Source organism: Microbacterium sp. PI-1 (assembly GCF_004337555.1).
Classification (GTDB): Bacteria; Actinomycetota; Actinomycetes; order Actinomycetales; family Microbacteriaceae; genus Microbacterium; species Microbacterium aurugineum.
In genome coordinates this window covers 121,083-174,903 of the sequence record NZ_SJYZ01000006.1, presented here as the reverse complement: position 1 = coordinate 174,903, position 53,821 = coordinate 121,083, and the positions used below count along the sequence as shown (strand labels likewise).

Genomic DNA, 53,821 nt, shown 5'->3' with positions numbered 1-53,821 from the left:
CCCCCGGCGCAGCCCTCCGCACCCCCGGTGCCGACACCATCGCCGGGGAGCACGGGATCGATGGGGGCCGCGCCGACAGGGTTCCCGCCCCCGCCTCCGCCCGCACCGACCGCACCGACCGCCCCGCGGGAGACCGGTTGGGCTGCGCCTGGCGGCGATGACACGGCATGATCCGACCGTTCGACGACCTGTTCGTCCCCGACGGCGATGAGGCGCGACGCTGGGCCGAGGAGGAGCTCTCCAACCCGCGCTATGCCGACGCGAAGCCGACGTGGTTCGACCTCTTCGCCCGTGACGTGGGCCGTTTCCTCGCCGATCTGTTCAACGCCGACAACAGTGCGAATGTGGGGCCGGCTGCCCTCATCATCGTGATCGCCCTCATCGTCGCCGCGTTGATCGCGGCCCTCATCATCTGGGGTCGGCCTCGAAGGTCTCGCACCGTCCGACGCGGCCGCGCGGATCTCCTGGGCGCGGCCGATGATCGCTCGGCGTCACAACTGCGCAGCGACGCCGAGCGCCGAGCACGCGAAGGCGATTGGAGCACGGCGACGATCCTCCGGTACCGTGCCATCGCCCGGAGCCTGCTGGAGCGGGATCTGATCGATCCCGCCCCCGGCGCCACCGCGCAGTCCATCGCGCGCGACGCGATCCGGGTGTTCGAGCAGGAGGCGGAGGCGATGCGCCGCGCGGCCACTGCGTTCGACGACGTCCGCTACCTCGGGCACGCCGCGACGGAGCAGACCTATCGAGAGCTCGCCGCGACCGACGCCCGACTCCTGTCGCTTCGCCCCGAGGAGGTGCCGGCGTGAGCCTGACCGCTCAAACCCCGTCGGTCCCGTCGACCGCCGAGCACCGACCGCGCAAGACGAAGGCGATCGTGGGCTGGCTGATCGTGGTGGCGCTCGTGCTGATCGTCGCCTTCGTCGCGCTCCGCGTCAGTGTGACACCGCCGGGAGCACGGGGAGCGCTCGATCCGGAAGGCCGGGACGATGCGGGCGCGCTCGCCCTCGCCGAGATCCTTCGCGACCGAGGAGTCGACGTCGACGTCGAGCGTTCCCGGACGGCCGCGCGCGCGGCGATCGGCGACGACACGACCCTCGTCATGGCGAATCCGTACACGTTGACGGACGACGCCTTGGAGACGCTGATGGAACCGGCGGACCGCATCGTGTTCCTCTCCGCAGGCACCCATCTCCTGAGCGCACTCGACATCGGCGAGAACGCCTCGGGGACGCTTCCTGCGGTGTCCGCCGAGTGCGATGTCGCCGAGTTCGCCCGAGTGGGGACGATCCGCGCGGACAGACTCTTCTCCCCCACGAGTGGGGTGGTGCCCTGCTTCGGCGATGCGAACGGCGCCGCGGTGCTCGTGGACGACCGCACGGACGACCGCCGCATCGTCGTGGAGGGCTCCAGGCTCTTCGGAAACGCCTCCCTCGCGGAGAACGGCAACGCTGCGCTGGCCCTCGCCCTGCTCGGGCAGACGGACCACGTCGTCTGGTACGTCCCGAGTTTCGCGGACTCCGACATCGAGGGCGAGTCGATCGACACGCTCGGAACCTTGACACCGCCCTGGGTCACCCCGGTGATCCTCCTGCTGCTCCTCACGGGGATCGCCGCAGCCGTCTGGCGCGGTCAGCGCTTCGGCCCGCTGGTTGCCGAGACCCTGCCCGTGACCGTCCGCGCCTCCGAGACGATGCACGGACGCGCGCGTCTGACGGCCAGGGCCGCGGACTCGGCGCACGCCGCGGAAGCTCTCCGCGACGGCGCCCAGCGCCGACTCGCACGACGACTCGGGCTCGCCGCACACGCCGGCGCGGACGAGGTCGCTGACGCGGCCTCCGACCGACTTCGGATCCCGCGCGGCACCCTGCAAGCCCTGCTGGCCGGGCCCCTGCCCACCGACGACACAGCCCTGATCGATCTCGCACGACGACTCGACGACCTCGAGGCCGCAGTGGAGTCGAGCACGCACAGTGCGAGGCATGACGAATGATCGAACGAACCGACCCTTCCATCCACCCAGAGAAGCCGAGGGAACCCCGTGACCGTTGAGAATCTCCCCGCCGACGACGCCGCGCTTCGTCAGGCGATGCATCGGGTCCGCACCGAGGTCGACAAGGCCGTCGTCGGGCAGGCCGGCACCGTCACCGGACTCCTGGTGTCCCTGCTCGCCCGGGGCCACGTCCTCCTCGAGGGCGTGCCCGGGGTCGCGAAGACGCTGGTGGTCCGGTCCTTCGCTCGAGCGCTCGGCCTCGACACGAAGCGCGTCCAGTTCACGCCCGACCTCATGCCGGGCGATGTCACCGGTTCGCTCGTGTACGACGCTCGCACCGGTGAGTTCGATTTCCGGGCCGGCCCCGTGTTCACCAACATCCTGCTCGCGGACGAGATCAACCGCACGCCTCCGAAGACGCAGGCAGCCCTTCTCGAGGCGATGGAGGAGCGCCAGGTGTCGGCCGACGGTGTCAGTCGTCCTCTGCCGGACCCGTTCCTCGTCGCTGCGACCCAGAACCCGATCGAGCACGAGGGCACCTACTCACTGCCCGAGGCACAGCTGGACCGCTTCCTGATGAAGCTCGTCGTCGGCATGCCCGAACGCGATGCCGAGCTCTCGGTGCTGCGCCGCCACGCGGACGGCTTCTCCCCCCGCGAACTCACGGGTATCGATCCGGTGGTCTCGCCGGACGAGATCCGTGCCGCCCAGGAGCGCGCGGCGGCGGTCGAGGTCACCGACGACGTCCTCGGCTACGTCGTCGACCTCGCGCGCGCGACACGCCAGTCCCCCTCGGTCGAGCTCGGTGCCAGCCCCCGCGCCTCGACGGGACTGCTCGCGGCAGCCAAAGCCTGGGCTTGGCTCAATGCCTCCTCCGCGGTGACCCCCGACCACGTGCAGACCATGCTGGTTCCGGTCTGGCGCCATCGGCTCCAGTTGCGGCCGGATGCCCAGATGGAAGGCGTGTCGGCCGACGCGGTCCTCACTTCCGTGGTGCAGCAGACCCGGGTGCCGATCTAGGTGTTCATCACCGGCCGGCTCACCATCGCCCTCGCCGTGGGCGTCCTCCCGCTCGTCCTCATCGGACTGGCGGGCTATCCGGCGTACCCCGCCCTCGGGGCCTGGATCGGCCTGTGCGTGCTGCTGGTCGCGCTGGATGTCGCTCTCGCCGCGAACCCCCGATCGGTGACCCTGAGCCGCCGGGTGCCCCAGCGAGCTCGTCTGGGCGAGCAGGTCCCGGTGAGCGTCGCCGTCCACAACCACGGCACCAGGACACTGAACGCCGTGATCCGCGACGCCTGGCAGCCCACGGCCGGGGCTCCCGCCGAACGCCAGCAGTTGCGTGTGGCGCGGGGGGAACGCGCCCGGGTCTCGATCACCCTCCGCCCCCGGCGACGTGGGGAACTGGTGAGCGAGTTCGTGATGATCCGCTCGCGCGGCCCGCTCGGCCTCGCCGGGCGACAAGCGCGACACGTCGTCCGCGGCGCGATCCGGGTGCTGCCTGCCTTCTCCTCACGAAAGCACCTGCCCTCGCGCCTCGCACGGTTGCGCGAACTGGACGGCAACACCAGCATCCAGGTGCGCGGTCAGGGAACCGAGTTCGATTCGCTGCGCGAATACGTACGGGGTGATGACGTGCGCTCGATCGACTGGCGGGCCACGGCTCGAGCCGGAACGACGATGCTGCGCACGTGGCGTCCTGAGCGCGACAGGCACGTGGTCATCATCATCGACACGGGCCGCACAGCCGCTGCCCGAGTCGGGGACGGCACCCGTGTCGATGCCTCCCTCGAGGCCGCTCTGCTCCTCGCCGCGCTCGCCTCCCGTGCTGGCGATCACGTGCACCTGCTCCTGTACGACCGCGTCGTCCGTGGCAGGGTGACCGGTGTCGACGGCACCGCGCTGCTCCCGGCGATGACCGACGCGATGGCCCCGGTGCACGCACGCCTGGTCGACACCGACTGGCACGGTGCCTTCGCTGCGGTCCGCTCGCTCACCACACGACCGTCGCTGATCGTCGCGCTGACCGCGCAGGATGCCGCAGAATCGGCGCGCGGCTTCCTCGGGGCCTTCCCGCGGGCGTCACGGGCGACGACGGTCCTCGTCGGTTCGGTGACGGACGACGGCATCAGTGCTCTCGCCCGAGAACGAGGTTCCCGGGAAGAGGTGTACCTCGCTGCCGCGGCCGAACGCACCCTCCGTGACGCGGAGAACGTCGCCGACGCGATCCGCAGAGCCGGTGGAGAGGCGATCGCCGCCGACCCGGAGGAACTCCCCCCTCGCATCGCGGATCGCTACCTCGAGCTGAAGGCCGCAGGACGCCTCTGACCTGTGCCGTGCCCGTGCACTGAGGGCGATCAGCCGGAGATGAGCCGCGGAGTCCCTGCCTCGTACTCGACGAGGTCGCCGGTCTCCCCTGCCCGGTGCGCACGCCCTCCGATGACGAGCATGTAGATCAGGAACACCGCGAGCGCGGCCGCACCGATCCCGATCTTCACCGGCCACGGGAGACCCCAGCCGGTCACGAAGCCCTCGACGAGCCCCGACAGGAACAGCGCGAAGATGAGTCCGATCGCGACCGTGGCGAGTGCCCTCCCCTCCTCGGCGAGAGCCTCCCCGCGGGTGCGGTGCCCGGGAGCGACCCAGGCCCAGAAGATGTGCAGCCCCGCGGCGCCGGCGACGAAGATGCAGGTCATCTCGAGCATGCCGTGCGGGAGGATGTAGAGCACCATCAGATCGGCCTTGTCGTGCGCCGCCATGATCGCGCCGGCAGTGCCGATCCCCATCGCGTTCTGCACGAGCATGTAGACGGGCCAGATCCCGGTGACGCCGAACAGCACGCACTGCATCGCGATCCAGGCGTTGTTCGTCCACACCATGCCCATGAACGTGGCCGCGGCGTTCTCGGTGTAGTAGCCCGTGAAGCTCTCGTCCGCGTACTGCTCGAGGGCGTCGGGCGGACCGAGGGTCGCGATCAGCGCCGGGTCGCTCGCGATCCATGCGGCTGTGCCGACCGCGACGGCGATGAAGGCGACCGCGATCACCAGAGTGGTCCATCGCAGGCGATAGAGAGCGGCAGGAAGCTGCAGTCGGAAGAACCGTGCCGTCTGGGTGAGGATGCTGTCGGACGCGCCGGTGAGGCGGAGCCGGGCTCTCACGAGGATCGTGGACAGATACGCGCCCTGCGGCGAGTCGCCGACCGAGGTCTTCAGTTCGGCGAGGTCGGCCGACGCGGCGCGGTAGCGGACGATGAGCTCATCCACTCCGGCGCCGTCGAGTCGGGCGCGGCTGAGCTCGTCAAGCCGTTCCCACTCGGCACGGCGTGCATCGGTCAACGCGTCGGCATCCACCTGATTTACTGTACTCATGTCCACCCCGATCGACGTCTCCGACGAGGTGCTCTCCGGCGAAGCCGTCGCCATCGATGTGCAGCCGGTCGGCTTCCTGCTGCGCGCGCTCGGTGCCGCCATCGACATGCTCCTCGGATACGCCGTGTTCGCACTGTGGCTCTTCCTGCGCATCTGGCTGCTGAACGCCGGCGTGCTCGACGATGCCACCGACCGCATCGCGACGGTCGCGGCGATCGTGGTCAGCTTCGTGGTGCTGCCGATCACCATGGAGGTCGCGCTCAAGGGCCGCAGTCTGGGCAAGCTCGCGATCGGCGGACGCATCGTCCGCGTCGACGGAGGCGCCGCCGGATTCCGCCATGCCTTCATCCGCGCGCTCATCGGCGTGCTGGAGATCTACATCACGTTCGGCGGCATCGCCGTGCTCACGGGCGCCTTCACGGCGCGGTCCCAGCGGCTGGGCGACCTCGTCGCGGGGACCTACAGCCAGCGCGTCCGCACTCCGGCCCTCATCTCGCACGCCCCCGTGCTGCCCCCGGCGCTGGCCGGGTGGGCGCAGATCGCCGACGTCGCGCGAATGCCCGACCGGCTGGCTCGGCGCATCTCGCAGTTCCTGGTGAGCGCTCCGCGGATGATCCCCGCCGCGCGGGCCCGCGTCGCGCAGGAGCTGCTGGCGGAAGCGACACCGTTCGTGTCGCCGGTGCCACCCGTGTCACCCGAGCAGGTTCTCGTCGGCATCACCGTGCTGCGCCGCGAACGGGAGCGCCGAGCGCTGGAGAACGCCGACCGCCGCGCCGAACGGCTCACCGGACGTCACGTCGGCGTCTGAGTCCCGCCGGAGGACGAGCTCCGACGCGGACGAGCGCCGACGCGGACGCGGTCAGTAGCGGTAGTGCTCGAGCTTGTACGGCCCCTCGACCGGCACGCCGATGTATGCGGCCTGCGCATCGCTGAGCGTGGTCAGCTGCACCCCCAACGCGTCGAGATGGAGGCGGGCCACCTTCTCGTCCAGGGACTTGGGAAGCACGTACACGCCGATCGGGTACGCCTCGATGTTCGTGTAGAGCTCGAGCTGCGCCAGCACCTGGTTCGTGAAAGACGCACTCATCACGAAGGACGGGTGGCCGGTGGCGTTGCCGAGGTTCATCAAGCGGCCCTCGCTGAGCACGAGCACACTGCGTCCGTGGGGCAGACGCCACTCGTGGACCTGCGGCTTGATCTCGATCTTCTCCGCGCCGTCGAGGGCTTCCAGACCCGCCATGTCGATCTCGTTGTCGAAGTGCCCGACGTTGGCGACGATCGCCAGGTGCTTCAGCGCCAGCATGTGCTCGGTCGTGACGACATCGCGGTTGCCGGTCCCGGTCACGACGATGTCGACCTCGCCCGCGACGTCGAGCAGACGCGCCACCTGGAAGCCGTCCATGGCGGCCTGGAGCGCGCAGATCGGATCGACTTCACTGACGATGACCCTGGCTCCCTGTCCACGGAGGGCTTCTGCCGCCCCCTTGCCGACGTCGCCGTACCCGCAGACGAAGGCCACCTTGCCGCCGATGAGCACGTCGGTCGCGCGGTTGAGCCCATCGGGGAGGGAGTGGCGGATTCCGTACTTGTTGTCGAACTTGCTCTTGGTCACCGAGTCGTTGACGTTGATCGCCGGGAACAGCAGATCCTCGGAGGCGGCGAGCTCATAGAGACGATGCACGCCCGTCGTGGTCTCTTCCGTGACTCCGATCAGCCCTGCGGCGAGCGCCGTCCAGCGGTCGCTCGACTCCGCGAGGGAGCGGCGCAGGAGGTCGAGGATGATCGAGTATTCCTGTGAATCGGTCTCGGTCGGTGCAGGTACTGCTCCGGCCTTCTCGAACTCGACGCCCTTGTGCACGAGCAGAGTCGCATCGCCGCCGTCGTCGAGGATCAGGTTGGGTCCGTCGAACCCGCTCGACGACCAGTCGAAGATCCGCGCCGTACAGGCCCAGTACTCCTCGAGGGTCTCCCCCTTCCAGGCGAAGACGGGCACGCCTCCCGGGGCCTCGACGGTGCCTTCGCGGCCCACGACGACGGCGGCGGCCGCCTCGTCCTGCGTGGAGAAGATGTTGCAGCTCGCCCACCGGACCTCGGCGCCGAGGGCCACGAGCGTCTCGATGAGGACCGCGGTCTGCACCGTCATGTGGAGCGAGCCCGCGATCCTGGCGCCCTTCAGCGGCTGAGCACCGCCGAACTCCTCCCGGAGTGCCATGAGTCCGGGCATCTCGTTCTCCGCGAGCCGCAGCTGGTGACGGCCGGCTTCGGCGAGGGACAGATCGGCCACACGGTACTCGAGCTCAGGCATGCGCTCATTCTTCCATCCTGTCGGCCCCTCACGACCGTGTGTGTCAGAAGCGGATCGCGTCGATCACCTTCACCCGTAGAGCCACGAGCGCGGGGATGAACCCCGACACGGCGCCCACGACGACCGAGGCGATGAGTCCGACCAGCGCCGCCCTCATCGGGAACGGCGGGACGTCCTGGATCCCGTAGAACATCGTGGTCACGATCCAGTCCGATCGCAGGACGGCGACGACGATCGCGATCCCGATGACTCCGGCGACGGTCGTCGCGACGAGGCTCTCGAGGAAGACCGAGAAGAAGACCCGGCCCGAACTGGCGCCGAAGGCGCGTCGCACGCCGATCTCCCGCACGCGCTGCCGCATCGCCACGAGCTGGATGTTGATCAGGCTGAGAGCACCGAGGGCGAGGATCAGCGAGGCGATTCCTCCCGTGATCATCTCGAAGGTCGCCTGGACGTCCAGAGCGCCCGGCTGCGCCGCCCAGTCGGTGCGACTCACCGAGATCGTCTGCCCCTCGGGCAGCCCCGCGCGCAGATCCATCGCCAGCACCGGGCCGATCTGATCGGCTTGATCGACACCGACCCACACCTCGTACTGCGTCGAGACTTCCGCGGGCAGAGCGTCCACTCTGTCGCGATAGTCGTCGTATAGCAGATCGACCCGCAGCTCCTCGTCCCCGAAGCCCTGCCGGGGAACGATGCCGATCACCTGATAGGTGCCGCCTGCCGCGCCGCCGAACTCGACGGTGGGGTGCTGAGACAGCGGCACCCTCCCCAGACGGTCCCAGAGCGCCTCCGTGATCACGACCGGAGGTGCCATCGCCTCCAGGTCGGAGTCGAGGAACCAGCGCCCCTCCAGGAGCTTCTCGCGATGGATCTGTGGGAATGCCGGGTCCATGATGCGCGCGGGGACCGCGGTGATGCCCTCGGGAAGATGCACATCCAGCACGACGCCCTGCGCGATCCGCGTGGTGTGACTGAAACCGAACCGCTCGGACACCCGGGTGAAGCGATCGTCGAATTCGTCGGCGTCGATCGGCGTGCCGTCGGCCGTGCTCGCCGAGACGGCGATGGTCGCGGCGCGTCCGCCCCACCGGTCGGACTGCTCCGCCTGGAACTGGCGCTGGTACTCCGAGATCGCCACGACCGCGGTGAGTGCGCCGACCGAGACGGCGATGCCGATCAGGCTCAGCAGCACTCGCAGCTTGTGGACGCGGATCTCCGCCCAGGCGTCGGAGAGCGCGCCGAGGAACCCGGTCACGAGACGGACTCCGCCACCGCGGGTGTCCCCTCCGACGGCACGGACGCCGCGAGCGTCGAGGCCTCGAAGGCGCGGCCCAGGTCCACCGGTTCCAGGCGTCCGGCATCCAGGCGGTAGTGCCTGCGTGCGCGCGCGGCGACGTGCAGGTCGTGCGTGATGGTGACGAGCGCCGCATCGGTCTCGGTGGCGACCTCGTCGAGAAGGGACATCACGGAGGCCCCGGTATCGATGTCGAGGGCGCCCGTCGGCTCATCCGCGAGGATCAGGACGGGCTTCCGCACCAGCGCCCTGGCGATCGCGACCCGCTGCTGTTCACCCCCGGAGAGCTTGTCGGCGATCTGGTCGATGCGATGGCCGAGGCCGACACGCTCGAGCATGTCCGCGGCGATCTGTCTGCGGTTCCAGAACATCCGGCCCTTCGCATGTCCGAGAGGCATCGTCACGTTGTCGAGCGCGGTGCGCCCGGGGAGCAGATTGAACTGCTGGAAGACGAAGCCCACGTTGTCGCCACGCAGCCGATCGAGGCGCCCCGATCGCATCCGGCGCACTTCACGCCCTTCGAAGGAGACGGAACCGGAGGTCGGCGCATCCAGCATCCCGAGGATGTTGAGCAGCGTCGACTTGCCGGACCCCGAGCGCCCGACGATCGAGACGTGGTCCCCTGCACCGACTTCCACGGTGATGCCGCGAAGGATCTCGAGCCGCGAGTCGTCCGGGAGCAGAACGCTCTTCGCGACGTCGTCGAGAGCGACGAGGCTCACCAGCTCATCCCGCTGTCGCACTGTTCGACCCCCGGCGACACTTCGTAGCAGAACTCCTCGACGGGGGCGACGAAACCGGGCACGAACTCGCGGATGCTGTCGCCTTCCGCCAGTCCCTCCGTGACCTCGACGATCACCCCGTCGTTGACCCCGAGCGTCACCGTGCGCTCCTCCGGCTCGGAGCCGTCAGCCGCGTCCACCCAGACGATGCCTGATCCGGCACCGCCCTGCACCGCGGTGACCGGGACCACGAGTGCGTCGTCGACCTGGCCGAGCGCGAGGTCGAGGGTCGCGGGAAGCCCGGCGAAGACCGTCTGGTCCTTCGGGATGGCGCACCGCACGCTGGCTGTCCCCTCTGCCGAGACCTGGACGCGCACGCCGGTGCACGCGAACGGGGCCGGTCCGCCCGTGATGGTGATCGTGGCCTCGCTCGGCGCGTTCACGAGACGGTACAGCTGGACCGGGTCGACGGTCGCCAGCAGGTGGTAGCGCGCGGGCGTGAGCTTGTACGTCTCGGTACCGACGGACGTCATCTGCCCCTTCACGAGAGCGATCTCCGACACGTCGCCGGCTTCGGGGGCGAGCACGTCGATCTCCTTCCGGGGATACTCCTGACGAACGGTGAAGAGCTTCTGACCGGCGCTCACCGCCGCGCCTTCGCTCACGTGGACGGCCGTGACCGTCCCGTCGAGTTCGCTGCGCACCCCGAAGGTCTCGTCGCGAGCGATGTTGCCGGTCAGGGTCAGAGCATTGACGACCGAACCACGTTCCACGGCGATGATCGGGTCGGTGATCCCGGCATCAGGGCTGACGATGGTCTCGGCCCTGTCGGGGAAGAAGGCGATCTTGACGAGCGCGGCGGCGCACGCACCGAAGACCACGACGAGAAGCAGGGGGAAGATCCAGCGACGCCAGACGATCACGAGTGCCTTTCCGGCTGCGCCGCCCTGGCACGCCTCGGGACAGCGTATCCAGGCTCAGGCGTTCTCCCGCTGCGGCGGACACCGCGTGTCCGGCCCGAAGGGGCGCCGTCAGACGCGGAGGGCTTCGTGGCGGACGACGAGCCAGCCGGCCGGGACCGAGAGTCGATCCGCGTGCGGCGAGCAGAGGTCGTGGGCCTGAGGGTCGTTCGCGGCACCGAGCGGTCCGAGCGCCGCCATCTGGTCGCCATAGTCATAGGTGAGGGTGGCCACGGCTTCTCGCACGCAGCCGACCTTCGAGCACAGTCGTCCGTCCATCTCCGCCAGCGTACGGCTGCCGTCCGTCGACGCTCGGGATGCCGCGCCGCAGACGCGGACACCACCTAGACTTTCGTCATGCCCCGTCGTCGCACTGCCCACACCTCCGCCGCACCTCGGCGCGGTGCTCGGCACGGACGTCACGGACGTCTGGGCCGCAGCGAGGTCGTACGGCCGCCCCTCGCGCCCCTCGACGGACGCCTGGACCGATTCGACCTCACGGTCGGCACGGCGGTCGAGTTCCTCCGTGGAACCTGGCCGGAGCTGCAGGAGGTGCGATTCGAGATCGGGGCGATCCCGGGTTTCGACGCGACCGACGAGGTTCCACGCTGGTACCTCGACCGTGAGAACCGACGCATCGTGCTGTTCCGTCTGCCCATCGAACGGTTGCTTCCCCCGGGTCACGACGACGCGCCGCATCGGCGGATGGCGATCGAGAGCGCCGTATTCCGTGCCGCCGCCGAGTACGTCGGTCGCGAGCCGTGGGATCTGGGCCACGAGCACTGACCTTTCCCCACGGGAGATCAGGGGTAGACCGTGATCGCCTTCTCCACGCCGGCGCTGGCCTGCACGGGTGACACGGCGATCGCTCCCGGGGCGGTGAGGGTCAGGGCGGCGCGAATCGAGCCGTCCGTCCTCATCCGATAGGTGGCGCCGGGATCGACTTCCACGCCGAGCGACTCGCCTGCGGCGATGACCATCTCCTCGGGCAGACCCCCGTCCGACGTCTCGAGGGTGACGGTCACATCCTGATCCGACGTGTTCGCGAGCTGGACCCGGGGCGCCGGCCCCGACGGCACGGCGAACAGGACATCGCCCTCGATCTCCGGCGCCGGGGTGATCCAGGCGAAGTCGGAGTCGCGACCGAAGCCGTCCTGCTCCCGGAGCGCGGCCACGACCGGAGCGTCCGAAACGACGTCGACCGTGTACGAACCCGGTGCCAGGCCGGTGAGCGCGACCTGCGCGGGCAGGTCGGCTTCGACGGGGACCGAGAACTCATCGACCACGGCGGACGATCCCTCGGCCCGCACCCGGACCTGCACCCGAGCATCCACTCCCGGTGACAGCACTCGGAGGACGGCCATCTCGGCATCGTCCCCTGCGGACGCGAAGACTTGGACCCCGGCCAGCACGAGGTTCTCCTGCGGGCCCGCGACGGCGTCCTGCAGATCGATACCCGCCGGGTCGAGGACCTGCACGAGGGAGGATTGGAGGACGGCACGGACGGGTGCCCCCACCGCCCCGACACGAACCACCGGCGTGGTATTCCCCGCCGCGATCGACGTCAGTGGGACCGCGGTCTGCGTGCGAGCGGGCACGATCACGGTGCGCGCGCTCCTCGTCTCTCCATAGACCGAGAGCGTGACGGTCGACGGCACCTCGGCCGCGTTCGTCAGGATCACGATGTCTTCGGTGCCGGTCGCGGTGCTGCCGCCCACGAGCCACGAGTCCAGCTTCGGCACACCGCAGGGGGCGGCCGCGTATCCGGCGAGATCCTCCGTCGCGATGCTGACCGACTCGGCGGCGGCGATCAAGGGAGCAGTGCGTCCTTCCACAGTGCCGGTGAGCACGCGGACCTCGCCGGCATCCGGCACATCCTTCACGGCGAGCCCCTCGGACGCGGGGTCTCCCGAGGTTCCGCCGAGGGTCACGGTCGGCCGCGCGGCGGACGACATGCTGAGCGGATCGATCGCGTCGCGACCGAGCGCGCGGAGGTCCCCGTTGCAGACGAGCACGCTGTCGCCGGGAAGGGGGGTGACCTGCATCTGGGCCGCGTCGTGGCGGATGCTCGGCCAGGGCGCATGCACGGCCGCAGCGATCCCTGCCACACAGGCGACGATGACCACGCCTCCCGTGACCAGGCGCGCGCTGGTGGCGGCGACGCGGATTGCGCGTGAGCGGCTCATCGGTCTCCCTCCACGGACCTGTCGGGGCCGTCCTCATCAGCGCCTGCCGGTGGGGACGCGTCGTCCGCTGCGGCAGCCTCATCGCCGCTCGGCTCGGGGTCGGTCTCAGGTTCAGCGATCGGCACCAGCGCCTCGTCGTTCAGGGCAGCGGCATCCTGCGGCTCCTCGAGAGCGCCGACCGGGGGCTGCTCCTCGAGATCGTGACGGTCCTCCGCATGCCGCGGAAGCACCAGAGGCTCATCCGGAGCGCGCCCGACGATCCGGGACTGCGCGCGCGCCGCGCGGCGCGAGGCGCGCGTGGGGATCGACAACAGCAATGCGGCGAGCACCGCCATCAGCTGGAGCGTGAGGACGAGCCTGACCGTCCCCTGCTGAGCGGCGCTGAGGGCAGGAGAGGCCGCAGCCTCCGCTTCCAGCCGCCACAGCACCCCGCGATCCGTGCGGCCCGCATGCACGAGCCCGGGACGCTGATCGATCGAGGCGATGGCCATGGCACGGAGGGCACGCGCATTGTCTCCGTCGCTGCCGGCGCCCTGAGCGACCAGCACGTAGCTGATCCCCTTCGCCGCCAGCTCACCCGGCGCATCGAACTCGCGAGCGGACAGCAGGTCCACCGCGAGGGTCGAGACGTCCGCCCCGTGCGGTTCCGTCGCCGTCGAGGTCATGGTCGTCTGCGACCCCAAGGTCTTGCTCGCACCCCGGACGACCTCGACCGCGAGTCCGCCGTCGTTCTTCGGGGTGAGGACGAGCGTCGCGACGTCGCGATCACCCGCTGCCTGGGCTGCGACGTAGGCGGGCAGAGTGGATTCGGGACCGTTCGTGAGGAGGGAGCGATCCGTGTGGAAAGCCGTGAGTGCCGGGACCGCGCAGACCGCGAGGGACAGGGCCGCGACGGTCGCTGCGACACCTCTCAGGCGAGGCGCCGTGATGGCCGTGTCCAGCGTGACGAGCGCAGCGCCGAGCACCCCGATCCAGGCCAGACTGAGGCCTGCCCCCGGCCAGATCGCCACTCCAGCGCCCTGGTCGAAGCTCACGGTGACGCCCACGGCAAAGAAGGCGGTGGCGAGGCCGGTGACCGCGACGACGAGGAGCGTGATCCCCGCCCGCCACCGCGGCGCCAGGGCGGAACCCAGAGCGAGGAGGGCGGTCGGGGCACAGAGGACCCAGACCCAGGGCGTGACTGCTTCGGGCGCGAACGATGCCCACCCGGCGAGGTCCGTGGTCGGGAAGCCCATCGCGAGGGCCAACCTCCCCGCGGCGTCGGCAGAGGCCTGCGAGCCCGCCCAGATCAGACCGGGGTCGCCCAGGACACCCCACGGCGTCCCGTGCGCGAACTGCCAGAAGACGAGGGGGGCGAACAGAGCCACCGTCGGAACCGGCAGCCAGAGCAGACGCACGGCCCCCCGGAACTGCGCCGTGCCGAGCACGATGCCGAGCGCCACGATCCACAGCAGGACCAGCGCGGGCGCCAGCGAGGGCGCGCACGCGAGGACGGCCGCGAGCAGCAGCGATGCACTGCCGGCGGCTCCCCACGACCGGTGGGCGACCACGGCGGTGTGGAAGAGCCAAGGAAGGAGGAGATGTACGAGGACGGCGCTCGGACGCCCCTCGACGAGCGCCGTGAGGAACGGAGGGGTGAGCGCCCATGCGACGCCGGCGAAGATGCGCAAGCCCGACCGGTCGGTCACCCGAGTCGCGGCGAACCATCCCCCGAGGACGGCGAGCGGGAGGGCGAGGATCCACAGGAGCACCATCGCGAACGACGGACCAGCAGGCCACAGGGTACCGAGCACCGCCACGATCGCTGCGAACGGATCGGCAGGTCCGATGAGGTCGACGGCGGTGCCCCGAAGGCCCCAGGCCGCGTCGCTCCACAGCGTGGCGACGGTCTGACGGAGCGGGAGCAGTCCGCCGCCACCGAGTGCCGGCCACGCCAGGAGGGTGGTGAACGAGGCGATGCTGACGACGAGCGCCCCGAGCACGGCCCACGCTCCCCCTCCGGAGAAGAAGCGGAGTTCGCTGACCGCGCCGCCCTCGCTGCCATGCCCGTCGTCGAGGTGCCGACGCAGATCCGAGGAGGTGATGCGCAGCGGCGCGATGCTCGCCCACGTCGACGTTCGGAAGGCGCGGATGCGCGACCTCGATCGCGCGATCGCTCCGAGGCGGATCATCGCGGTGAGCGCTGCCCCCCATTCAGGGAGCACGGCCTCGGGCCGCTTGCCGATGAGGTGGGTGAGGGAGCGCCACAGCGCGAGCGGAAGCAGGCTCAGCCAGTGCAGCGGCACCGCCGCGGCGGGAGCGTAGGCCAGGCGTCGATGCAATTGGGCGAGCCGCGTGACGTACGCCCGGCGCGACCGCCCGGACGGCAGCGCCGCAGGACCACCGGGAGCAGCCGAGATTCGTGCGCTCGGTGCGAGTACGACGCGTCCGCCGCCCAAGCGTGCCCGCACCCCGAGGTCGAGTCCCTCATCGGCGCCGGCGAGGGCGGGGTCGAGACGCAGAGCATCGCGGACTTCGCCCCGGATGAGGATGCCCCGCACATCGGACCCGAGAGCGTCATCCATGCGATCGTGCTGGCCCTGGTCGAGTTCGCCGGCCGCGAGCTCGACCGAGCGGCCGAGAGCGGTCATCGTCACCCCGAGGGAGACGATCTCGCGGTCGTTGTCGGTCGCGACGAGCTTGGGCGCGATGATCGCCGCGGAGGGCGAGCGTTCCAGCGTTCCGCGAAGACGCTCCAGTGCGCGCGGATGCGGGGCCGTGTCCTGAGCGAGCAACCAGATCGCTGAGCCTTCGAGCACCCGCGGCCGAGCGAGGTCGACCGCCTCGGCGAAGGAGGTGCTGGCGCGTGCCTCGATGATGCCCTCGACCGTCGCGGCGACCGCTTCGCTCTCCCGCATCGAAGACGAATCCCCGCAGACGACGAGCGTCACGGCGTCCGCGGGTGCGGTCTGGGATCGCACGGCGTCGAGAGTGCGGAGGAGCTGCGCGCGGGAGGCGGATCCGGGGCGCGCGACGATGATGGCGTGAACTCGGGCTGGCATGTCCTCGTCAGCCTATGCGCGGGTCAGGCGGCGCTGGAGCAGCCCGTGCGGCGCGCCCGCGAAGCCGTGCCACGCGGAGACGATGCGGACGATCAGCTGGCGCGACGCTTGAGCTTGCGGCGTTCGCGCTCCGAGAGACCGCCCCAGATGCCGAAGCGCTCATCGTTGTTGAGCGCGTACTCGAGGCACTCGCTGCGGACGTCGCACGTCGTGCAGATGCGCTTGGCGTCCCTGGTGGATCCACCCTTCTCAGGGAAGAACGCCTCCGGGTCCGTCTGCGAGCAGAGCGCGTCGCTCTGCCAGGCGAGGGCGTTGTCATCGTCGGATGCTTCGGTCCGTCGAACCCCGGGAACACCGAGGTTGATCGGATCGACGAACCAGTTCTCCGGTACGTCGGAACGGTATCCCGTCATCTCGATCTCCAACCCTGTCTCCGCCCCCCGGCGGGCCGTGCTCATGACTAATTACACCCGTGTCATTCGCTCCGGTCAAGTCGCGGATCGTAAACCCTCAAGCGGCTCTTTAAGGTTCTTGAGGGTCGATCGGCGTGTCGCGCGGTCGGGCCGGCTCAGCGCCCGGGGCTCGCGACGAAGACCTCGCCGACGCCGGAAATGGTGAGGGTGCCTTCGTCGGCACTCGCGAACGCCGCCGCACCGACCACGACGTCGATTCGCTCGCCGTCCGCAGAAGCGACGGCGACCTGCCCGTCCGTCGCGAGCACCATCGTCGGCCCGGACACGTCGAGGGCGACGGGGGTTCCGTCGAGCTCGATCCTCGTGAGCGCGAAGTCGGGCACCGGAACCGGATACGCCGTGACCCCGCCGTCACCGTGGGGGCGCAGCACCGGAACCTCACCGGGAGTGGCGTCGAGGATCGCGAGCAGTTCGGGGACATCGATGCGTTTCGGGGTGAGCCCGCCCCGCAGCACGTTGTCGCTCGCCGCCATGATCTCCACCCCGAGTCCGGACAGGTACGCATGGAGCAGACCCGCGCGCAGGAACACCGCCTCGCCGCGACGCAGGACGACGTGGTTCATGAGCAGGGCGACCACGACGCCCGGATCCCCCGGATAGTTCTCGGCGACGCTCGCGATGGCACGGAGCGTCGTCCCCCACTCCCCCGTGTCACCGTCTCCACGCACGGACGCGGCCACGACGGCCGAGATGATGTCGTCGACCGCAGCGTTCGCTCCGCCCCCGAGCAACCAGCCGATCGTGTCCCGCAGGGAATCGTCGCCGGCGCCGAGTCGGTCGCGCAGCTGGACGACGCCCTCGCTCTCGTCGAGCAGCCCCAGCAGCGCGAGCGTCTCGTCGACCGGACGAAGACCGCTCAGCGACTCGAACCGCTCGCTGAGGGCGACGATGAGCTCGGGCTTGTGGTTGTCGTCCCGGTAGTTGCGCTGCGGATCATCCGCAGCGAGTTCACTCTCGCGCTCCCAGCCCGCGCGTGCCTGCGCGATCGTCGGGTGCACCTGGATCGAGAGCGGACGCCCGGCCGCGAGGAGCTTGAGCAGGTACGGCAGGGTCCCTCCGGTGACCTGATCGAGGGTTCCCCCTCCGGCGACATCGGCCGGATCTCCGGGGTGGTCCCCGAACCACACCTCAGCCTCCGGCGCGCCTGTCGGCGTGCGCCCTTCGAGTCCGGCGAGGAGGGAGTCGGATCCCCACGCGTAGTCGCGGGGAGCATTCGTGAGGCTCAGCAGCATGGTCCCAGCGTAGGGTGCACTGCGGCGTTCAGCGACGCGCCGAGCGCGGCGCGGTAGCCTGAACGCGATGGCCCAGTACACCAAGCACCCGGTGGCAGCCCCGCCGACACCGCCGGAGCGCGAGTCGACGGGGCATCTGATGCTGCGCGGCTACGTGATCCTCGTGTTGATCGTGACGTTCGCGCACACCGCGGTGTACAACCTCGTCGGCATGGAGGGGGCCGGTGCCACTCTCGTCGCCTTCACACTCGCGACGCTGGCCATCGGCGTCCCGATGCTGGCCCGCAATCACCCGCAGCCGTTCCGCTGGCGGCGCCTGCCCTGGACGGCGATCGGCTACACGGCGTTCGCCCTCCTGTCCGTCGCCTGGTCGCAATGGCGGGGGCCGACTCTGATCACCTGGTTCCTCCTCGCCGCGGTGACCGTCAACGGCCTCTTCATCGCGCACGTGCTCACCTGGCATGAGATCGTGCGGGCCCTCTCCTCCGCGTTCAAGTGGATCCTCGGCCTCTCGCTCGCCCTCGAGCTGTGGGTCTCACTCGTCCTGCACGGTCCGCTCCTGCCGAATTTCGCGACGCTGCCGGACGGCCGGATCGACCCGCAGCTCTACTGGGTGCGCGACAACCTCTTCGACGGCGGCAGGATCCAGGGGATCGTCGGCAATGCGAACGTGCTCGCGATCATCTCGCTGTTCTCGATCATCACTTTCGGGGTGCTGTTCGTCGCCCGCGCGCGCTGGCGCACCACGCTCGCGCTCTGGATGCTCCTCGCGGCATACTTCCTGTTGCGCACGTCCTCCGTGACCGCGTTCATCTGCGCAGCCGCGACCGCGGTCGTCCTCGTGGTCGCACTCCTCATGCGTCGCGCCCGCACTCCCGGCGCACGAACGCGCATCTACGTCGTCGCCATCGGCGGGACGGCTCTGGCCGCGGCCGTGGTCTGGCTGCTTCGAGAGCCACTCCTCGGACTCGTCGGCCGCACCTCCGATCTCACCGGACGTTCCGATCTGATCTGGGCGAAAGTCCTGGAACGCGTCCGCGAGCACCCGATTCTCGGCAACGGCTTCTCCAGCCCCTGGATCCCCACCGACCCGTCGTTCGATCACTGGATCACCGATCACGGCATCACCGTCTTCCACGCGCACAACATGTGGCTCGATGTCCTGTTCCAGCTCGGCGTCGTCGGCGTCATCCTGATGGGCGTGGCGTACGTGAGCCTGTTGTGGCGCTCCTGGTTCTTCGCCGTCGATCGCCCTCGGTGGGATCTCGATTCCGCGCGCCCCTTCTCTCCGCTGACTCTGCTGCCCAGCCTGTTCACCGTGGTCCTCCTCGTCCAGGGGTTCGCCGAGTCGACGCCGATCATGCTGTGGGGCTGGATGCTCGTGGTGCTCCTGTCGTTCAAGCTGAAGTCGGTCCCGCTGGTCGGGGTCGGCGAGCGCGACCTCGTGTTCGAGCGCGGTGCCCGGCAACGGCGGGTTCCGTGACGTCGTCGCGCCCCCTGGTGCGGCTGCTCGGATCGGTCGAGCTGGCTCGCGCCTTCGCCCTCGCCACTCTGACCACGATCTTCGCCTCGTACGCGATCGAGCGGATGACGTCGAAGGTCACGCTGGCCACCATCATCACGGTGCTCTGCCTCCTGGGCGCGGCGATCCTGTGGGTCCGACGGGATGAGCTGTCCCTTCTCCGGATCGCCCCGTCGTCGCTCATCGCCTTCCTCGGCTGGGCTCTGGTGAGCCTGGTGTGGACGACGGACCGCTCGGACACACTGTTCGGCTGGATGTCACTGTTCGGCTACGCGTTCCTCGCGATCACGATCGGCCACATCCGTGACACCCTCCAGACCGTTCGCGCGATCGGCGACACCCTGCGCGCCCTCCTCGCCGTCTCGCTGGGACTCGAGATCCTGTCGGGCATCCTCCTCGATCTCCCTTTCACCTTCCTCGCGATCCAGGGAAACCTGGCGGAAGGCGGTCCGATCCAGGGCCTGTTCGGCAGCCGCAACATGCTCGGGTTCATCGCGGTCATCGCCCTCATCACGTTCGTCATCGAGTGGCGCACGCAGTCCGTGAACCCGCCGCTCGCCGTGGTCTCGATCGGCCTCGCCGGTTCCCTGGCCTTCCTCTCGGCATCGCCGACCGTGCTCGTGCTCGCCGTCGCCGTGGGCACCGTCACGCTCGCACTGACGATCGTGCGACACGCGTCACCCGCGCGGCGCAACATCGTGCAGCTCGTCCTCGGGATCCTCGTGACCCTGACGCTCGCGATCGCGTTCGCGCTGCGCCACCAGATCATCGCGCTGCTGGATGCCGGATCGGACTTCTCGATCCGCGCGTCTCTGTGGAACACGATCCTCGACTTCGTCGCCGTGAGACCGATCAACGGGTGGGGATGGTTCGGTGAGTGGGCCCGTGGCGAATACCCGTTCACCTTCATCAACTTCCAGCTGGACGACCATCACCAGAGCGCACTGAACGCGTTCTTCGATGTGCTGCTCCAGCTCGGCGCGGCCGGTCTGGTGCTGTTCCTGTTGCTGGGCGGCGTTGCGCTGATCCGCTCCTGGCTGGTGGCCAGCGTGCGACGCTCGGTCGTCTACGCCTGGACGCCGATCATGCTGGTCACGTTGGCCGTCGACTCGATGTTCGAGAGCTTCACGCTGGTCGGCGCCGGGTGGTTCATGCTGGTGCTCTGCGCGTTGCGCGCCGGACAATCGCGGTCCTGGCGCGAGAACATCGACGCTGTGCACACGGGCGCGATCCCGACGCTCCGCCCACAGGAGTGACCGCCCACAGGGGTGGCTGAGGGCGCCGCGGCGCGCTCAGCTCAGCGAGCGCAGCTTCTCGGCCCAGGCGATCGCGTCGCGCACACCATCGTCGACCGAGCGCTCTGCACGCCAGTCCAGCACCTCGGCCGCACGGTCGACGATCGCGAAGGCACCCGCCTGGTCACCGGGGCGGCGATCGGTCTCGATCACCGCGAGAGGTTCACCGGTCACGCGTTCGAACGCGGCCACGAGCTCTCGGACCGTCACACCGTCGCCGGTGCCGAGGTTGATCACCTGGTACGGCTCATCGTGGGTGGCGACATCGTCGAACTTCTGAACCGCCGCGACATGTGCCAGAGCGAGATCCCAGACGTGGATGTAGTCGCGGAGACCCGAGCCGTCGCGTGTGGCCCAGTCGGTTCCAGTGATCGTGAAGGGCTCTCCGGACGCGCTGGCCTGCATGATCTTTCCCAGCGCGTGCGAAGGAGTCGGATTCTGCAGGCCGGTGCGCAACTGCGGGTCGGCCCCGATCGGGTTGAAGTACCGCAGCGCGATCGCGCGGAAGTCGCCGGCGTTCGCTGCATCGTCGAGGATCTGCTCGACCATCGCCTTGCTCGTGGCGTACGGGCTCGCCGGCGCCAGTCGGCCGGCCTCATCCACGCCGTCGCCGCCCTCCCCGGCGTACACGGCCGCCGAGGAGCTGAACACGATGCGAGGGATGCCCGCGTCCCGCAAGCGCTGGAGAAGCACGATCGTCTTCCCGACGTTCGCCTCGTAGTACCCGAGCGGGTCGGCGACGGATTCCGGGACGACGATGCGTGCGGCGCAGTGGATGACCGCATCGATGTCGGAGTGATCGGCCAGAAGTCGGTCGACCACGGCGACGTCGGCGATGTCGCCGACGTACAGATCGCGCCCCTCACCGAAGGACCGGAGCCCGCGGGAGAGGTCGTCGAGGAGGACCACATCGAGACCCGCCTCGATGCACGCCGTCGCAATGGTCGAGCCAATGTAGCCGGCGCCGCCGGTGATCAATACCTTCATCGCGGTCAGTCTAGTCAGTGCATCTGCAGGGCCGGAGGGAGACTCTCCGCAGATGCAGAGGTCATCGACGGTAGGCTACTCACTGCTCGTCGAGTCCCGCGCTGTCCGCTGACAGCGGCCTGTGGCATCAACATCGGAGAACCTCCCAGTGGCCCACGTCCTTCAGAACGTCGTCTTCCCACTTGATCGCGACCCCGACCTCCTTCCGCTGTATGCCGATCCGGAGACGTGGTCCGTGATCGAGAACGAACCCGTCCGCGTCTCGAACCGCGCGCACCTGGGGAACATCCTGGGCAGGAATCGTGCCCGCATCGTCGCCGGACGTCGCGTGTCGATGGGGACGTACTTCAATGCCTTCCCCGCGTCTTATTGGCAGCACTGGACGAGTGTCCGCCAGGTTCAGCTCACCGTGCGCACCACCGGCCCGGCGACGATCCTGGTGTACCGCTCCAACGGATCGGGCGTGCGTCAGCGTGTCGCCACCCGCGAAGTGACCGGCGAAGCGTCGACATCCTTCGACCTCGAGCTCACGCAGTACAGCGACGGCGGGTGGATCTGGTTCGACATCGTCGCGGATGAGAAGCCGGCTGTGCTTGAAGGCGCGGAGTGGACCACCGAGCAGGACCCCGCCCGCAGGGGCAAAGCCTCTCTGGGGATCACGACCTACAACAAGCCGGACTATTGCGTCGAGACTCTCCGCGCGCTGGCCGCGTCGCCCGACGCGCTGGAGTTCATCGACCGCATCTTCCTGATCGACCAGGGCACACAGCTCGTCGCCGAACAGGACGGTTACGACGATGTCGCGGAGAGCCTCGGGGAAACACTCCAGGTGATCCGCCAGGACAACCTGGGCGGCTCCGGAGGATTCGCCCGGGCGATGCACGAGACGCTGCAGCGTCCGGAGAGCGATTTCGTGCAGCTGCTCGACGACGATATCCGTCTCGAACCGGAGTCGCTGCGCCGCTCCATCGTCTTCGGTCGGTATGCGACCACCCCGGTCCTGGTCGGCGGTCACATGTTCGACCTACTCGACCGCCCGAAGCTGCACGGATGGGCGGAGGTCGTCGACGAGGGCCCGTTCATGTGGCGAAACCTCTATCAGGAGAAGATGCCGCATGACTTCGGCGTCTCGAACCTGCGCCAATCGACTCTTCTGCACATGCGCATGGATGCCGACTACAACGGCTGGTGGATGTGCTTGATCCCCCTCGACGCGATCCGGAAAGTCGGGCTGTCGCTCCCTGCCTTCATCAAGTGGGACGACGCCGAGTTCTGCCTCCGCGCGGGTGAAGCCGGCTTCCCCACCGTGTCGATGCCCGGGGTCGCGCTCTGGCACGTCTCATGGGTGAACAAGGACGACTCGATCGACTGGCAAGCTTACTTCCATGCACGCAACCGCCTCGTCGCCGGACTTCTGCACTCCAACACCCTGCGCGGCGGACGATTGATCCGGCACAGCCGACGCGTCGACCTGAAGCACCTCATGATGATGCAGTACTACCCCGTCGCGCTCCGCGCGCAAGCGCTGCGCGATGTCCTCTCCGGCCCCGACCACATGCGGCAGAACCTGGCGACGGCGATGCCCGCGGCCCGCGTGATCGCCGCGGACTACCCGGAGACGGTCGTTCATCGGGACCCGACCACGGTCCTCCACTCTCGGCGCGGTCGCCAGGTGTACAAGAAGCTGTCGAAGAACGACTTCGACAGCCCGAAGGGTGTGCGGCTGCGCTTGTTCACACTGTCGACCCTCGTCTCCCACTGGATGCATCGGCCGGACCCGGCGAACATCGCGCAGCCCGAGGTCGAGTTCGGTAAGGAGGACGCGCACTGGTGGCGCGTCCCCGCATTCGACAGTGCCCTGGTGAGCGCCGCCGACGGATCCGGCAAGAACATCTACACCCGCGACCGCGCGAAGTACCGGCGCATGCTTCGAGACACGATGCGACTGCACGCGGAACTCCGTCGCCGGTGGCCCGAATTGCAGCAGCAGTACCGCCAGGCGTTGCCCGATCTCGTCTCCCCCCAGTCCTGGCAGAAGATCTTCGAGGAGAAGGCATGACCGCGGCGCCCGCTGCATTCGACCCGAAGTCCGCCACCATCGTCATCGTCACCTTCAACCGTTCCCACCTTCTCTCTGGCCTTCTCACGAGCATCACCGCGATGGACCCCAAGCCGGGCCACGTCGTGATCATCGACAACGCCTCGGCTGACGACACCACCGACGTGGTCGAGTCGTTCCGCGATGACATCGGGACCGAGATCGTGTACCGACGTCTGGAGACGAACACCGGCGGCTCGGGGGGCTTCAGCGAGGGCATGCGCACCGCATACGACCTCGGCTCCGAGTGGATCTGGATGATGGACGACGACGTCGAGGTCCTTCCTGAGGGGCTCGCGAGGATGGGAGCCTGGAGCAGCCGGTTCAAGAGCATCCAGGGCCGTCGATTCGACTACGACGGCAGCGAGTTCTACTGGCAGTACCGCATCGCCGAGCGCATGGGCATCCCGATTCCGTTTGCTCCTTCCGCCTTCGATGAGAGCGGATACAAGGAGATGAACAGCGGTTGCTTCGAGGGCATGTTCATCCACCGCTCGCTGGTGCAGCAGATCGGTCTGCCCGATCCGCGCTTCTTCATCTACTGGGACGACCAGATGTACGGCTGGTTGGCATCGCGTCTGACCACCGCGGTCATCGTCGATGAGTTCGTGCTGCGCCGCACGCGGGAGATCAAGCAGTGGGACATGGGCATCCGCCACATGAACGCCTCGAGCAACGCCTACCGCTATTACATCATGCGCAACCGCGGCTTCATCAAGCAGTATTACCGGGTCCACGGCGTCTACAACCCGCTCCTCTTCGGCCTCGGTACCACGGCGACGTTCTTCAAGGAGCTCATCCGCCTCGTCTTCGTCGAGAGGACCGTTCGCGGCACGAGCAACCTCTTCCGCGGCATCCGTGACGGCGGCAAGGTCGGACGTGACCGCAGCTGGCAGCCGATGCCCCCGTTGGAGGCGTGACGATGGACGAACCGCAGCCCGAGCTCCGCTGGGCCCCGCTGCCCGCGCAGCCGAAGAAGACCGGAAAGGTCTGGCTGATCGTCGGGCTCGTCGTCGCTGCACTCGCCATAGTCGGTGCACTGTTGTTCTTCTTCCTCCCGCGCGGGGACGCGCCGGCACCGACGGATTCCGCCTCACCGTCGCCCTCGGCCACCTCAACCCCGACTGCGACTCCGACGCCGACCTCCTCACCCACCCCCGAACCGGTGCAGACGCCGCAGGTCACAGCGCCGCCGGTGGCTGATCCCTCGATCGCGGTCTTCCGCGAACGGGTCAGCGGATGGCTGGGCGACGCGCCCCGAGGGCTCGACATCATCGCCGGTGCGAGCGGCCAGGACGCACTGCCGGTCCTCGACACGCTGCAGCAGGACGCGCAACGGCTGTCGGACGCGCTCCCTCCGTCCTCGATCGAGCAGCAATGGCGCGAAGGGGTCTCGACCTACGCCACCCGCCTCTCCCAGCTGCGTAGCGCCATCACCGACGGCTCAGGCGTCGCCGCAGCCGTCGAGGCTGCCCGGTCGTCGGTTCAGCAGCTGAGGAGCCTGGCCGGACTCTGAACGACCGTCACGCCGCGTAATCGGCGTTGTAGCGGTCCAGAACCTCGCCGATCGGCGCATCGAGAGCGAGCTCGCCCTTGTCGAGGTAGAGGCCCCGCGTGCAGAACCGACGAAGATCTCGTTCGTTGTGACTGACGAAGAAGAGCGTGCGTCCGTCGGCGAGCAGCTCGTCGATGCGCTTGTAGCACTTGTCGCGGAATGCCTTGTCGCCGACCGCGAGGACCTCGTCCACGAGCAGGATGGGCTCGTCGAGCTGGGATACCACGGAGAAGGCCAGACGGACCTTCATGCCGTTGGAGAGGTGCTTGTAGGGCGTCTCCTCGAACCCCGCCAACTCGGCGAACGCGATGATGTCGTCGTAACGACGCGACACCTCGTCACGGGACATCCCGTGCAGGCCCGCCGTGAGCCGGACGTTCTCGCGCACGGTGAGGTCGCCCACGAAGCCTCCGGTGATCTCGATCAAGGGAGCCACGCCGCCGTTGACACTGACCGTCCCCTCATCGGGGAGCAGCACCTTCGCGACCAGGCGAAGCAGCGTGGACTTGCCCTGACCGTTGCGTCCGACGACGCCGATCGACTCACCGGGTTGCACGGTGAAGGAGACGTTGCGCAGCGCCCAGAACTCCCCCGGGCGAGACCTGCGGGAGGCACCGGCGAAGAGATCCTTGAAACTCCGGCGCCCGCGCCGGTTTCTTCGGAAGTGCACACCGAGGTTCGTGACTTCGATCGCCGCAGCCATCACAGCTCCTTCAGCACGGGTCGCTCCAGGCGTCCGAACGTCCACATCCCGAGCGCGAGAATTCCCACGCACATCACCGCGCTGATCAGGATCGGCATCGGATCCCAGAGGTCGGCGAAGAAGCCCACGCGGTAGAGGGTGAAGATCCCGGCGAGCGGGTTGAAGGCGCCGATCACGTCGAACGGCGCCGGGAGGTCCCGGAAACTGTAGATCACCGGCGAGGCGTAGAAGAGTGCCCGCAGGATGAGCGCCGTCGTCCGTTCCAGGTCGGTGTAGAGCGCGCAGAGCGGCGCGACCAGGAGCCCGAGCCCGACCAGAAGCATCGTCTGCAAGACGACCGCCACCGGGAACCACAGCAGCAGCCAGTTCACATGCGCACCGCTGAACACGGCGAAGAGCACCAGGACCGGCATCGAGAAGAGGAACTCGATGCCCTTGCTCAGCACGATGCGGTTGACCCAGATCGAGCGCGGGATCGCCGTCGAACGGACGAGCCGGGCATCCTTCTTGAACGCGCGGGTGAAGTCGGACACCGAGGTGTTGAACCATACCCACGGCAGCAGCGCCACGATGAGGAAGACGATGTAGGGATCTTCCCCCACGCTGCGTCGGAAGATCTCCGTGAACACGAACCAGTAGATCGCGCTCATGACCAGGGGGTCGAGGATCGACCAGAGGTACCCGAGGGAGCTCGTGGCGTAGCGGACCTTGAGGTCGCGAGCCGAGAGCAGCCACAGCGAATGCAGATAACGCCGGGGCGTCCCGGGCGCCCCGACAGCAGCGTGACTCACGATGTCGAGTCTAGGAGAGAGTGTTATTCCAGAGCGACAGCGCCGAGCCGATGGCCATGTGCATGTCGAGGTACTGGTATGTGCCGAGGCGCCCGCCGAAGTGCACGCCGTCCTCCCCCTTCGCGAGCTCGCGATAGGCCAGCAACCCCTCACGGTCGCTCGGGGTGTTGACCGGGTAGTACGGCTCGTCCTCGCGCTCGGCGAACCGGGAGAACTCCCGCATGATGACGGTCTTGTCCGAGTCGTACACGTCCTTGCGCTCCGGGTGGAAGTGCTTGAACTCGTGGATGCGCGTGTAGGGCACGTCCATGTCGGGGTAGTTCATGACGCTGGTGCCCTGGAAGTCGCCGACGTTCAGCACCTCCTGCTCGAAATCGAGCGTGCGCCAGCTGAGCGCCCCCTCCGCGTAGTCGAAGTAGCGATCGACCGGGCCGGTGTAGACGACGGGAACCTGTCCGACGGTCGCCTTCTTGCTGAGCGGCTGGGCGTCGTCGAAGTAGTCGACGTTCAGCTTCACCTCGATGTTGGGGTGATCCGCCATACGCTCCAGCCACGCGGTGTAGCCGTCAGTCGGAAGACCCTCCCACGTGTCGTTGAAGTAGCGGTTGTCGTACGTGTAGCGCACCGGCAGGCGGCTGATGATGTCGCCCGAGAGCTTCTGCGGGTCGGTCTGCCATTGCTTCGCGGTGTAGTCGCGGAAGAACGCCTCGAACAACGGGCGTCCCACGAGGGCGATGCCCTTCTCCTCGAAGTTCGAAGCCGTCTTGACGTCGAACTCCCCCGCCTGCTCCTTCACGAGCGCGCGGGCCTGGTCGGGTGTGTACGCCGACTGGAAGAACTGATTGATGGTGCCGAGGTTGACCGGCATGGGGAAGACCGTGCCCTTGTGCGTCGTGTAGACGCGGTGCACGTAGTTCGTGAAGCTCGTGAAGCGGTTGACGTACTCCCACACCGTCGCGTTCGAGGTGTGGAACAGATGCGCTCCGTAGCGGTGGACCTCGATGCCTGTCTCGGGCTCCGCCTCGCTGTAGGCGTTTCCTCCGATGTGGTGGCGGCGGTCGATGACTGTCACCTTGCGGCCGGCTTCGGCGGCACGCTCGGCGATGGTGAGGCCGAAGAAACCCGACCCGACGACAAGAAGATCCATGTCGTCCATCGTATCGGCGTCTGGCTGGGAGCTTCAGCCAGCGACCCCCATCGCCTGGGCGAGCGGCGGCGCCAACCGACGGACGTAGTCCAGATTGAGGTGATCGGCGTCGTAGTAGACAGACACTCCACCGATCACGGCGTAGCACGCGTCCGAGTCGCAGAAGTAGGGATCTGCATCGAAGGCGCGGATCGCCGGCGACGCCGACTGTGCGGCCGCGACGAGATAGGGGTCGCTGGGCTGCGCCTCCGATCTCGGAACGGCGCAGGCGCCAGGGTTGCCGGCGTTCACCACCACGCAGTCGGGAGAGCGCACCTCTCCGTTGAACGGCACACCGCCGAGGGGGATGACGGTGATGCCCGCATCAGCCCACTCCGTCCAGGTACGCACGAGCCCGTCGGCGAACTGGACGTCCTGAGGACGACCCGACCCGTCCTCGACGAGCTGTACGCGGCCGGCGGAGGAGGTCAGCACGAAATCGGGCTTCTGCTCGACGACGGCTGCGCGCACGGCCGTCGACCAGTCCCGACACTTTTGCTGATCGGCTCCGGGTGCCGCCTTGCGAAAGCCGACGAACGGGACATCGATGACGGGGCATCCGCCCCCGAAACTCGCCGTCACCGACCAGTGGTTCTGACGCGCGAGATCGAACACCGTCCCCTGCCACTGCTGCGCGTGCGAATCGCCGACGAGCCAGACTGTGGTCGGATCCTCGGTGCCATCGCTGAAGTCGCATTCCACCGTGGCGGTCTTGTCGCCGAACGGCAGCAGGTCCCGGCGGGCGACGCACTCTGCCGGGACGTGGAAGTACGAGTTCCGCGGCCCCATGACGGTCTCCACGGCTGGAGCGAAGCGGTCTTCGCAGCTCACCGACTGCGGCATTGCCTGCGGCCCGACACATTCCTGGATGGTCACGGAGATCGGCGGCACGTCCGCTGCCGCGCGGACGTTGCCGGCCAGCATCAGGGCACCCCCGGCGACGATCACAGTCGCCATGCCTGCCAGCATGGCAAGGAAGGTACGTCGATTCGACGCGGCGACCAGGCGCCAGCGTTGCCCGGGACGCTCCACCAGCCGATACGTCAGCCAAGCCAGGACGAAGGCGACACCGAGGATGCCGACCTTCATCATCGTCGTCATCGTGCTCGCCAATGCCGACGGGACAAGGACGATCAGCGGCCAGTGCCACAGATAGAGGGAATACGACACGTCCCCGAGCCATTGCACGGGGCGCAGGGAAGTGAGCCGCGAGTGCCACAGCCGCTGCGTGACAGTGCCCGCGGCGATTACCGCTCCCGCGCCGAGTACGGGGAGGAGCGCATACGCGCCAGGGAACGGAGTCTCCGGCCCGAACGCCACGGCCGACACGGCAATCACGACGAACCCGATGATCGCGACGACGTTGGCTGCGAGCCGTGGCAGTCGTCGGAACGTGACGAGAGACAGGAGGCCGCCGATGCCGAATTCCCACGCACGCGTGTAGGTGACGAAGTATGCCTGACTCGGCATCCCCGCGGTCGCGAACATGCTGATCGCGATGCCCAGCGTGACGACGACGCTGAGCGTGATCGCGGCCACGAGGCGCGGACGCCACGCCTTCTTCGCAGCCCACCACCAGGTGGCGAGGAGGAGAAGTGGCCAAACGAGGTAGAACTGTTCCTCGACCGACAGAGACCAATAGTGTTGCGCCACGGTTGCCTGGTCGTTGAGAGCCGAGTAGTCGACCGACATCGCGGCGAGGAACCAGTTCTCGACGTAGCCGGCACTCGCCATGATCTCGGCTCCGCCGCGCGTCCATCGCGGGTAGGGCAAGACCAGGAGGGTTCCGACCGCGCTCACGAGGAGTACGAGGAGCGCGGCCGGGAGCAGTCTCCGCACGCGCCGGGCGTAGAACGACGCGAGCGCGATACGTCCGCTCGAGGTCGCGTCGCGGACCAGATGACTCGTGATGAGGAATCCGGAGATCACGAAGAACACATCGACACCGATGTATCCACCGGTCAAGCGCATCGGCCACAGATGATTCAAGACGACCGCGAGGATCGCGATGGCGCGTAGCGCCTGGATGTCAGGGCGGAAGCCCCTCCTGACAGACGACGGGGCTTCCGGCGTCTGGATCAGCGTCAGCGTCAGGCCTCGGTGTGCGCAGTGCCGACGACGATGCGCGGCGTACCGGCCCAGCGCGCCGCATCTGTCGCCGCTCGTCCGTCGACGAGAAGCTTGATGCCCGGCAGCTGCGCAGGCGTGAGCTCCCTGTAGTCGGCGTGATCGGTCTGCAGGATCGCGAGATCGACTTCTCCGCCGATCGTGTACGGCTCGAAGCCAAGGCCTCGCAACTCCTCGTCGGTGTACAGCGGGTCATGCACGACGACCTCGGCACCGCGATCCTCAAGGGCCTTCACCGTCGGGAAGACGCCGGAGAACGCCGTCTCCTTGACGCCGCCGCGATAGGCCGCGCCGAGCACGACCGCGCGCTGCCCGCTCAGGTCGCCCAGGATGCCTTCTGCCTGCGCGACGAGCCGCTCCGGCATGGAGGCGTTCAGCTGACGCGCCACACGGACGATGTCGGCATCGGGGTCCGTCGACAGGTACAGACGCGGGTAGACGGGGATGCAGTGGCCGCCGACGGCGATGCCGGGTCGGTGGATGTGGCTGTAGGGCTGCGAGTTGCAGGCTTCGATGACCTTGTAGACATCGATCCCGTGCGAGGCGGCGAAGAGCCCGAACTGATTCGCGAGGCCGATGTTCACGTCGCGGTAGGTCGTCTCGGCGAGCTTGGCCATTTCGGAGGCCTCTGTCGTGCCGAGGTCCCAGACCCCGTTCGGACGAGGAAGGTCGGGGCGCTCATCGAACTGCAGCACCGCCTCGTAGAACTCGCGTGCGCGGCGGTTGCCCTCGTCGGAGAGCGCGCCGATGAGCTTCGGGTACTTGCGGAGGTCTGCGAACACCCGACCGGTGAGCACCCGCTCGGGTGAGTATGCCAGGAAGAAGTCCTCACCCTCGACAAGTCCGGAGCCCTCCTCGAGCATCGGCTTCCAGCGGGTGCGGGTGGTCCCCACGGGGAGCGTCGTCTCGTAGGAGACGAGGGTCCCAGGGGTCAGGTGCTCGGAGAGCGAGCGGGTCGCGGCGTCCATGTACTTGAAGTCCGGTTCCCAGGTCTCATCGTTCACGAAAACGGGAGCGACGAGCACCACGACATCCGCACCGGGGATCGCATCACCGTAGTCGGTGGTCGCCCGCAACCGTCCGGAGGAGACCAACTCGGAGAGCCGCTCCTGGAGTTCGGCCTCGCCGGGGAAAGGCTCCTGCGCTGCGTTGATCGTGTCGACGGCCTTCTGGTTCACGTCGACGCCGATCACCTCGTGACCGGAAGAGGCGAACTGGACGGCGAGGGGAAGCCCGATCTTTCCGAGGGCGACGACGGCGATACGCATGGTCTTCATTCTATGGTGCGAGGACCACGTGAACGCCATCCACGCTCCCGGCGTCAGCACGTCCGGTCAATGCTCAGGCGAGTCTCAGGCAGAATCGAAAGGTGGATTCCCTCATTGGGCGCCGGATCGCGCTCGTCTCGCGCATCTTCACGCCCGAACCCGGCGCTGCCTCTCTGCGTTTGCGAGCGCTCGCCCGTCGTCTGCACGACGGAGGAGCGAACGTCGCAGTCTTCACGAGCACCCCTCCACGTGGCACTCCGTCCGCCGAGCCCTCCGAGCACTACTCCGTCTCCCGCGCGCCGGTGCTACGCGATCGCGCCGGCTATGTCCGCGGGTATCTCCAGTATTTGAGCTTCGATGTGCCCGCCTTCTTCCGCGTGCTCTTCGCGCGCCGATTCGACGCGCTCATCGTTGAACCCCCGCCGACCACAGGCGTCATGATGCGCGTCGCTGCTTGGGCGCGCCGCACGCCGTATCACTTCTACGCGGCCGACGTGTGGTCAGAGGCAGCCGCTGTCGCCGGCGCGCCCGCTTTCGTCGTTCGAGTGGTCCGCTCGTTCGAACGTTTCGCCTATGTAGGTGCGCGTTCGGTGCTCGCTGTCTCGGAGTCCGTCGCTGAGCGCGTTCTCGCGGTGTGTGAAACCGCTACGGTCACCGTCGTCGGGAACGGTTTCGACACCGATGTCTTCCGCCCCGACGGCACCATGATCGTCTCCGAGCGACCGTACCTTCTCTACGCCGGCACGGCTTCAGAGGTTCATGGAGCGATCATTTTCATCCAGGCCCTGCCTCTCGTTCTCAGCGAAGTTCCGGATGCGAGAATCGTGTTCATCGGACAGGGTTCGGAGAGAGACGCGATCTCCGAGGCAGCTGAAGCGCTGGCACCGGGTGCCGTCGAATTCATGTCACGCATGAGCGCTGAGGAGACGGCGATGTGGATCCGCGGAGCACGCGCTACCTTGGCGAGCATGCTCCCGCACGGCTACGACGCGTTCCCGACGAAGATGTACGCATCCGCTGGTTGCGGTGTCCCTGTGGTCTATGCGGGTGACAATGCTGACCAGGAGTTCTTCGATCAACCGGGATCCGGATGGACCGCGGACTACGAGCCTGCTGCTGTAGCGAACGCGATGCTCGAAGCGCTTCGGCACGAGCGCGACGAGCAGGAGACCCGACAGCGGGCAGAGTGGGCAGAGGCGAATTGGTCACTCAGGGCCGTGGCCGATCGCATCGTCGACAGGCTGAACCCCGAAGCGAAACCCCACCCAAGCCGAGAAAGAGATGCCACAGAATGAGCAACGAGCGGCCACGCATCCTGTGCATATCCCTCTCCCCTCTGCGCAGCGACGCGCGCGTCCTCCGACAGATCTCGCTTCTGAGTGAGATCGGTGATGTCACCACGGTGGGCTTCGGAGCGGCTCCCGACGGCGTGTTCGCGCATCACCAAGTTCCCGAAGGCCTCTCGACCCTGCCCCAGACGCCGCTCGGAATCGTGCGCCTCGCATTGCGAATGCACAGGTCGGCTGAGATCTCCGCGCCGGCTGTTCGTTGGACAGCGAACCGCGTCGGCGGGCATACTTTCGACTTGGTCGTCGCGAACGAGGCACGAGCGCTGGGCGTGGCGCACCGCATAGCCGACGGAGCTCCTGTCTGGGCGGATATGCATGAATGGGCCCCCGAAGAGCGCACGCACATTCTCCGTTGGCGCTTGCTCGTCGCCCCGTTCATGGTGCATCTATGCAGGACGTATCTGCCGCCGTCGGCGCTCGTGACCACCGTAGGAGACGGCATTGCCGCCCTCTACCGGCAGCAGTTCGATGTGCCTGCCTTGGTCATGCGCAATGCCGGCGGATTCCGCGCCCTCAAGCCTTCGCCCGTGAGCGACGAACAGATCAGGCTCGTCCACAGCGGAGCAGCGATTCACGGGCGACGACTCGAACTCATGATCGAGACAATGAAACTGCTTGATGCGCGCTTCACTCTAGATCTCTATCTCATGCCCGGCGGCGACGGAGGAGCCTACCTGCGAGAGCTCCGTGCGTCAGCCGCGCCGGACAGCCGGATCACCTTCCACCCGCCAGTCCCGCCGGAAGACCTCCCCCGAGTGCTCAATGCGTACGACGTCGGGGTGTTCTGGATCCCCCCCACTCACACGAACGCACGCCTGACCTTGCCCAACAAGTTCTTCGATTTCGTACAGGCGCGTCTGATGGTGGCTGTCGGCCCGTCGCCGGAGATGGCCGAGTTGGTCACGCGCCACGACCTGGGTGTGATCAGCCATGACTTCACACCGGAATCGTGCGCACAGTCGCTAACGTCACTCGACATGGAATCCGTAAGATCAGCGAAGGCCGCCTCGGATGCGGCAGCGCAGGAGCTCAGCTTCGAAAACGACGCGGCTCACATCCGCGCAGTCATCGAGAGCATCCTGGGTGCGCGGTCCGGCGGCGAAATCCCCCCACAGGAGGAGAAAGCGTGAAGATCGCTCTGAACCTCTATCGCGAGCTCCTGCAGGCGCTTCCCACGGACGCACGTCGTTTCCTCAACGTCTACGCCACACTCCTCGCGTCACTCGCCGTGTTCGACGCTGCTGCCTTGGCTCTGCTGGCCGTCGTGATCGGCCCACTTTCCGTCGGCAATGCGGTGACCCTTCCGCTCGTCGGCACTCTCGACAACGCAGGTGTAGTCGTCGCGATTCTCGTCATCTGCGCGCTGATGATCACGAAAGGCGCTCTTTCCGCGCTCGTGATGCGCTGGGGATCGCAGCGCATCGCCACCTACGAGGTCGCTCTCGGGGATCGACTGTTCCGGGCCTACCTCGGCGCATCCTGGCAGGAACGTCTCACGAAGAACTCCACAGACATGCTCCGTTTCACAGACGGCGGTGTCGACGCCGCAGTGAACTCGTTCATTCGGCCCGGAGCAACGTTGCTCGGCGAGGTAGTGAGCATGGTTGTGATGGTGGGCACCATAGCCATCGTTCAGCCGCTGATCGCTCTGGTGACTCTCGTCTATCTGCTGGCGCTGGCAGCCGTGCTCTATCTGTGGATCGCTCGCCACTCTCGCCGCGCCGGCGAGATCAACGTCGAATCAACGATCCGCACCTCCCGTCTCATCCTTGAGGTGATGTCGGCCCTGAAGGAGGTCACCCTCCGCCGAAAAGAGCCTGAGGTGGCCGAGGTCGTCGAGCGGAGCCGAACACGCAGCGCACGGGCACGGGCGAACATCTATTTCCTGGGTCAGGTGCCTCGCTACGTTTTGGAATCAGGAATCATCGGCGGCTTCATCGTCGTCGGCGGTGCCGGATTCCTGATCGGCGGACAGGAGCAGGCGATTACCGCCGTGGCGCTCTTCGCCCTCGCAGGGTTCCGCATGGCCCCCTCCGTGATCCGGTTTCAAGCGGCAATCTCGCAGATGCTGGCTGCTTCGATCTACCCCCGGCGTGTCATCGACGAGCTCACCGCTGCGGAGCACCACATCACTTCGGTCAACGAACGACCGACCGTGCCGCTGCCCTCGCCGATCCACAGGATCAGCTTCCGTGACGTCACCTTCGGCTACGACCCGACCGCTGACCCCGCGGTCGAAGGTGTCTCGTTCGACATCGATATCGGAACATCGGTGGCGTTCGTCGGCTCTTCGGGCTCGGGGAAATCCACCCTGGTCGATCTCCTCCTCGGACTTCTCGAGCCGCAGTCTGGACGCATCGAGATCGACGGGCTGGATGTGCAGCATGTCGCGAGGGCATGGCGAGATCACGTCGCGTATGTGCCGCAGGAAGTCGCGCTCTTCGACGCGAGCCTGGCACAAAATGTTGCTCTCACCTGGACGGATGACTACGACGAACAACGCGTCATCGAGGCGCTACAGAGCGCCCACGTTTGGGACATCGTCGCGAGCCGCCGAGATGGAATCCGGGGATCTGTGGGAGAGCGCGGCATGGCACTGTCGGGTGGGCAACGACAGCGCATCGGGATTGCCCGGGCGTTGTACTCCGATCCCCTCGTTCTCGTCATGGACGAGGCAACCAGTGCGCTCGACACGCAGACTGAGGCCGCAGTGAGCGATTCCATCCGCGCCATGACCGGCGAACGCACCATCGTCACCGTGGCGCATCGGTTGGCAACCGTGAAGCACGCCGATCAGATCTTCTTCATGAAGGGCGGCCGTCTTGTGCACTCGGGAACATTCGATGAAGTCGTCGCGGCCGTGCCAGATTTCGCGCGGCAAGCGGCGCTTGCAGGTCTTGCGCCCATGCCCGCTGAGGGAATCGGCGGCGCTCAGCCTTCGGGACCGCACGAAGTGTAATCTTGACGAAGAATTTCTGTCGCCCACACGCGACGAAGAACCGTCCCCACGACGAACCTCGGCGTCACCGAGGGATCAAGGAGCAACAGGTTGGCAATCGTAAACGGAGAATCCGTCCAGACTCCTGACGAGTCTCGGCCGTATCAGCGGTGTGTGCGAACCATCATGGACACCACCGATCCGGAAATCTGGTTCGACGAGCAGGGCGTCTCCTCTCATGCGCTCCGCTTCGATGAAATGATGCGGGCTGACGTTGAGGCAGCGCAGAGCGGACAGCGAGCTGGCGAACTCGACGAGCTTGTTGCAGAGATCAAGCGCGCCGGCCAAGGCAAGCCCTATGACTGTATCGTCGGCGTCTCCGGCGGGGTCGACAGCACCTTCCTCATTCTCCAAGCGGTCAAGCTCGGCCTCCGCCCCCTTGCCGTGCATTTCGACAGCGGCTGGAACTCAGAGCTCGCCGTCGACAACATCCACAACATCGTCTCCCGCCTCGATCTCGATCTCTACACCCACGTCGTCGACTGGCGGGAAATGAAGGACCTGCAACTGTCCTTCTTCAAGGCCTCAGTGGCCAACTGCGATATCCCCACCGATCACGCCTTCGGCTGGGTCGCCTACCAGCAGGCCGTCAAGTACGGGATCAAGTACATCCTCTCGGGGGCGAACCTCGCGAGCGAGTCGATCTTGCCTCAGTCCTGGGGATACAACGCCTCCGATGCCAAGCACGTCAAAGGCATCCAGAAGCGGTTCGGCTCCGTCAAGCTCAAGACCTATCCGTTGATGGGGCTCTTCAAGCGCCACATCTGGTACCCCTACTTCCGCGGTGTGAAGACCGTCAAGCCGCTCAACCTCATGCCCTATCGCTACAAAGATGCGAAGCGGGAGATCACAGAGGAACTCGGGTGGCGAGACTACGGCGGTAAGCATTACGAGTCTGTGTTCACGCGCTACTTCCAGGGTTACTACCTCCCCATGAAGTTCGGATTCGACAAGCGCATCGCTCACTACTCCTCGCTGATCCTGTCCGATCAGATGACTCGCGAGGAAGCGCTCGAACTCATGGAGACGGAGAACTACCCCGAGGGACTCCGGAAACAGGATCACGAGTTCATCGCCAAGAAGCTGGGCGTCAGCGTCGACGAACTCGAGCGCATCTATGCGCAGCCGCCGAAGGACTACAGCGAGTACCCGAATGCGAAGAAGCAATGGGAGCTCGCAATGGCACTCGTTCGTGTTCCCATGAAGGTGCTCAGGGCGCTCGGGATTCGCAAATGACTGTTTCCCTCGTCGACTACGGTCTGGGAAATCTCGGGTCTGTCGCGAACATGCTCAAACGCGTCGGCGTCCAGAGCAGGCGTGTGACGACCCCGGAAGAGGTTCTCGACAGCGAGCGGGTACTTCTCCCGGGGGTCGGAGCGTTCGACGCCGGGGTCCGCCTCCTCAAGGAGAGCGGTCTCCATGAGGGACTGCAACAGTTCGCGCGCACGGGGCGCCCGCTCTTGGGCATCTGCCTCGGGATGCAGTTGCTCGTCGACACGAGCGCCGAGGGAAGCGAACACGGCCTCGGCCTGATCCCCGGGCATTGCCAGCGCTTCGTTGAGAGCCCCCGGCTCCGCGTTCCCCACATGGGTTGGAATCACGCACGAGCTTTGCGCTCGGACTCCCTCCTCCATGGTGTCATGGAGGACAGCCGCTATTACTTCGTGCACAGCTACCATGTCGTCCCCTCGGCGACGGAAGATGCGCTCGCGGAGACTGAGTACGGCAACACCTTCGTCTCGATGGTCCGCCGCGAAAATGTCATGGGCGCCCAGTTTCACCCCGAGAAGAGCCACACCTTCGGCATGACCATTCTGAGGAACTTCGCGAACATATGAGTGCATTCCCCCGTGTCATCCCCGTCCTCCTCGTCAGCGACGGCTATCTTGTGAAGCCGGTGAAGTTCCACGGCGACAAGTACATCGGGGATCCGATCAACGCCGTACGCATCTTCAACGAAAAGCAAGTCGACGAGCTTGTTATTTGTGACATCGACTCGTCCGTCAAAGGCGCGGGGGTGAACTACTCACTCATCGAGGAGATCGCCAGCGAGGCCTTTATGCCCGTCGGTTACGGCGGCGGGGTGTCATCCGCCGCCGAAGCTCAGCGCATCACCGGTATCGGTATCGAGAAGGTGATCTTGAACTCTGCTGCTTTCAACAGACCCGAGGCGATCGGCGAGATCTCGGCTGCGCTCGGTTCTTCGAGCACGGTGGTGAGTGTCGATGCGAAGAAGCGCCTTACGGGGGGCTGGGATACGTACTCGCAACGGGGGAAGAAGAAGCTCGGGATGACGCCCGCGGAGGCCGCGCGGCTGGCCCAAGAGCACGGAGCAGGTGAGATCATCGTCTCTGCAATCGACCGGGAGTCGACGTTCTCTGGCTATGACCTCAAGCTCGTCACTGCCGTCTCAGAGGCAGTAACGGTGCCGGTGATCGCGCTTGGAGGCGCCTCCGGGTACGCAGACTTCGCGCCGGCCCTGGAAGCAGGCGCGTCCGCCGTTGCTGCAGGCAGCATGTTCGTCCTGAACGGCAAGCACCGCGCCGTGCTGATCACCTATCCGACGCCGGATCAGATACGCGCGTTGAAGTCCTGAGCGCGCCCGCCCCTTCCGTCGATCGAGGAGCTTCCTTGTGACCGTCCGTCGAAAAATTCTCGTCCTGACTTACACGCCCATCGCGAGGGAACCGCGAGCACTCAAACAGATTCGATTCCTCCGGCAGCACCATGACGTCACGACCGCCGGATTCGGGCCGGCTCCTTTCGATGATCTCCCCCATATCGAACTGCACGATAGCCGACCGTATCGCGGAGGTCTGCTCGGGCGCGCGCTCTACCTGGCCCTGCTCCTTCTGCGTCTCTACCCGTTGGTCACGTCGCTCAGTCCTCGCGACGACGCCGCACGCTCGCGACTGGCAGGCACGCAGTGGGACGCGATCATCGCACACGATCCGCAGACAAGTGCCCTCGCGAGCTCTCTGTCGACGACGCACGGAGTGATCGCAGACCTGCACGAATACTCGCCTCGGCAGAATGAGCATTCGCGGCTCTGGCGCATCCTCATCGCTCCGTACGTGCGGTGGCTGTGTCGCACATATGTGGCCAAATCGGCCGCGATCGTGACCGTTGGGCAGGGCATCGCCGACGAGTACTACCGAAACTTCGGCATCGTGTCCACGGTCGTGATCAACGCGACGCCTTTCCACGACCTGACGCCCGGCGCTGTCAAGCAACCGATCAAGCTCGTCCATTCAGGCGTCCCCGGCGTCCAGCGCAAACTCGAGATCATGATCGACGCCGTCCTACAGACGCGGGCAGACGTCACCCTGGACTTCTTCCTTGTCGACGATGGTTCTGCCTATTTGCAGTCCCTGAAGGAACGCGCTGGCGGTGATGAGCGGATCCGGTTCAACGACGCGGTTCCGTATGCCCAGCTCGTGCCCACGCTCAATCGCTACGACATCGGTCTGAGCATCTTCGCTCCGACCACCTTCAATCTTGCCTGGTGCCTCCCGAACAAGTTCTTCGACTTCATCCAGGCCCGCCTGGGAGTCATCGTCGGACCGTCGCCGGAGATGAAACGCATCGTCACGAGGAACGGTATCGGCCGGGTAATGCCCGACTTCGAGGCGTCTTCTCTCGCTGCTCTTCTGAGCGAGATCACGGTCGACGACGTGGAATCCTGGAAGAGCGCCTCTTCCGCGCACGCCGTCGAGCTTTCGAGCGAGAAGCAGTCGGAGATTTGGGGCGACATCATGGAATCGGTGTTCGGAGACGACGAGCAGGCGCGATGACCCCCTCAACGGGCCTGCCCTACAGCCGATCGGTTCGTCTACTTCTCGACGTCGAGGATTCCGAGCCCTCCGAACTCCTGGAACCGCTCCCCGGCACAGCATTGCCGCTCTGGCCTCGGGTGCGCATGTTCTTTGCGAGCGCCCTCGCCGCCGTGGAACTCGGCGAAACCGGGGTGCCCCAACGGCAATCTCGGGCGAAGACCTATCGCAGACTCGCACGGTCGTTCCTCCCTTCCAGGCATGACGCAGCGTGGCTTCGGGGGCGCTCCCCCGTTGTCATGGTCGCGAGCGGCGTCACGACCTCCCGGGAGGGCGGGTACGAGCGCAATTGGCTCGTCGGCGATCTCGCAGAAGCCCTCGGCCCGGAGGCAACTCTGCTCCAGTGGACCCCGCCGCACCCCGGAATCAAGCCGGCCTTCCCGCGCACGCGCAGCCTGGACGCGATCAACGCACGCACGGATCTACGTACGTATCGAAGAGAACTGTCCACGGAGACGGCAACAGCGATCGATGTTCTCGTGCACCGCTATGCGGCACTCTTCTCTGGTGCGATCTCCGCTGAGCAAGAGCGGACGATCGCAGCGTCGGTTCGCTACCAGGAACGGCGAGCACCTCTCCTGCAGGACGCATTTCTCACGGTCATCGATCGTCTCGACCCTCACACCGTTGTCCTGGAGGACGCGTCCTACGGTCACCGCGGCGGACTCATCCAAGCGATGAAAAAAGATGGCCGACACGTCGCAGAACCTCAGCACGGGTGGATCGGCCCGTCCCACGCTGCCTACAACTATGGCAGCATCTTCCGCCATGAGGGCCTGCATTCGCAGATTCCAGACGAGCTGCTTCTCTTCGGCGAGTACTGGGGCCGCAGTATCCAGCATCCTGCAACGCTGACGACTATCGGCAAGCCGCATCTGCAACGGGCGATGGCGTCGGCACCACCGGTCGCAGACCGCGAGAACATCGCCTTGATCGCCAGCAGCATCACTGACCCCGATGCAACGACGAGTCTCATTTTGGCCCTACGCAAGAAATTGCCGGGCTGGCGGCTACGCTTCCGTCCGCACCCCTCCGAGCGCGCGACTCTCGCCGACCGGTATCCCTCTCTGATCGACGTCGTCGGTGTGGAGATCGACCCCCACGACGACCTCTACGAGTCGCTCGCCGACTGCCGCGCGGTGGTCGGCGTAGCCAGCACCGTCCTCTTCGAAGCGGCCAGCTTCGGTTGCGACGTCCTGGTGCGTCGCAGCCCCTTCACCGAGTACTACGTGGGCGAGCTGTTCGGACCCGCCTACGATGATGCTCGAGACGTCGAGGCCATGGCAGCTCGTCTGCGCGCGGGCAACACGCCCGTCGACGTGGAATCGTTCTGGGCGTCACACAGTCTCGATCTGGTCCGACGTTGGGCCCTATCGACAGGAACGGCAGACTAGAGTTCCCTGGTGCGCTCAGGCCGCTTCACTCGACTACCGCGGATGGTCGATGCAACAGTCCGTCCGCGGCCATCCTTTCAGCAATCTGCACCACTTTGGCCCCCTCGTCGAGCGTCACGATACCTTTCGCCGCCCCGTTGATCACCGAATCGCGGAAAGCCTCGTGTTCGGCGAGTAGCGGTTCACGGCGCTCGAGCGCGAAACGGGTGACATCACCTTCGACGACACCACGGAAGGTCGAGACCTGCTCCCATTCGCTGCGGATCGTCCCGTTCTTGAAATACGTCAGGTCTGCCGTCAGCGTGTCCGCGACGAGCGAGCCCTTCTCGCCCGTGATCACGGTCGTGCGTTCCTTGAAGGGCGTCAACCAGTTCACCGTGTGCGACGTGATCGTTCCCGAAGAAAGCGTCCCCACCGCCAGCACCATGTCCTCATGCGGACGACCACTGCGGAACGTGGTGCGTGCATTGACAGACACGTACTGCTGTTGTGTCACCCACGCCGTCAGGTCGATGTCGTGAGTCGCCAAGTCCTTGATCACCCCGACATCCGCGATGCGCCCAGGGAACGGACCTTGGCGCCGCGTGGTCACCTGATAGATGTCACCCAGAAGGCCGGCCTCGATCCGCTGACGCGCGGCCTGCAACGCAGGATTGTATCGTTCGATATGGCCGACACCGCCGATCAGCCCCTTCGCGTCGAAGAGATCCCGCAAGGCGCGAGCATCCTCGCTCGTGGAGGCCACCGGCTTCTCGATCAACGCGTGGATGCCACTCTCCGCCAAACGCGTACCCATCTCGAGATGGTAGACAGTCGGAGCGGCGACGACCACGTATGAGAGGTCTTGGGCGAGGAACTCGTCGAGGTCGCGGAACACAGGGCGGTCGTGAACGAAATCCGGTGTGGATTCCGCCGGGTCAAAGACACCAACGAACTCGACTCCCGTGAGCCCGGCAAGAATTCGCGCATGATTGCGCCCCATCACTCCCAGCCCCATCACGCCCGCACGCAGAACCATCAGGCGCCTGCCTTCGCGACGGCGTTCACCGCGGCGACGACGCGCTCGAGGTCGTCACTGCTCAGCGACGGGTGCACGGGCAGCGATGCGACCTCGCGCGCGGCACGCTCCGTCTCCGGAAGGTCGAGCCCCGGCGCGAAGTGCGTCAGCGAAGGCAAGCGGTGGTTCGGGATGGGGTAATACACGCCCGCACCCACGTTGTACTCGCTCTTGAGCGCGGCGACGAATCCATCGCGGTCCTCGGGGACGCGGATCGTGTACTGGTGGTACACGTGCACCGCTCCGTCGGCGACCGGCGGGACGACGACGCCCTGCAGGTTCGCGTCGAGGAACGCGGCGTTGGACTGGCGGGTCTTCGTCCAGGCGTCGACCTTGGTCAGCTGCACGCGACCGATCGCGGCGTGGATGTCGGTCATGCGTGCATTGAAGCCGATGACCTCGTTCTCGTACTGGCGCTCCATGCCCTGGTTGCGCAGGAGCTTCACCTGACGTGCGAGCTCATCGGTCGCGGTCGTCACCATCCCGCCCTCGCCGCTGGTCATGTTCTTCGTCGGGTAGAGACTGAACATCGCGAACTCGCCGAACGAGCCGACCGGACGACCGTCGAGCGATGCACCGTGCGCCTGCGCCGCGTCCTCATAGAGAGCGACGCCGCGCTCCGCCGCCAACGCCTCGAGCTCACGCATCCGCGCGGGGTGCCCGTAAAGGTGCACCGGGAGGATCCCTTTGGTCTTCGGGGTGATCGCGGCCTCGACCGCCGCAGGGTCGAGAGTGAACGTCTCCGGCTCGATGTCGACGAACACCGGCGTTCCGCCCGTGAGCGCGACCGAGTTGCCGGTCGCGGCGAAGGTGAACGAGGGCACGATGACCTCGTCGCCCGGTCCGACCCCGGCCGCCAGGAGGCCGAGGTGGAGGCCTGCCGTACCCGAGTTCACCGCAACGGACGGTCGACCGGGCACGAAATGCGCCGAGAACTCCTGCTCGAAGGCGGCGACCTCCGGCCCCTGCGCGACCATGCCACTACGGAGCACGCGATCGACGGCCTCGCGCTCCTCGTCGCCGATGATGGGCTTTGCCGGGGGAATGAACTCGCTCACACGATCTCCTTGGTCAGTGTTCCGTCAGTCTCGATGTAGCGCGCGCCCGTCGAGGGGCACACCCAGGTGTTCTCGTCATCACCGACGACGAGCGGTACACCCGACTCCCCCACCCAGCCGATGCGCTTCGCGGGGACGCCGGCGACGAGCGCGAAAGCGGGGACGTCCTTGACGACGACGGCGCCGGCAGCGACCGTCGCCCAGGCGCCGATGGTCACCGGCGCTACGCAGGTGGCCCTCGCGCCGATGGCCGCCCCGCGCTCGATCGTCACGCCGACAGGCTCCCAGTCGTGCGCGCTCTTGATCGTGCCGTCCTCGTTGATCGCGCGAGGGTACGTGTCATTGGTGAGAACCACGGCGGGACCGATGAAGACGCCGTCGCCCAAGCGCGCCGGCTCATACACGAGCGCGTAGTTCTGCACCTTGCAGTTGTCTCCCATGACGACGCCCGTCCCGATGTACGCGCCTCGACCGATGATGCAGTTCTCGCCGAGCTGAGCCTGCTCACGCACCTGAGCGAGATGCCAGATGGACGAGCCGTCCCCCACACTCGCGGCCGGGGACACATCTGCGGATTCGACAATCCGGACGGGAGTAGGGTGGGTCACTTCGCACGCTTCCTGCGCCACCGTGACATGGCAGTCGCACTCCCTAGTCTATCGGCTGCGGGTGCGACACCTGGCGAATGGCCGAAAGCACGCACCCGCCCTGTCAGAATGGTTGCATGAGCGAAACACCGATCGGCTCCGAAGCCGACAGCACCGCATGGATCGTGATACCGCTCTACAACGAAGCGAGCGTCATCGGAGACGTCATCACGAGCCTCCTGCCACATTTCCCCCACGTGGTCTGCGTCGATGATGGGTCGACCGACGGCTCTGCCGAGGTCGCAGCGCGAAAGGGGGCACATCTTGTGAAGCACCCCGTCAATCTCGGACAGGGGGCCGCGCTCCAGACCGGGATCGAGTACGCTCTGGCCCACGATTCCTGCGAGTACATCGTCACATTCGATGCGGACGGTCAGCATCGGATCGAAGATGCCATCGAAATGCTCGAGTTCGCCCGAACTGAAGACGTCGCCATCGTGTTCGGATCGCGATTCCTCGACGATCGGACGGACCCGGGTTGGATCAAGAAAGTCGTGTTGAAGACAGCCATCCGCGTCACGAACCTCACGACCGGCATGAAGTTGACCGACGCGCACAACGGGCTCCGTGTGATCAGGCGCGACGCCGCCGCAAAGATCGACCTCAAGCAAGACAGAATGGCGCACGCCACGGAGATCGTCCTCGAACTCGGGCGCACGGGCCTCCCGTGGCGTGAGCACCCGGTCGAACTCCTGTATACCGACTATTCCAAGAGCAAAGGCCAGAGCGTGCTCAACTCCGTCAACATCCTCGTCGATCTGGTGGTGCGCTGAGCATGTGGATCCAGTTCCTCCTCATCGCCGCGATCATCGTTCTCGGACTGATCGTGATGCGTCGAACCGGTGCCGACAGTCACCTCGCTATCCGCCGCCTACTCATGATGCTGTTCATCCTCGCGGCGATACTTTCCGTGCTCTTCCCGCAGTGGCTCACATGGATCGCTACCCTCATCGGTGTCGGACGAGGCACAGACTTGCTTCTCTACGCCCTTGTCCTGATGTTCCTCACCTTCGTCTACACGCAGTATCGAAGGAACCTGCAGCTACAACGACAGCTGACGTTGCTGGCACGTAAGATCGCGTTGCTCGACGCGGAAGAAGACGAGGACCGCACTACCCGCAGCCAGTGACCTCATAGAGAACGGCGTCGCCAACGCGATCGACCTCGCTGAGCAACGGCGAATCGGCAAGGTGGTGCAGACCATCGAACGTTGTCCAGTGATTCTCAAACAGCTGACGATCCCCAAAGTCGAGCACGAAGGTCACTCCAAGACGCGCGGCCGCATCACACACGACCTCGCCTCCTTCAGAGAAGCTGCGTGCCAGCAGCTCAGCGTCGGCTCCATAGCGGCCGGTGACGTGAGGGAAGACCACACGGTGCCCGGTGTACGCGAAGAGGAGTCCGGCCCCGGTCAAGGGGTCGCCGAGCACGATGTCTTCACTGTTCAGCCGCCCCGCGATCTTCTCGAACAGGGCCGCTTCATCAGACGAAAGACCCTGCGAGTCCGGGGTGAACGCGAAACTCGAATTCCTCATGTAGGAGAGGTCATTGACGACCGCAGGAATGTGGGTCGCAGCGCCCAGCACCAAGAGCCCTGAGATCGCGCCTGCGAGAAGGCGGGATCCATTGCGCCAGCGGTCACCCACCCAGGAGACGACCACGGCGGCTCCGAGTCCGGCCAACGGGATGCCCCACATCGCGAGAAGCGCTCCCACCCGGGTCGTGTCGTCATACCAGACGCCGACGGCAAGGCTTCGGAGCGACAGCACAGGGAACCACGCCGAAGCGAGATAAAAGGCGATGCTCACGCCATACGAGTACAGGATCCACCACTGACGATCCTTCACGACCCGCCAGATACCGATCGCGGCGAGAGGACCGAGAAGGAGACCCGCAGTGCGCCCGACCGGGCTCAGGAACGCCACCTCACCGAATGCCTGGCTCATGGTTTCGTTCGGCAGCCATTCATGAGTCGTCACATTCGCGGCGAGCCAGACCGCGATCAGCAGTCCGCCGCCGAGCAGCAGCGATCCGACAAGCACCACACGACGCGTCGTGCCGCCCGTCGGCCAGAGCCGAAGCGCTCTCCACACCACGAACGGCACGCTGAGGGCCACGCCCGCGAGAAGAGATGACGGATGGGCAGCAGCGACCGCTGCGGCTGTTGCCGCTGCGGTGAGGATCCACAGGGCCTTCCCTGCTCTTCCGTCGCCGGGCTCGAAGCATCGCACGATGAAGGAAAGAAGAAGAGGGAGAAGCAGGTTGCCTAGGAGGTTCGGATACAGCACCCCCCAGGTCAGGAAGCCGAGCGGAAAGACACTGAAGCCGAAAGCAACCAACGGCGCCCACACCGCCACCGACGGGCGTGAGGGGAAGAGGATTGATGCCAGACAAGCCATCGCGAGCGGCCAGATCACGGCGATCACCGCCACCGTCACAGTGTTCGTCGCGGTGACCACGCCTCCTGAGACAGGCACGACCAAGGCGACGATCGCATGCCACAGCGTGGGATACGTGCCCGTCGCGGCGCCAGGCGTCACCATCGTCATGTGGAGGGGCGACGCATCACCGGTCTGGGTGATGAACTCGACCGCGTTCAGATGGAATAGTCCGTCGTAGAGCTGGCTAGGGTGCGTCGGATCGGCAATACCGAGCGCCACGACCACGACCCAGCCGGTGAATGCGGCACCCAGCGCGCCCCAGACAGCAGGTGTCCGCGAACCACCGAGCCCAGGAACGCCCCGCCCTGTCCAGCGCAGCAACGACGCGATAGCAGTGACGATCGATGCGACGATGGCTACGGGCAGCGGAGACCATGCGAGGCCGAAGACGGGCGCGATCACGGTTGCCGTGGCAACGATCCCGAGCGAAAGCGCGACGGCGGCTCCCGCCCGCAGCAATGGGCTAGCCCTCAGGCACATCGCGGCTGGCAGGCCAGGCAACACGATGACCGCTATGGCGACGAGGAGCGCGGGAACTTGCCCGGCCCACGACAGCATCAGGCGTCCACCAGGGCGATCGCACCCTCGACGTCACCGTCGTAAACGACTTCACCTCGGTTGATCACGATGCCTCTGGTGCAGAGTTCCCGAACCATCTCCATGTCGTGACTCACGATCACGAGCGTCTTGCCCTGAGCAATCAGCTCCTCGAACTTCAGACGGCACTTCTCTCGGAACGGAGCATCGCCGACAGAAAGGATCTCGTCCACCAACAGCACGTCGAGTTCTACGTGAATGGCGACGGAGAAGGCCAGACGCATGAACATACCCGACGAATAGTGCTTGACTTCCTGGTCGATGAACTGTTCGATCTCGCTGAACGCCACGATCTCGTCATAGCGCCCCTCGATCTCATGCTTCTTCATTCCGAGGATCGCGGCGTTGAGGAAGACGTTCTCCCGGCCGGACAATTCCGGATGGAAACCCGCACCGACCTCGATGAGTCCAGCCACGCGTCCCCGAGTCAACACCTGCCCTTCATCAGGTTCCATCACGCCGGAGATCAGCTTGAGCAGCGTCGACTTCCCCGAGCCGTTGAACCCGAGGATGGCGACTGACTGCCCCTCGCCGATGCTGATGTCCACGCCCTTGAGCGCTTCGAACTGGCTCGTGAGCTTGCGCCGCTTGAACCAAGAAACGACGGTGTCCTTGAGCGAAAAAGCGTGATTGAGCGTGAAGTGCTTCTTCACGCCGTCGATGATGATGCTGGGACGAAGTGTCTGCGTCGTGCTCATAGATCCTGGGCGAACTTTCCCTCGAGGCGGCGGAAGACGAACTGGCCGATCAACAGTGTCCCGATCGCGATGATGAACGTCCAAAGCGTGTTCATCGCAAGGCCGGGCGGGAGAGCATCCATAGGAAGTCCGGCATAGCCGGGGGCTGAGGTCATCGCCTCCGTCGCGGGACGCCAGAACGCGAAATGGAAGAGCTCGACGCCTTGCGTGAGCGGATTTAGTAGGTAGACCTCGACGAGCCACTGCGGCCAACCCAGGGTCTTCACGACGGCGTCCTGAACCATGACCCACGAATACAAGACCGGCGATGCCCATGTCGCAAGCAACAAGAACAACTCGACGATGTTCTCAGCGTCCCGAAACCGCACGTTCGCAGCACCGAAGAGCAGACCCAGGCCGAGCGCGAATACCATCACGATGATCATCGCGGCCACGATCGCGAGCACCGCGAGAACGGACACGTGCGCGAACCAGCCCAGGAGAGCGCACACAATGAGGAGAAGCCCGACTTGCGGGAGGAAGTGCACGAAGGCCACGATCACGGCGGATACAGCAAAGAGCTGCCGGGGGAGGAACACCTTGCGCACAAGAGGCGCGTTGCCCACGATCGAAGTCGTCGCGTTCTTGAACGCCTCGGAGAAGAGGTTGATGACCACGATTCCGGAGAAGAGGTAGACAGCGTAGTTCGGGATGCCTTTGTCGAGGTTCATGAAGAGCCCGAGAACGATCCAGAAGACGAGGAACTGCGCTGCAGGTCGCACGTACGACCAGGTCCATCCCAACACGGAGTTGCGATAGCGCGTGGTCACGCCTGTGCGCACCAGAAGGCTCAGAAGATAGCGCCAGCGCACGACATCGATCAGCCCGCGGCTTTTTCCCGGGGTATCGAACTCGGAACGCGGGACGGCGGCAAAAAGATCTCGGGTTTCAGTCACTGGCCCACTCATTCGGACGCGACGGCGGGTGCCGTCGCAAGCCCGAGTAGTCTATCCCCTGGCCCGGCGAGACAACTGAACGACGCAGAGATCACCCTTGATCGGACTCGCGCCGAACCAGCTCCGGGTTCTCCTCGAGCAGCGCAAGCACCTCCGCCTGGCCGAACGCCGGCTGCTGATCGTAGAGACGCTCGTAGATACCACGAGCAAACTCCAGATCTGCCGGATAGTCCACGGTCCAACGAAGATCTGATCGATTCTGCGGCTGCGTGACGGAGTGCAGTGCGAAGACGTCAGGACGTCGATAGATGCCTAGAGTGACATGTTCGCGTTCGTCCGGCGCGTTCGAGATCCGATCCGCTTCCCGGAGAGCGGCTGCCCGGATCACCTCGACGTCGAGCCCCCTGGGATACGAACGCTCCAGCGTGTTCGCCGTGTAGTCGGCCCCGCTTCGCTCATGCGCGTCGATCACATCGTCGATCACCGAAGGATCGCAGAGTGCGTTGTCTCCGGTGAGGCGCACGATCGCCTCGGAATCGTCCTCACCGGAGATCACTTGGATGAATCGGGTGAGCACGTCGTCGAGCGGTCCACGGTGCACCCGATACCCCGCGTCTGCGACAGTTTCCGCAAGCAGATCGTCACTCCGATCCGTGGACGTTGCAAGAACGATCGCATCGATCCGCTGGGATCGGGCGATTCGCTCGAGAGCACGAAGGATCAGCGGAACTCCGAGAATCGGTGAAAGCACCTTGCCAGGGAGCCGTGCAGAGCTTGTTCGGGCCTGGAGGATCGCGAGCACCATGTCCCTAGTGTATTCGGGACGACGGTTAGGATGATCACCGTGATCATCATCCGCGCCGTAACGCCCGGGGACGCTGGTCTCCTCCTGTCCTGGCGGAATGATCCCGAGACGCGTGTCGCCTCATTGAGTTCCGCGAGCGTCGATTGGGAGACCCACGTCGCCTGGCTGACACGTACACTCAGCGATCCTCTCCGCACGCTGTACATCGGCGAGGTGGGTGGGACAGCGATCGGAACGGTTCGCTTCGATCAGGACGAGGCGGGCGCCGCCGAGGTCAGCATCACGGTTGCACCGGCCCAACGAGGAAGACGGCTGTCTTTGCCACTTCTTCGGGCGGGGATGGCCACCTACGCAGCGGCGCACCCCTCGACGACGAACGTCATAGCGCGAGTCAGAGAAGAGAACACCGCTAGCCGATCTCTGTTCGCTGCGGGCGGGTTCACGGAGATGGACCGGTCAGCAGATGGCGTTATCAGGATGACATCGGCTCCAGCAACGTCCACGCAACTCAGCGGAGAAGGTCCCAACTGACCGGAGTTCCCTTTGCCGCCGGCCTGACGAAGGTTCGCTCCAGCACGCGCGGCAGGTCCGAAGGTGGCAGGCCGCCCGCAGGCCTCACGCTGCGAACGTTGTGGGTCGTCACGGCATCACCTGCCTTTACATCTGCGGCGACGTAAAGCGACGGGCGGAGCCGGAGAGACTCGGACTCCGCACCCGTAGCCCACACGTCCGCACTACCAAGCGCGCGCACAGCCGCATCGCAGCCCTCGACCAGCAGTCGAAGCTCCTCGGGTTCCAGAGAGAATGCCGAATCCACTCCCCCGTCCGCGCGACGCAGGGTGACGTGCTTCTCGATCACTGTGGCCCCCAGCGCGACAGCCGCGATCGACACCCCGACGCCCATCGTGTGATCGGAAAGGCCGACGTCGACGCCGAACATCTCTTTCATCACCGGAATCCGCCGCAGGTTGGCGTCGTCCGGCTCCGCAGGATACGAGCTCGTGCACGCCAAGAGCGTCAGATCCGCACATCCGCCCCGCCGGGCGGCCTCCACCGCCTGCGCCACCTCAGCGATCGAGGCGGTCCCCACGGAGAGGATCACGGGCTTGCCGGTCGACGCGACCTGCTCGATCAGCGGCAGATCGACGATCTCCAACGAGGCGATCTTATACATCGGTACGTCGAGACTCTCCAGGAACTCGACGGCCGTTTCATCGAACGGCGTGCTGAAGGCCAGCATCCCGAGCTCCTGCGCCAGAGCGAAGATCGGGGCGTGCCATTCCCAGGGCGTGTGCGCCTCCTCATATAGGGAGTGGAGCGTTCGCGCGCCCCAGAGGGAATGATCGTCGCTGACACGAAACGCTGGCGTGTCGACATCTAGGGTTATCGTGTCCGCCGTATAGGTCTGGATCTTTATGGCGTGCGCACCGGCCTTCGCCGCTGCCCTGACGATCTCCAGCGCTCGCTCGAGTGATCCGTTGTGGTTGCCCGAGATCTCGGCGATGATCAGGGGGCGCTGTTTCGTATCGTTCACAATGTCTCCTCAAGCGAGAATCGAACGCAGAGCTTCGATCACGCGGTCCTGGTCGCTTGCGTCGAGATGCGCGTACATGGGCAAGGAGATCTCTTCGCTGTAGTACCGCTCCGCGACGGGGCACAGCCCCCGACGATACCCGAGGTCCTCGTAATAGGGATGCCAGTACACAGGCATGTAGTTGACCTGGACGAGAATGCCCTCCTCGCGCAGGCGCTCGAAAACCTCGCGGCGACGACCATCATGCACGCGCACCGGGAACAGATGCCACATGGGGTCCACGTCGCTGCGTTTCGTGGGAAGGGTGAGTCCGTCGAGGTCGCCGAGTCCGTCCTGGTAGCGCTCGAACACCGCGGTCCGTGACGCCTTGAACTCGGCGAGCCGGCGGATCTGGTTGACTCCGAGCGCGCAGAGGACATCGGGGAGTCGATAGTTGAGCCCGAGCTTGTGGATCTCCTGATGCCACGGGCCCTCGTTCGGATACCGCTGCTCAGCTCGGTCGCGGACGAGTCCATGCCCCCGGAATCCCCGAGAGGCAGTGATCAGAGCTTCGGAGTTAGAGACGACGGCGCCCCCTTCCGCCGTCGTCATGTTCTTGGTCGGGAAGAATGAGAACGTCGTCAGATCGGCGAGGGAACCAACCGGGCGCTCTCGGAGAGTCGAGCCGATGGAGTGCGCCGCGTCCTCCAAGACCAAAGCCCCAGCCGCGCGGGCGATCGGCAGCAGCACATCGATATCAGCCGGATGACCCGCGTAGTCAACGGCCGAGATGACGGCCGTCCGCTCTGTAGCGAGGGCCGCGACCGACTCAGGGTCGATGTTGCCGGTGTCTTCCTCCACATCGGCGAAGACGATCTCCGCCCCGAGCAACGATGCGGTCGACGCCGTCGCGGCGAATGTCAGAGCGGGCACAATGACCTGGTCCCCGGAAGTGACTCCGGCGGCCGCGTACGCGACGTGGAGCGCAGCGGTTCCGCTCGTCACCACCACAGCGTCGTCCGTCCCGGCGATCGCGGCGATCTCGGCCTCGAACGCGGCGACCGTGGGACCTGTGGTCAGCCACTCGCCTCGCAATGCTGCGGCGACAGCGGCGACATCCGATTCATCGATGTACTGATGACCGTAGGGGATCGGCTGTGCCACTAGTCCAAGGTTTCCAGGATCTCGCGGATTCCCTGGGCATCGAGCCACAGGTCGTTGCTGTCGGACTGGTACGCGAATCCGTCCGGGAGATCCTCACCCTGTGGCGGATTGAAGCCCCAGTTGGCGATCGTCGGCAGCACCACGAATCGATCGCCCAGTCGAAGCGTTCGTCGCGCGTCGTCGAGGCTGATCATCTCTTCGTGCAGCTTCTCGCCTGGACGGATCCCGATCTCGTACGTCTCGGCTCCGGGCGCGATCGCTTCGACGAGATCCGTGATCTTCATGCTGGGGATTCGCGGCACGTACAACTCGCCTCCCTGCATCTGATCGAACGAGTCGACGACGAACTCCACGGCCTGAGGGAGCGTGATCCAGAAGCGTGTCATCCGGCTGTCAGTGATCGGCAGCGGCTTCCCCTCGGCCGCGAGCTTGCGGAAGAAGGGAACGACTGAGCCGCGGCTTCCCATCACATTCCCGTACCTCACCACGCTGAAACGAGTCACGTAGCTCGCAGCATAGTGATTCGCCGACTGGAAGAGCTTATCGGCGGCGAGCTTCGTTGCACCGTAGAGGTTGAGAGGGCTCGAGGCCTTGTCGGTCGACAACGCGACGACCTTCTTCACACCGGCGTCGATCGAGGCTTCGACGACGTTCTGCGAGCCGACGATGTTGGTCTTCACGTACTCGAAGGGGTTGTACTCAGCGGTGTCGACCTGCTTGAGTGCCGCTGCATGCACGACATAGTCGACCTCATGCATAGCCCTTCGCAGTCGATCCTGGTCGCGGATGTCGCCGATGAACCAGCGCAGACGCGGGTCATCGGCGAACATCTGACGGGCCTCGTACTGCTTCAGCTCATCCCTCGAGTAGATCACGATTCGACGGGGACCGAGGTTGTCCAATGCGTAGCGAATGAACGCCTTCCCGAACGAGCCAGTGCCCCCCGTGACGAGAATCGACGAGTCCTGCAAGATGGTAATGATGATCCTCCAAGTCCGGGAACGACGGTCGTACTCTGAGAATCACGTTGACCGCCGACTGTCTAGGATATTACCCGTGAGGTGCCTGATCCGCGCAGACGCGACGTTCGAGACCGGCACGGGCCACGTCATGCGGTGTCTGACGCTCGCCGAAGAGCTACGCGCACGCGGTCATGAAGTTCTTCTCCGTGGCGAGCTCGGCGGAATCACCTGGCTGATCGAGCGTGTGGCAGAGGCGGGCGTACGACACGAGCATGTGCAGGCACACGACCTCGCCTGGGCCGATGAGGATGCATATTCCTTCGACGTGGTCGTCGTGGATTCCTACGTGATCGACGTCGATAGCGTGAACGCGATGGCTCGCGTGACGCCGACGCTCGCCATCGTCGATGCGGATCACCGTGGTCTCATCGTGGATCTGTATCTGGATCAGAACCTCGGTGCCGCGGACTTCCCGTGGGAGCACTCTCTCATCGGGGCTCCATTCGCGCTCGTGCGGGCCGACATCGTGCGCCTCAAGCGGGACCGGCTTCGTCCCCTGACGTCGCCTCCGCAAGTCCTGTCCTTCATGGGAGGAAGCGACCCGACCGGAGCGATCGTGACAGTCACGCGCGAGCTGCTGTCGTTGCCGATGCCGGTCGAGGTGACTCTCGTCGTGGCCCCGCGTTGGCAGGACGACGTAGACGCACTGATCGCCGACCGGCCCGGCTTCCGCTCATTGGCTCCGACACCGGCTCTCCCCGAGCTTCTCGCTGGCGCCGACGTCGTGGTGTCGGCGACGGGGACAAGCGCCTGGGAGATCTGCACGATCGGCGTTCCCTCGATGTTCATCGCGGTCGTGGACAACCAGAGACCGGGCCTGCGCGCATTGGTCGAGGGTGGGCTCTCGTTGGGCATCGATCTGACCGACCTTCCGGCGCCCCCGGGGACCGCGCCGGAGATCGCACACGGGGTCGAGCGGCTCATCACAGAAGAGTCGCTTCGTGAGCGGCTCTTCTCCGCGTGTAATCACGTATTCGACGGACAGGGAGCGCGTCGCGTGGCCGCAGCGCTCGAAGACATCGCGCGCTCGGGACGTTAGCGGGCGATCGTCACCTTCCCCGTGCCATCCACATTGATCGTCCCGTTCTGGAACGACTGCGAGCAGCCACCATTCGGCAAACCACATGCCTGCGCCGCCGTCGGCCATCCCAACGGACCTCCCACGCCACCGGCCTTGCCATGCGCATCCCGGATCGCGCCCG

At 66.2% G+C, this 53,821-nt stretch carries 48 protein-coding genes; 22 read left to right on the top strand and 26 right to left on the bottom strand.

Features of this window, described 5'->3' with window-relative positions:
* Nucleotides 1-167: 167 nt before the first annotated feature.
* The 4 genes from E0W80_RS07825 to E0W80_RS07810 all read left to right on the top strand — a co-directional run bounded on the left by E0W80_RS07825 (nt 168) and on the right by E0W80_RS07810 (nt 4,321).
* Nucleotides 168-809: a DUF4129 domain-containing protein gene (locus E0W80_RS07825; protein WP_131491985.1), complete on the top strand. Its 642-nt coding sequence runs from the start codon at nt 168-170 to the stop codon at nt 807-809.
* A complete protein-coding gene (locus tag E0W80_RS07820; RefSeq protein WP_131491984.1) occupies nt 806-1,993 on the top strand; it encodes a DUF4350 domain-containing protein in 1,188 nt (395 codons plus the stop codon). The genes E0W80_RS07825 and E0W80_RS07820 overlap by 4 nt, the downstream gene beginning before the upstream one ends.
* Nucleotides 1,994-2,089: 96 nt before the next feature.
* A complete protein-coding gene (locus E0W80_RS07815) occupies nt 2,090-3,013 on the top strand; it encodes a MoxR family ATPase (protein ID WP_227992070.1) in 924 nt (307 codons plus the stop codon).
* Nucleotides 3,014-4,321: a DUF58 domain-containing protein gene (locus E0W80_RS07810; protein WP_131491982.1), complete on the top strand. Its 1,308-nt coding sequence runs from the start codon at nt 3,014-3,016 to the stop codon at nt 4,319-4,321. It begins immediately after the preceding gene.
* 29 nt (nt 4,322-4,350) lie between these two features.
* Here the strand turns inward: E0W80_RS07810 and E0W80_RS07805 are convergent, their stop codons facing one another.
* Nucleotides 4,351-5,343, bottom strand: coding sequence for a stage II sporulation protein M (locus E0W80_RS07805; RefSeq protein WP_047523006.1), 993 nt, complete (start codon nt 5,341-5,343; stop codon nt 4,351-4,353).
* A gap of 16 nt (nt 5,344-5,359) precedes the next feature.
* On the opposite strand from E0W80_RS07805, the gene E0W80_RS07800 reads away from it, so the two are divergent.
* On the top strand, nt 5,360-6,169 hold the full coding sequence (locus E0W80_RS07800) for an RDD family protein (RefSeq protein ID WP_131491981.1): 810 nt from the start codon (nt 5,360-5,362) through the stop codon (nt 6,167-6,169).
* A 51-nt stretch (nt 6,170-6,220) separates the two neighbouring features.
* On the opposite strand, the gene ahcY is transcribed toward E0W80_RS07800, so the two are convergent.
* The 5 genes from ahcY to E0W80_RS07775 form a co-directional block, all read right to left on the bottom strand.
* The gene (gene ahcY, locus E0W80_RS07795; RefSeq protein WP_131491980.1) at nt 6,221-7,666 is read right to left on the bottom strand and encodes an adenosylhomocysteinase; all 1,446 of its coding nucleotides are present in this window, start codon (nt 7,664-7,666) and stop codon (nt 6,221-6,223) included.
* Nucleotides 7,667-7,709: 43 nt separating this feature from the next.
* Nucleotides 7,710-8,924 carry an ABC transporter permease gene (locus E0W80_RS07790; protein WP_131491979.1) on the bottom strand — a complete coding sequence of 405 codons (1,215 nt, stop codon included), beginning with the start codon at nt 8,922-8,924 and terminating at the stop codon, nt 7,710-7,712.
* Nucleotides 8,921-9,685 carry an ABC transporter ATP-binding protein gene (locus tag E0W80_RS07785; RefSeq protein ID WP_131491978.1) on the bottom strand — a complete coding sequence of 255 codons (765 nt, stop codon included), beginning with the start codon at nt 9,683-9,685 and terminating at the stop codon, nt 8,921-8,923. Before E0W80_RS07785 ends, E0W80_RS07790 begins: the two co-directional genes overlap by 4 nt.
* A complete protein-coding gene (locus E0W80_RS07780) occupies nt 9,682-10,608 on the bottom strand; it encodes a biotin/lipoyl-binding protein (RefSeq protein ID WP_131491977.1) in 927 nt (308 codons plus the stop codon). The genes E0W80_RS07785 and E0W80_RS07780 overlap by 4 nt, the downstream gene beginning before the upstream one ends.
* A gap of 108 nt (nt 10,609-10,716) precedes the next feature.
* A complete protein-coding gene (locus tag E0W80_RS07775; protein ID WP_047523011.1) occupies nt 10,717-10,923 on the bottom strand; it encodes a DUF3499 family protein in 207 nt (68 codons plus the stop codon).
* A 78-nt stretch (nt 10,924-11,001) separates the two neighbouring features.
* Between E0W80_RS07775 and E0W80_RS07770 the strand changes: the two genes are divergently transcribed.
* Nucleotides 11,002-11,430 carry a hypothetical protein gene (locus tag E0W80_RS07770; protein ID WP_227991546.1) on the top strand — a complete coding sequence of 143 codons (429 nt, stop codon included), beginning with the start codon at nt 11,002-11,004 and terminating at the stop codon, nt 11,428-11,430.
* Between the two features lie 17 nt (nt 11,431-11,447).
* Here E0W80_RS07770 and E0W80_RS07765 read toward each other — a convergent pair whose 3' ends face one another.
* From E0W80_RS07765 to manA, 4 genes are all read right to left on the bottom strand, one after another.
* Complete coding sequence (locus tag E0W80_RS07765) at nt 11,448-12,830, bottom strand: DUF5719 family protein (RefSeq protein ID WP_131491976.1); 1,383 nt, start codon at nt 12,828-12,830, stop codon at nt 11,448-11,450.
* Nucleotides 12,827-15,871 (bottom strand): glycosyltransferase, encoded by a 3,045-nt coding sequence (locus E0W80_RS07760; protein WP_131491975.1) that lies wholly within the window; start codon nt 15,869-15,871, stop codon nt 12,827-12,829. Before E0W80_RS07760 ends, E0W80_RS07765 begins: the two co-directional genes overlap by 4 nt.
* A gap of 92 nt (nt 15,872-15,963) precedes the next feature.
* A complete protein-coding gene (locus E0W80_RS07755) occupies nt 15,964-16,284 on the bottom strand; it encodes a WhiB family transcriptional regulator (protein ID WP_081997016.1) in 321 nt (106 codons plus the stop codon).
* A gap of 155 nt (nt 16,285-16,439) precedes the next feature.
* Nucleotides 16,440-17,576, bottom strand: a complete 1,137-nt coding sequence (gene manA, locus E0W80_RS07750) for a mannose-6-phosphate isomerase, class I (protein ID WP_131491974.1) — start codon at nt 17,574-17,576, stop codon at nt 16,440-16,442.
* Between the two features lie 67 nt (nt 17,577-17,643).
* Between manA and E0W80_RS07745 the strand changes: the two genes are divergently transcribed.
* Complete coding sequence (locus E0W80_RS07745) at nt 17,644-19,059, top strand: O-antigen ligase family protein (RefSeq protein WP_131491973.1); 1,416 nt, start codon at nt 17,644-17,646, stop codon at nt 19,057-19,059.
* Nucleotides 19,056-20,354, top strand: a complete 1,299-nt coding sequence (locus E0W80_RS07740; RefSeq protein WP_131491972.1) for an O-antigen ligase family protein — start codon at nt 19,056-19,058, stop codon at nt 20,352-20,354. The genes E0W80_RS07745 and E0W80_RS07740 overlap by 4 nt, the downstream gene beginning before the upstream one ends.
* A 36-nt stretch (nt 20,355-20,390) precedes the next feature.
* Here E0W80_RS07740 and galE read toward each other — a convergent pair whose 3' ends face one another.
* A complete protein-coding gene (gene galE, locus E0W80_RS07735) occupies nt 20,391-21,380 on the bottom strand; it encodes a UDP-glucose 4-epimerase GalE (protein ID WP_131491971.1) in 990 nt (329 codons plus the stop codon).
* A 148-nt stretch (nt 21,381-21,528) separates the two neighbouring features.
* Here galE and E0W80_RS07730 point away from each other — a divergent pair, with 148 nt between their 5' ends.
* The 3 genes from E0W80_RS07730 to E0W80_RS07720 are packed head-to-tail and all read left to right on the top strand — an operon-like array spanning nt 21,529 to nt 24,994.
* Nucleotides 21,529-23,439, top strand: a complete 1,911-nt coding sequence (locus tag E0W80_RS07730) for a glycosyltransferase (RefSeq protein ID WP_131491970.1) — start codon at nt 21,529-21,531, stop codon at nt 23,437-23,439.
* Nucleotides 23,436-24,398: a glycosyltransferase gene (locus E0W80_RS07725; RefSeq protein WP_131491969.1), complete on the top strand. Its 963-nt coding sequence runs from the start codon at nt 23,436-23,438 to the stop codon at nt 24,396-24,398. Before E0W80_RS07730 ends, E0W80_RS07725 begins: the two co-directional genes overlap by 4 nt.
* Nucleotides 24,399-24,400: 2 nt before the next feature.
* Nucleotides 24,401-24,994: a hypothetical protein gene (locus E0W80_RS07720; protein ID WP_131491968.1), complete on the top strand. Its 594-nt coding sequence runs from the start codon at nt 24,401-24,403 to the stop codon at nt 24,992-24,994.
* Between the two features lie 7 nt (nt 24,995-25,001).
* Here the strand turns inward: E0W80_RS07720 and E0W80_RS07715 are convergent, their stop codons facing one another.
* From E0W80_RS07715 to E0W80_RS07695, 5 genes are all read right to left on the bottom strand, one after another.
* Nucleotides 25,002-25,736, bottom strand: a complete 735-nt coding sequence (locus tag E0W80_RS07715; protein WP_131491967.1) for an ABC transporter ATP-binding protein — start codon at nt 25,734-25,736, stop codon at nt 25,002-25,004.
* Entirely contained in the window at nt 25,736-26,527 is a 792-nt protein-coding gene (locus tag E0W80_RS07710) for an ABC transporter permease (RefSeq protein ID WP_131491966.1), read from the bottom strand. The genes E0W80_RS07715 and E0W80_RS07710 overlap by 1 nt, the downstream gene beginning before the upstream one ends.
* Nucleotides 26,528-26,537: 10 nt before the next feature.
* Nucleotides 26,538-27,674, bottom strand: a complete 1,137-nt coding sequence (glf, locus tag E0W80_RS07705; protein WP_131491965.1) for a UDP-galactopyranose mutase — start codon at nt 27,672-27,674, stop codon at nt 26,538-26,540.
* A gap of 33 nt (nt 27,675-27,707) precedes the next feature.
* A complete protein-coding gene (locus E0W80_RS07700; RefSeq protein ID WP_227992066.1) occupies nt 27,708-29,741 on the bottom strand; it encodes an acyltransferase family protein in 2,034 nt (677 codons plus the stop codon).
* 62 nt (nt 29,742-29,803) lie between these two features.
* Nucleotides 29,804-31,108 carry a nucleotide sugar dehydrogenase gene (locus E0W80_RS07695; RefSeq protein WP_131491963.1) on the bottom strand — a complete coding sequence of 435 codons (1,305 nt, stop codon included), beginning with the start codon at nt 31,106-31,108 and terminating at the stop codon, nt 29,804-29,806.
* Between the two features lie 101 nt (nt 31,109-31,209).
* On the opposite strand from E0W80_RS07695, the gene E0W80_RS07690 reads away from it, so the two are divergent.
* The 8 genes from E0W80_RS07690 (at nt 31,210) to E0W80_RS07655 (ending at nt 40,682) form a co-directional block, all read left to right on the top strand.
* Nucleotides 31,210-32,403: a glycosyltransferase gene (locus E0W80_RS07690; RefSeq protein WP_131491962.1), complete on the top strand. Its 1,194-nt coding sequence runs from the start codon at nt 31,210-31,212 to the stop codon at nt 32,401-32,403.
* Nucleotides 32,400-33,587, top strand: coding sequence for a hypothetical protein (locus tag E0W80_RS07685; RefSeq protein ID WP_131491961.1), 1,188 nt, complete (start codon nt 32,400-32,402; stop codon nt 33,585-33,587). The genes E0W80_RS07690 and E0W80_RS07685 overlap by 4 nt, the downstream gene beginning before the upstream one ends.
* Entirely contained in the window at nt 33,584-35,416 is a 1,833-nt protein-coding gene (locus E0W80_RS07680) for an ABC transporter ATP-binding protein (RefSeq protein ID WP_131491960.1), read from the top strand. The genes E0W80_RS07685 and E0W80_RS07680 overlap by 4 nt, the downstream gene beginning before the upstream one ends.
* A gap of 153 nt (nt 35,417-35,569) precedes the next feature.
* Nucleotides 35,570-36,691 (top strand): N-acetyl sugar amidotransferase, encoded by a 1,122-nt coding sequence (locus E0W80_RS07675; RefSeq protein ID WP_227991543.1) that lies wholly within the window; start codon nt 35,570-35,572, stop codon nt 36,689-36,691.
* A complete protein-coding gene (hisH, locus tag E0W80_RS07670) occupies nt 36,688-37,293 on the top strand; it encodes an imidazole glycerol phosphate synthase subunit HisH (protein ID WP_131491958.1) in 606 nt (201 codons plus the stop codon). Before E0W80_RS07675 ends, hisH begins: the two co-directional genes overlap by 4 nt.
* Nucleotides 37,290-38,051 carry an AglZ/HisF2 family acetamidino modification protein gene (locus tag E0W80_RS07665; protein WP_131491957.1) on the top strand — a complete coding sequence of 254 codons (762 nt, stop codon included), beginning with the start codon at nt 37,290-37,292 and terminating at the stop codon, nt 38,049-38,051. Before hisH ends, E0W80_RS07665 begins: the two co-directional genes overlap by 4 nt.
* 37 nt (nt 38,052-38,088) lie before the next feature.
* Nucleotides 38,089-39,249 (top strand): glycosyltransferase family 1 protein, encoded by a 1,161-nt coding sequence (locus E0W80_RS07660; protein WP_131491956.1) that lies wholly within the window; start codon nt 38,089-38,091, stop codon nt 39,247-39,249.
* Nucleotides 39,250-39,527: 278 nt separating this feature from the next.
* Nucleotides 39,528-40,682, top strand: coding sequence for a hypothetical protein (locus E0W80_RS07655; protein WP_165875419.1), 1,155 nt, complete (start codon nt 39,528-39,530; stop codon nt 40,680-40,682).
* 25 nt (nt 40,683-40,707) lie between these two features.
* Here the strand turns inward: E0W80_RS07655 and E0W80_RS07650 are convergent, their stop codons facing one another.
* From E0W80_RS07650 to E0W80_RS07640, 3 genes are read right to left on the bottom strand one after another with little or no spacing between them, the layout of a single operon-like run.
* Nucleotides 40,708-41,700: a Gfo/Idh/MocA family oxidoreductase gene (locus E0W80_RS07650; protein WP_131491954.1), complete on the bottom strand. Its 993-nt coding sequence runs from the start codon at nt 41,698-41,700 to the stop codon at nt 40,708-40,710.
* Nucleotides 41,700-42,797: a DegT/DnrJ/EryC1/StrS family aminotransferase gene (locus E0W80_RS07645; protein ID WP_131491953.1), complete on the bottom strand. Its 1,098-nt coding sequence runs from the start codon at nt 42,795-42,797 to the stop codon at nt 41,700-41,702. The genes E0W80_RS07650 and E0W80_RS07645 overlap by 1 nt, the downstream gene beginning before the upstream one ends.
* Nucleotides 42,794-43,363, bottom strand: coding sequence for an N-acetyltransferase (locus tag E0W80_RS07640; RefSeq protein WP_227991542.1), 570 nt, complete (start codon nt 43,361-43,363; stop codon nt 42,794-42,796). Before E0W80_RS07640 ends, E0W80_RS07645 begins: the two co-directional genes overlap by 4 nt.
* Before the next feature lie 158 nt (nt 43,364-43,521).
* Between E0W80_RS07640 and E0W80_RS07635 the strand changes: the two genes are divergently transcribed.
* Together E0W80_RS07635 and E0W80_RS07630 are read left to right on the top strand one after the other, a co-directional pair.
* Nucleotides 43,522-44,217 (top strand): glycosyltransferase family 2 protein, encoded by a 696-nt coding sequence (locus tag E0W80_RS07635; RefSeq protein ID WP_131491951.1) that lies wholly within the window; start codon nt 43,522-43,524, stop codon nt 44,215-44,217.
* A 2-nt stretch (nt 44,218-44,219) separates the two neighbouring features.
* The gene (locus E0W80_RS07630) at nt 44,220-44,573 is read left to right on the top strand and encodes a DUF2304 domain-containing protein (RefSeq protein WP_131491950.1); all 354 of its coding nucleotides are present in this window, start codon (nt 44,220-44,222) and stop codon (nt 44,571-44,573) included.
* Here E0W80_RS07630 and E0W80_RS07625 read toward each other — a convergent pair.
* The 7 genes from E0W80_RS07625 to pseB all read right to left on the bottom strand — a co-directional run bounded on the left by E0W80_RS07625 (nt 44,557) and on the right by pseB (nt 52,568).
* Nucleotides 44,557-46,443: a DUF6541 family protein gene (locus tag E0W80_RS07625; protein WP_131491949.1), complete on the bottom strand. Its 1,887-nt coding sequence runs from the start codon at nt 46,441-46,443 to the stop codon at nt 44,557-44,559. The two genes, E0W80_RS07630 and E0W80_RS07625, sit on opposite strands and share 17 nt — an antisense overlap.
* Nucleotides 46,443-47,180: an ABC transporter ATP-binding protein gene (locus E0W80_RS07620; RefSeq protein WP_131491948.1), complete on the bottom strand. Its 738-nt coding sequence runs from the start codon at nt 47,178-47,180 to the stop codon at nt 46,443-46,445. Before E0W80_RS07620 ends, E0W80_RS07625 begins: the two co-directional genes overlap by 1 nt.
* Nucleotides 47,177-48,115 (bottom strand): ABC transporter permease, encoded by a 939-nt coding sequence (locus E0W80_RS07615; protein ID WP_227991538.1) that lies wholly within the window; start codon nt 48,113-48,115, stop codon nt 47,177-47,179. The genes E0W80_RS07620 and E0W80_RS07615 overlap by 4 nt, the downstream gene beginning before the upstream one ends.
* A 91-nt stretch (nt 48,116-48,206) precedes the next feature.
* The gene (locus tag E0W80_RS07610) at nt 48,207-48,920 is read right to left on the bottom strand and encodes a glycosyltransferase family protein (protein ID WP_131491946.1); all 714 of its coding nucleotides are present in this window, start codon (nt 48,918-48,920) and stop codon (nt 48,207-48,209) included.
* A 508-nt stretch (nt 48,921-49,428) separates the two neighbouring features.
* Entirely contained in the window at nt 49,429-50,454 is a 1,026-nt protein-coding gene (gene pseI, locus E0W80_RS07600; protein ID WP_227991535.1) for a pseudaminic acid synthase, read from the bottom strand.
* Nucleotides 50,455-50,463: 9 nt separating this feature from the next.
* Nucleotides 50,464-51,597 (bottom strand): aminotransferase class I/II-fold pyridoxal phosphate-dependent enzyme, encoded by a 1,134-nt coding sequence (locus E0W80_RS07595; RefSeq protein WP_131491943.1) that lies wholly within the window; start codon nt 51,595-51,597, stop codon nt 50,464-50,466.
* Entirely contained in the window at nt 51,597-52,568 is a 972-nt protein-coding gene (gene pseB / locus E0W80_RS07590) for a UDP-N-acetylglucosamine 4,6-dehydratase (inverting) (protein WP_227991530.1), read from the bottom strand. The genes E0W80_RS07595 and pseB overlap by 1 nt, the downstream gene beginning before the upstream one ends.
* 85 nt (nt 52,569-52,653) lie before the next feature.
* On the opposite strand from pseB, the gene E0W80_RS07585 reads away from it, so the two are divergent.
* Nucleotides 52,654-53,658 (top strand): hypothetical protein, encoded by a 1,005-nt coding sequence (locus E0W80_RS07585; RefSeq protein WP_131491941.1) that lies wholly within the window; start codon nt 52,654-52,656, stop codon nt 53,656-53,658.
* Nucleotides 53,659-53,821 lie beyond the last annotated feature (163 nt).

What these genes read in the sequence shown, in the direction of transcription:
- E0W80_RS07650 (WP_131491954.1), bottom strand. Translation starts at nt 41,700, where the DNA reads ATGGTTCTGCGTGCGGGCGTGATGGGGCTGGGAGTGATGGGGCGCAAT.
- E0W80_RS07665 (WP_131491957.1), top strand. Translation starts at nt 37,290, where the DNA reads ATGAGTGCATTCCCCCGTGTCATCCCCGTCCTCCTCGTCAGCGACGGC.
- E0W80_RS07610 (WP_131491946.1), bottom strand. Translation starts at nt 48,920, where the DNA reads ATGGTGCTCGCGATCCTCCAGGCCCGAACAAGCTCTGCACGGCTCCCT.
- E0W80_RS07815 (WP_227992070.1), top strand. Translation starts at nt 2,090, where the DNA reads ATGCATCGGGTCCGCACCGAGGTCGACAAGGCCGTCGTCGGGCAGGCC.
- E0W80_RS07695 (WP_131491963.1), bottom strand. Translation starts at nt 31,108, where the DNA reads ATGCGTATCGCCGTCGTCGCCCTCGGAAAGATCGGGCTTCCCCTCGCC.
- E0W80_RS07825 (WP_131491985.1), top strand. Translation starts at nt 168, where the DNA reads ATGATCCGACCGTTCGACGACCTGTTCGTCCCCGACGGCGATGAGGCG.
- E0W80_RS07765 (WP_131491976.1), bottom strand. Translation starts at nt 12,830, where the DNA reads ATGAGCCGCTCACGCGCAATCCGCGTCGCCGCCACCAGCGCGCGCCTG.
- manA (WP_131491974.1), bottom strand. Translation starts at nt 17,576, where the DNA reads ATGCTGCTGAGCCTCACGAATGCTCCCCGCGACTACGCGTGGGGATCC.
- E0W80_RS07715 (WP_131491967.1), bottom strand. Translation starts at nt 25,736, where the DNA reads ATGGCTGCGGCGATCGAAGTCACGAACCTCGGTGTGCACTTCCGAAGA.
- E0W80_RS07625 (WP_131491949.1), bottom strand. Translation starts at nt 46,443, where the DNA reads ATGCTGTCGTGGGCCGGGCAAGTTCCCGCGCTCCTCGTCGCCATAGCG.
- E0W80_RS07755 (WP_081997016.1), bottom strand. Translation starts at nt 16,284, where the DNA reads ATGACGGGATACCGTTCCGACGTACCGGAGAACTGGTTCGTCGATCCG.
- ahcY (WP_131491980.1), bottom strand. Translation starts at nt 7,666, where the DNA reads ATGCCTGAGCTCGAGTACCGTGTGGCCGATCTGTCCCTCGCCGAAGCC.
- galE (WP_131491971.1), bottom strand. Translation starts at nt 21,380, where the DNA reads ATGAAGGTATTGATCACCGGCGGCGCCGGCTACATTGGCTCGACCATT.
- E0W80_RS07630 (WP_131491950.1), top strand. Translation starts at nt 44,220, where the DNA reads ATGTGGATCCAGTTCCTCCTCATCGCCGCGATCATCGTTCTCGGACTG.
- E0W80_RS07620 (WP_131491948.1), bottom strand. Translation starts at nt 47,180, where the DNA reads ATGAGCACGACGCAGACACTTCGTCCCAGCATCATCATCGACGGCGTG.
- E0W80_RS07725 (WP_131491969.1), top strand. Translation starts at nt 23,436, where the DNA reads ATGACCGCGGCGCCCGCTGCATTCGACCCGAAGTCCGCCACCATCGTC.
- hisH (WP_131491958.1), top strand. Translation starts at nt 36,688, where the DNA reads ATGACTGTTTCCCTCGTCGACTACGGTCTGGGAAATCTCGGGTCTGTC.
- E0W80_RS07745 (WP_131491973.1), top strand. Translation starts at nt 17,644, where the DNA reads ATGGCCCAGTACACCAAGCACCCGGTGGCAGCCCCGCCGACACCGCCG.
- E0W80_RS07760 (WP_131491975.1), bottom strand. Translation starts at nt 15,871, where the DNA reads ATGCCAGCCCGAGTTCACGCCATCATCGTCGCGCGCCCCGGATCCGCC.
- E0W80_RS07800 (WP_131491981.1), top strand. Translation starts at nt 5,360, where the DNA reads ATGTCCACCCCGATCGACGTCTCCGACGAGGTGCTCTCCGGCGAAGCC.
- E0W80_RS07775 (WP_047523011.1), bottom strand. Translation starts at nt 10,923, where the DNA reads ATGGACGGACGACTGTGCTCGAAGGTCGGCTGCGTGCGAGAAGCCGTG.
- E0W80_RS07720 (WP_131491968.1), top strand. Translation starts at nt 24,401, where the DNA reads ATGGACGAACCGCAGCCCGAGCTCCGCTGGGCCCCGCTGCCCGCGCAG.
- E0W80_RS07635 (WP_131491951.1), top strand. Translation starts at nt 43,522, where the DNA reads ATGAGCGAAACACCGATCGGCTCCGAAGCCGACAGCACCGCATGGATC.
- glf (WP_131491965.1), bottom strand. Translation starts at nt 27,674, where the DNA reads ATGGATCTTCTTGTCGTCGGGTCGGGTTTCTTCGGCCTCACCATCGCC.
- E0W80_RS07770 (WP_227991546.1), top strand. Translation starts at nt 11,002, where the DNA reads ATGCCCCGTCGTCGCACTGCCCACACCTCCGCCGCACCTCGGCGCGGT.
- E0W80_RS07685 (WP_131491961.1), top strand. Translation starts at nt 32,400, where the DNA reads ATGAGCAACGAGCGGCCACGCATCCTGTGCATATCCCTCTCCCCTCTG.
- E0W80_RS07655 (WP_165875419.1), top strand. Translation starts at nt 39,528, where the DNA reads ATGGTCGCGAGCGGCGTCACGACCTCCCGGGAGGGCGGGTACGAGCGC.